The sequence below is a fragment of the Burkholderia sp. SJZ089 genome, assembly GCF_007828315.1.
Lineage (GTDB): Bacteria > Pseudomonadota > Gammaproteobacteria > Burkholderiales > Burkholderiaceae > Burkholderia > Burkholderia gladioli.
Genome location: NZ_VIUM01000020.1, coordinates 1 through 56,918, shown reverse-complemented (window position 1 = coordinate 56,918; position 56,918 = coordinate 1). Strand labels below are relative to the sequence as shown.

Annotated in this window: 56 protein-coding genes (1 of these 56 running past the window's edge); 10 read left to right on the top strand and 46 right to left on the bottom strand. The window is 63.3% G+C overall.

What is annotated here, in order from left to right:
• The 3 genes in view from FB600_RS29905 to FB600_RS29895 are tightly spaced (at most 45 nt apart) and all read right to left on the bottom strand, a layout consistent with a single transcriptional unit that may run on beyond the window.
• A protein-coding gene (locus FB600_RS29905; protein WP_145757833.1) for a zeta toxin family protein crosses the window boundary here: on the bottom strand, positions 1-129 show its beginning. 1,869 nt of this gene lie to the left of the window's left edge; 129 of the gene's 1,998 nt are visible here — the first part of the coding sequence; it begins with the start codon at positions 127-129; the stop codon falls past the left edge of the window.
• A 14-nt stretch (positions 130-143) separates the two neighbouring features.
• Positions 144-392 (bottom strand): hypothetical protein, encoded by a 249-nt coding sequence (locus FB600_RS29900; RefSeq protein WP_145757834.1) that lies wholly within the window; start codon positions 390-392, stop codon positions 144-146.
• 45 nt (positions 393-437) lie between these two features.
• Positions 438-1,064: a phospholipase D family protein gene (locus tag FB600_RS29895; protein WP_145757836.1), complete on the bottom strand. Its 627-nt coding sequence runs from the start codon at positions 1,062-1,064 to the stop codon at positions 438-440.
• A gap of 263 nt (positions 1,065-1,327) precedes the next feature.
• On the opposite strand from FB600_RS29895, the gene FB600_RS29890 reads away from it, so the two are divergent.
• Positions 1,328-1,684: a hypothetical protein gene (locus FB600_RS29890; RefSeq protein WP_186467888.1), complete on the top strand. Its 357-nt coding sequence runs from the start codon at positions 1,328-1,330 to the stop codon at positions 1,682-1,684.
• Positions 1,685-1,751: 67 nt separating this feature from the next.
• Here the strand turns inward: FB600_RS29890 and FB600_RS29885 are convergent, their stop codons facing one another.
• The 28 genes from FB600_RS29885 to FB600_RS29745 all read right to left on the bottom strand — a co-directional run bounded on the left by FB600_RS29885 (position 1,752) and on the right by FB600_RS29745 (position 29,499).
• Complete coding sequence (locus FB600_RS29885; protein ID WP_261383497.1) at positions 1,752-5,681, bottom strand: conjugal transfer protein TraG N-terminal domain-containing protein; 3,930 nt, start codon at positions 5,679-5,681, stop codon at positions 1,752-1,754.
• 2 nt (positions 5,682-5,683) lie between these two features.
• Positions 5,684-7,129: a conjugal transfer protein TraH gene (locus FB600_RS29880; RefSeq protein WP_145757839.1), complete on the bottom strand. Its 1,446-nt coding sequence runs from the start codon at positions 7,127-7,129 to the stop codon at positions 5,684-5,686.
• Entirely contained in the window at positions 7,129-7,938 is an 810-nt protein-coding gene (locus FB600_RS29875; RefSeq protein ID WP_145757841.1) for a conjugal transfer protein TraF, read from the bottom strand. The genes FB600_RS29880 and FB600_RS29875 overlap by 1 nt, the downstream gene beginning before the upstream one ends.
• 178 nt (positions 7,939-8,116) lie before the next feature.
• Positions 8,117-9,151, bottom strand: coding sequence for a hypothetical protein (locus FB600_RS29870; RefSeq protein WP_145757843.1), 1,035 nt, complete (start codon positions 9,149-9,151; stop codon positions 8,117-8,119).
• Positions 9,148-9,663 (bottom strand): hypothetical protein, encoded by a 516-nt coding sequence (locus tag FB600_RS29865; RefSeq protein WP_145757845.1) that lies wholly within the window; start codon positions 9,661-9,663, stop codon positions 9,148-9,150. The genes FB600_RS29870 and FB600_RS29865 overlap by 4 nt, the downstream gene beginning before the upstream one ends.
• 13 nt (positions 9,664-9,676) lie before the next feature.
• Positions 9,677-10,081 (bottom strand): hypothetical protein, encoded by a 405-nt coding sequence (locus tag FB600_RS29860; RefSeq protein ID WP_145757846.1) that lies wholly within the window; start codon positions 10,079-10,081, stop codon positions 9,677-9,679.
• A complete protein-coding gene (locus tag FB600_RS29855; protein WP_261383496.1) occupies positions 10,078-11,385 on the bottom strand; it encodes a conjugal transfer protein TraN in 1,308 nt (435 codons plus the stop codon). The genes FB600_RS29860 and FB600_RS29855 overlap by 4 nt, the downstream gene beginning before the upstream one ends.
• The gene (locus FB600_RS29850) at positions 11,352-12,638 is read right to left on the bottom strand and encodes a hypothetical protein (protein WP_145757847.1); all 1,287 of its coding nucleotides are present in this window, start codon (positions 12,636-12,638) and stop codon (positions 11,352-11,354) included. The genes FB600_RS29855 and FB600_RS29850 overlap by 34 nt, the downstream gene beginning before the upstream one ends.
• Positions 12,638-13,426 carry a type-F conjugative transfer system pilin assembly protein TrbC gene (gene trbC / locus FB600_RS29845; RefSeq protein WP_145757848.1) on the bottom strand — a complete coding sequence of 263 codons (789 nt, stop codon included), beginning with the start codon at positions 13,424-13,426 and terminating at the stop codon, positions 12,638-12,640. The genes FB600_RS29850 and trbC overlap by 1 nt, the downstream gene beginning before the upstream one ends.
• Positions 13,423-14,454 (bottom strand): conjugal transfer pilus assembly protein TraU, encoded by a 1,032-nt coding sequence (gene traU / locus FB600_RS29840; RefSeq protein WP_098183343.1) that lies wholly within the window; start codon positions 14,452-14,454, stop codon positions 13,423-13,425. Before traU ends, trbC begins: the two co-directional genes overlap by 4 nt.
• A gap of 8 nt (positions 14,455-14,462) precedes the next feature.
• Entirely contained in the window at positions 14,463-15,236 is a 774-nt protein-coding gene (locus FB600_RS29835) for a hypothetical protein (protein WP_145757849.1), read from the bottom strand.
• Between the two features lie 20 nt (positions 15,237-15,256).
• Positions 15,257-15,901: a type-F conjugative transfer system protein TraW gene (traW, locus tag FB600_RS29830; RefSeq protein ID WP_145757850.1), complete on the bottom strand. Its 645-nt coding sequence runs from the start codon at positions 15,899-15,901 to the stop codon at positions 15,257-15,259.
• A complete protein-coding gene (locus tag FB600_RS29825) occupies positions 15,888-16,397 on the bottom strand; it encodes a S26 family signal peptidase (RefSeq protein ID WP_145757851.1) in 510 nt (169 codons plus the stop codon). Before FB600_RS29825 ends, traW begins: the two co-directional genes overlap by 14 nt.
• Positions 16,394-16,762: a TrbI F-type domain-containing protein gene (locus tag FB600_RS29820; protein WP_145757852.1), complete on the bottom strand. Its 369-nt coding sequence runs from the start codon at positions 16,760-16,762 to the stop codon at positions 16,394-16,396. Before FB600_RS29820 ends, FB600_RS29825 begins: the two co-directional genes overlap by 4 nt.
• A gap of 2 nt (positions 16,763-16,764) precedes the next feature.
• A complete protein-coding gene (traC, locus tag FB600_RS29815) occupies positions 16,765-19,362 on the bottom strand; it encodes a type IV secretion system protein TraC (protein ID WP_145757853.1) in 2,598 nt (865 codons plus the stop codon).
• Positions 19,363-19,376: 14 nt separating this feature from the next.
• Complete coding sequence (traV, locus tag FB600_RS29810; protein ID WP_145757854.1) at positions 19,377-20,054, bottom strand: type IV conjugative transfer system lipoprotein TraV; 678 nt, start codon at positions 20,052-20,054, stop codon at positions 19,377-19,379.
• A gap of 2 nt (positions 20,055-20,056) precedes the next feature.
• On the bottom strand, positions 20,057-20,950 hold the full coding sequence (locus FB600_RS29805) for a DsbC family protein (protein WP_145757855.1): 894 nt from the start codon (positions 20,948-20,950) through the stop codon (positions 20,057-20,059).
• Complete coding sequence (locus FB600_RS29800; protein ID WP_145757856.1) at positions 20,947-21,132, bottom strand: hypothetical protein; 186 nt, start codon at positions 21,130-21,132, stop codon at positions 20,947-20,949. The genes FB600_RS29805 and FB600_RS29800 overlap by 4 nt, the downstream gene beginning before the upstream one ends.
• Positions 21,129-22,142, bottom strand: a complete 1,014-nt coding sequence (locus FB600_RS29795) for a hypothetical protein (protein ID WP_145757857.1) — start codon at positions 22,140-22,142, stop codon at positions 21,129-21,131. The genes FB600_RS29800 and FB600_RS29795 overlap by 4 nt, the downstream gene beginning before the upstream one ends.
• A complete protein-coding gene (locus FB600_RS29790; protein ID WP_145757858.1) occupies positions 22,135-23,460 on the bottom strand; it encodes a TrbI/VirB10 family protein in 1,326 nt (441 codons plus the stop codon). Before FB600_RS29790 ends, FB600_RS29795 begins: the two co-directional genes overlap by 8 nt.
• Positions 23,453-24,205 carry a type-F conjugative transfer system secretin TraK gene (locus FB600_RS29785; protein WP_145757859.1) on the bottom strand — a complete coding sequence of 251 codons (753 nt, stop codon included), beginning with the start codon at positions 24,203-24,205 and terminating at the stop codon, positions 23,453-23,455. Before FB600_RS29785 ends, FB600_RS29790 begins: the two co-directional genes overlap by 8 nt.
• Positions 24,202-24,813 (bottom strand): type IV conjugative transfer system protein TraE, encoded by a 612-nt coding sequence (locus FB600_RS29780; RefSeq protein ID WP_145757860.1) that lies wholly within the window; start codon positions 24,811-24,813, stop codon positions 24,202-24,204. The genes FB600_RS29785 and FB600_RS29780 overlap by 4 nt, the downstream gene beginning before the upstream one ends.
• 4 nt (positions 24,814-24,817) lie before the next feature.
• Positions 24,818-25,105 (bottom strand): type IV conjugative transfer system protein TraL, encoded by a 288-nt coding sequence (traL, locus tag FB600_RS29775; protein ID WP_145757861.1) that lies wholly within the window; start codon positions 25,103-25,105, stop codon positions 24,818-24,820.
• Between the two features lie 12 nt (positions 25,106-25,117).
• The gene (locus FB600_RS29770; protein ID WP_098183352.1) at positions 25,118-25,516 is read right to left on the bottom strand and encodes a hypothetical protein; all 399 of its coding nucleotides are present in this window, start codon (positions 25,514-25,516) and stop codon (positions 25,118-25,120) included.
• Between the two features lie 569 nt (positions 25,517-26,085).
• A complete protein-coding gene (locus FB600_RS29760; protein WP_244127784.1) occupies positions 26,086-26,610 on the bottom strand; it encodes a lytic transglycosylase domain-containing protein in 525 nt (174 codons plus the stop codon).
• Positions 26,611-27,073: 463 nt separating this feature from the next.
• Entirely contained in the window at positions 27,074-27,448 is a 375-nt protein-coding gene (locus FB600_RS29755) for a hypothetical protein (protein ID WP_127837784.1), read from the bottom strand.
• A 181-nt stretch (positions 27,449-27,629) separates the two neighbouring features.
• Entirely contained in the window at positions 27,630-28,241 is a 612-nt protein-coding gene (locus FB600_RS29750) for a hypothetical protein (protein ID WP_145757863.1), read from the bottom strand.
• A gap of 355 nt (positions 28,242-28,596) precedes the next feature.
• Positions 28,597-29,499, bottom strand: coding sequence for a LysR family transcriptional regulator (locus FB600_RS29745; RefSeq protein ID WP_261383495.1), 903 nt, complete (start codon positions 29,497-29,499; stop codon positions 28,597-28,599).
• Between the two features lie 158 nt (positions 29,500-29,657).
• On the opposite strand from FB600_RS29745, the gene FB600_RS29740 reads away from it, so the two are divergent.
• The 8 genes from FB600_RS29740 (at position 29,658) to FB600_RS29705 (ending at position 40,479) form a co-directional block, all read left to right on the top strand.
• Positions 29,658-29,999, top strand: a complete 342-nt coding sequence (locus tag FB600_RS29740) for a DUF485 domain-containing protein (protein WP_145757864.1) — start codon at positions 29,658-29,660, stop codon at positions 29,997-29,999.
• Positions 29,989-31,842, top strand: a complete 1,854-nt coding sequence (locus FB600_RS29735) for a cation acetate symporter (RefSeq protein WP_145757865.1) — start codon at positions 29,989-29,991, stop codon at positions 31,840-31,842. Before FB600_RS29740 ends, FB600_RS29735 begins: the two co-directional genes overlap by 11 nt.
• A gap of 21 nt (positions 31,843-31,863) precedes the next feature.
• Complete coding sequence (locus tag FB600_RS29730; protein WP_145757866.1) at positions 31,864-32,901, top strand: carbon-nitrogen hydrolase family protein; 1,038 nt, start codon at positions 31,864-31,866, stop codon at positions 32,899-32,901.
• A 181-nt stretch (positions 32,902-33,082) separates the two neighbouring features.
• Positions 33,083-33,790 carry a LuxR family transcriptional regulator gene (locus FB600_RS29725; RefSeq protein WP_145757867.1) on the top strand — a complete coding sequence of 236 codons (708 nt, stop codon included), beginning with the start codon at positions 33,083-33,085 and terminating at the stop codon, positions 33,788-33,790.
• Between the two features lie 524 nt (positions 33,791-34,314).
• Positions 34,315-36,822 carry a type VI secretion system Vgr family protein gene (locus FB600_RS29720; protein ID WP_145757868.1) on the top strand — a complete coding sequence of 836 codons (2,508 nt, stop codon included), beginning with the start codon at positions 34,315-34,317 and terminating at the stop codon, positions 36,820-36,822.
• 52 nt (positions 36,823-36,874) lie between these two features.
• Positions 36,875-39,613: a cell wall hydrolase gene (locus FB600_RS29715; RefSeq protein ID WP_145757869.1), complete on the top strand. Its 2,739-nt coding sequence runs from the start codon at positions 36,875-36,877 to the stop codon at positions 39,611-39,613.
• Positions 39,585-40,166, top strand: a complete 582-nt coding sequence (locus FB600_RS29710; protein WP_145757870.1) for a hypothetical protein — start codon at positions 39,585-39,587, stop codon at positions 40,164-40,166. Before FB600_RS29715 ends, FB600_RS29710 begins: the two co-directional genes overlap by 29 nt.
• A gap of 61 nt (positions 40,167-40,227) precedes the next feature.
• Positions 40,228-40,479 (top strand): PAAR domain-containing protein, encoded by a 252-nt coding sequence (locus FB600_RS29705; RefSeq protein ID WP_145757871.1) that lies wholly within the window; start codon positions 40,228-40,230, stop codon positions 40,477-40,479.
• Positions 40,480-40,523: 44 nt separating this feature from the next.
• Here FB600_RS29705 and mobF read toward each other — a convergent pair whose 3' ends face one another.
• Genes mobF through FB600_RS29690 form a run of 3 tightly spaced genes read right to left on the bottom strand, consistent with a single transcriptional unit; the run spans position 40,524 to position 45,999 of the window.
• Entirely contained in the window at positions 40,524-43,418 is a 2,895-nt protein-coding gene (gene mobF, locus FB600_RS29700; protein WP_145757872.1) for a MobF family relaxase, read from the bottom strand.
• 6 nt (positions 43,419-43,424) lie between these two features.
• Entirely contained in the window at positions 43,425-45,590 is a 2,166-nt protein-coding gene (locus FB600_RS29695; RefSeq protein WP_145757873.1) for a type IV secretion system DNA-binding domain-containing protein, read from the bottom strand.
• Entirely contained in the window at positions 45,583-45,999 is a 417-nt protein-coding gene (locus tag FB600_RS29690) for a hypothetical protein (RefSeq protein WP_145757874.1), read from the bottom strand. Before FB600_RS29690 ends, FB600_RS29695 begins: the two co-directional genes overlap by 8 nt.
• A gap of 2,182 nt (positions 46,000-48,181) precedes the next feature.
• Here FB600_RS29690 and FB600_RS29685 point away from each other — a divergent pair.
• Positions 48,182-48,484 (top strand): hypothetical protein, encoded by a 303-nt coding sequence (locus FB600_RS29685; protein ID WP_145757875.1) that lies wholly within the window; start codon positions 48,182-48,184, stop codon positions 48,482-48,484.
• Positions 48,485-48,639: 155 nt separating this feature from the next.
• On the opposite strand, the gene FB600_RS29680 is transcribed toward FB600_RS29685, so the two are convergent.
• The 12 genes from FB600_RS29680 to FB600_RS29635 form a co-directional block, all read right to left on the bottom strand.
• On the bottom strand, positions 48,640-48,855 hold the full coding sequence (locus FB600_RS29680; RefSeq protein WP_145757876.1) for a DUF3717 domain-containing protein: 216 nt from the start codon (positions 48,853-48,855) through the stop codon (positions 48,640-48,642).
• A gap of 41 nt (positions 48,856-48,896) precedes the next feature.
• The gene (locus FB600_RS29675) at positions 48,897-49,433 is read right to left on the bottom strand and encodes a hypothetical protein (RefSeq protein ID WP_145757877.1); all 537 of its coding nucleotides are present in this window, start codon (positions 49,431-49,433) and stop codon (positions 48,897-48,899) included.
• Positions 49,434-49,475: 42 nt separating this feature from the next.
• Positions 49,476-49,754, bottom strand: coding sequence for a hypothetical protein (locus tag FB600_RS29670; protein ID WP_145757878.1), 279 nt, complete (start codon positions 49,752-49,754; stop codon positions 49,476-49,478).
• Positions 49,755-49,812: 58 nt separating this feature from the next.
• Positions 49,813-50,085 carry a hypothetical protein gene (locus FB600_RS29665; RefSeq protein WP_145757879.1) on the bottom strand — a complete coding sequence of 91 codons (273 nt, stop codon included), beginning with the start codon at positions 50,083-50,085 and terminating at the stop codon, positions 49,813-49,815.
• A gap of 14 nt (positions 50,086-50,099) precedes the next feature.
• Positions 50,100-50,390 carry a hypothetical protein gene (locus tag FB600_RS29660; protein WP_230676299.1) on the bottom strand — a complete coding sequence of 97 codons (291 nt, stop codon included), beginning with the start codon at positions 50,388-50,390 and terminating at the stop codon, positions 50,100-50,102.
• A gap of 708 nt (positions 50,391-51,098) precedes the next feature.
• Positions 51,099-53,342 (bottom strand): ParB/RepB/Spo0J family partition protein, encoded by a 2,244-nt coding sequence (locus FB600_RS29655; RefSeq protein WP_145757880.1) that lies wholly within the window; start codon positions 53,340-53,342, stop codon positions 51,099-51,101.
• A 541-nt stretch (positions 53,343-53,883) separates the two neighbouring features.
• Complete coding sequence (locus tag FB600_RS29650; RefSeq protein ID WP_145757881.1) at positions 53,884-54,078, bottom strand: DUF6900 domain-containing protein; 195 nt, start codon at positions 54,076-54,078, stop codon at positions 53,884-53,886.
• Between the two features lie 2 nt (positions 54,079-54,080).
• A complete protein-coding gene (locus tag FB600_RS37360; RefSeq protein WP_155301561.1) occupies positions 54,081-54,248 on the bottom strand; it encodes a hypothetical protein in 168 nt (55 codons plus the stop codon).
• 106 nt (positions 54,249-54,354) lie between these two features.
• Positions 54,355-54,519 (bottom strand): hypothetical protein, encoded by a 165-nt coding sequence (locus FB600_RS37355; protein ID WP_013691795.1) that lies wholly within the window; start codon positions 54,517-54,519, stop codon positions 54,355-54,357.
• A 52-nt stretch (positions 54,520-54,571) separates the two neighbouring features.
• Positions 54,572-55,078, bottom strand: a complete 507-nt coding sequence (locus FB600_RS29645) for a hypothetical protein (protein ID WP_145757882.1) — start codon at positions 55,076-55,078, stop codon at positions 54,572-54,574.
• Between the two features lie 24 nt (positions 55,079-55,102).
• Positions 55,103-55,759: a DNA methyltransferase gene (locus tag FB600_RS29640; RefSeq protein WP_145757883.1), complete on the bottom strand. Its 657-nt coding sequence runs from the start codon at positions 55,757-55,759 to the stop codon at positions 55,103-55,105.
• Positions 55,760-56,376: 617 nt separating this feature from the next.
• Positions 56,377-56,679 carry a hypothetical protein gene (locus FB600_RS29635; protein WP_145757884.1) on the bottom strand — a complete coding sequence of 101 codons (303 nt, stop codon included), beginning with the start codon at positions 56,677-56,679 and terminating at the stop codon, positions 56,377-56,379.
• Positions 56,680-56,918 lie beyond the last annotated feature (239 nt).

Sequence of the window (56,918 nt, the reverse complement as noted above, 5' to 3'; positions counted from 1 at the left end):
CTTGCCAGCGCCGGGCTGGCCGCCCAAGAGAATGGCCGTCGGCGCCACCTGCTCGCGACTGGCCTCGAGGGCCTCGCGCTCCACGCGGGCGTAGGCCCGCTGCATCACCAGATCCGGGATCGTGTCCATGTCGCGCTCCGGAATCAGGCGAGGCTCGCGTTCAACTGGCGAGCACGCGGACCGTACAGCGCCAGCGCGTCCGCGATCGCCGAGGCGTCGTCCGGCTGGAGCGCGTCCCGCGCGGCAACCAGTACCTTTCGCTCGGCTTCGGCTGCGGTCGCGCGCGCGACGTCCGGCTCGCGCTTCGTCTCCTCTTGGGCGATCACCGCGACCTGGTGGGCAATCAGCTGCCCGATCGTCTGGCAGGCGACTTCGTAATCAACGTGAGGCATGGTGTTCTCCTTGGGCAAAGTAGGCGGCTGAGCGGCGCATGCCGATCAACTCGCCGTATACGGCTTCGATTCGTTCCAGAGCCGCGTCCACGCGGCGCGCACGGCCGTCGCGACGATCGGGTGATGCCAGATGACAAGGACGTTTTCGGCGTTGTGATAGGCACCGGCCTGCGTGTAGTTCATGGAGCCCGTCTGCGTTGTGTCGCTGTCGGCCACGATGAACTTGTCGTGCATGAGCGGTACGGCCAAGTCGATCCGGACCGGGATGCCCGCTGCGGCGAGTTCACCGAGCTTGGAGCCACGCCCGTCGAGCTGGGACCGGTCGAGAACCACGCGCACCTGGACGCCGGCGCGGGCGCGGTCGATCAGGTGGGTGACGATTCGACGATTGGTGAGCTCGTAGGCCGCGACGTCGAGCTCCGACTGCGCGCTGTCGATGACGCGAAGCACGAGTGCCTCGGCCTGGCCGTCGGGCGAGGTGGCGAATTGCACGGACGCGCGATCGCTCGAGGCGGACGCCTCGGAGTGGCTGACACCTTCGGACGTCCGTTTGAGGGAACCGGTCAGGTTGCTGACGGACGTCGACAAGCCGCCTAGATCGGGCAACCCGCTGTCGTGCAGGAAGTAGTAGCCGACGCCAGCAAGAACCACGACAACGAAAAAGCCTTTCATGCTGGCCTCCCGCCGTGCAACTGCTGGCCGACGCCGGCATAGGGCGTGGAGCACGCGTCGTCGCCGTGGGCGGAAGCGCACGCGCACAGGAGGAGAGCGGGAATCGTGAGCACTGCAAGTCGCACCCGGCTCACCGCAGAAAATCTGCGAATACGCGGCATGAGCGAATTAATGCCGCACGCCATTGTGTTATGGCGGATTCGCTTGCCACTACGCCGAATGAGGCGTAACGTCAACATTAATTGCGTATGGGGACGCTTATCATGGATTACGTACTTGCCAATTTCATCGCTGCGCTGGCTGCCGTGGTTTTCTCGGTCTTTACATCCTTCATCGCGTCGCGAAGTGGCCGTCCGATATACCGGAAGATTATGTGGAGCTACCTGGCCATTTTGCTGATTGCGGCCATTGTCGTCACGGTATTGCAGCTCTCCATTGCCGTTCTTATATTCGGCGCTTTGTTCTCCTGCATTCTTACAGTATTTGTTCAAGTTGCGATGGCAGTAAAAATGGGGCATTTGACTATGACAAGCGGGTCCTACCTTGAACACCGGGACAGGTTCGGTGCTCACTGTAGTGCGATGGACGATATCCGCTATCACCCGAATACCCGTCGCTGAAGGTCGTGCGCCGACATTCACTGAGGGCGAATACAGCGTCTTGTGAGGGGGCCGAACGGCCCCTTTTTCATTGTTCATTGGCATCATTTCCCTGGCCGTCCGTATTGGGAGCGACTGACTTGCGCCGTACAGAATTTCCCGAGTCGGTTGCGAAACGGCGCGAGGAAGACAACGCACTCGGCGATGTTGCAGATCCGGTTTTTTCCGCGTCGTCCACGGGGCGCCCCGTTTGACCGGTTGCCACCGGAAGCTCAGTCGACTCCGGCGCCTTTTCGAAGGCTGCAGGACCTGAGAAGCTTCCCGAACGCTCGGGTTGTGTTCGATTGTGGGAGGTTATGTCTGGGGCGGCGGCAGGCGCTACCTGACTTTTGTCGACCGTCGACGAAAGCCCATGTCCTTCGTTCGACCGTGACGGAGGTACATTAGGGACGCTAGGTCGCGGTGCTCCAGCACCAGTGACGGCGTCTTGCCGGCCCTCCTTTCCGATAGCATTGATCGGCATCCCAGGCACGCCGGGTATCCGAGCACCGGTCGAGTCGCTCATACCCGGTGAATTTACGGCGAGGCCCGTGTCACCCGGCCGGTCGCCGACCGCGAGCGGATCTACTGCAGTGGGTGCCCCAAAGCTGACGGGTTTCGCAGCCATCGCACGCATGGGCGACGTACCCATGACTGATGTTGCGGCTCGGTCCGCTTGATTTCCGTGCCTTTGCCCTCGAGTCTGCGCCGCATCGCCGGCATCCAGAGCCAAAATCCGGAAGTCGGATTCCTGTAGGCGAGCGGCAGAAGAATCACTGGACGGTTCGGCGCTTCCCGCCCGTGTATCCAGCATCAGATTTCCAGCGATGGGAGCGCCGGAATGCAGGAACCTGTCAACTGCTGTCGGCGTTGCGGCGCTGCCGGACGATAAGGGCTGGGCCGCAATGTCACTGCGCCAAGCATCAAACGGAGCATGACCGTTCGAGCCCGACGACTGCATGCCCACCGGCGAGGGCGGGGAAGTGGGGAGCGGCATAGGACGCCCGGGAGCCCGCTCTGGCGTCATGAGCGGCTTATTGTCGGAGGACGGATCAACGTGGGCATTCACTTGCTTAATTGGTGAAGTCGCGTCGGTCGACACACGCTGTTCCATCGCACCCACGCGTTGCTGCGCGTCGGAAACGGCCTCGGGCATGGGCGTGGAAACGTCAAGGGCGCTCGTGTCCGCAGGACCAACTGCGCCAACAAAGCCCTTGTAGGCGGCAGCCACGCCTGCCCCGACCGAGTTCCGATCGCGTCGGTTCTGGCGAACTACGTCGGCCTGACCAGCAGGTAGGGCAGTGCCATCGCGTGCGGTGGTGGGTAGCGTCGAATTGCGCGAGACGATATCCCGCATGGAGGCATCTTCTGAAACAAGTCGCGCCAGATCATCACCGGACAGCGTCATCAACTGGCTATACCGCATGCCGTTGCGCGCGGCGACCTTCTGCAGGTTCTCCGGCGTCATGAGATTCGTCGACGTATCAACACGCGAGACCGTCTGCGTTGAACCACGCTGACGCACATCGGCGCTACGCGACAGATCGGCGGCGACACGCGAGCCTGAGGATGCCTGATCGGTCAACGACGCCGAGTGATCCGTGCGAGCATGCTGCCCCGAATCCATCCCCGTGGAATCCGTGTGGATTTGGGAGCCTTCGCGCGTATATTGATCACTCTCGCTGAAGGCCCCCAAGCTGCTGTACTGGTCGACGAATCTCTCCGCCTCAGAATTTCTCCACGACTTGGTGTAGCCGCCCTCGCCCGAGATATCGAGGCCAAGTCGGCCTCCAGCCTTGCCTCTACCCGTCCCGCCGCCTGTCGCGTAATCCACGGCCTTGACTTTGTTTCGATAGGCGTCGCGGACCGCCTGCACCTCCTGCGGCGACTTGCCAAGCGACTCAGCTTTATGCGCAAGCCGGTCTTCTTCCCCCTGATCAAACATAGGCTGATTGGAATTCCCCGGCCGCCCGCTTCCTCCGGCGCCTTTTCCTCCCGGAGCAGGGTTTGCGCCTGCTGCGACGTCGTCACCAAAAGACTTTTCGAAGAACCCGCCAAGTGCGATGGACCCCTTTCCACCCACGGAGGTTTGCCCTTCCACCGAATGAGACTGGTCCACGCCATACTGCTGGTCGACGGACGTCCGCCGCTCGCCCGATTGGCTCGTGGATCCACGCGTGCCGGAACTGGATTCGTCACCGACGCGCTGCGTGGTGCCACGCTCCTGGCTGTTGGACACGCTGGACGTGCTCGAGGCGACCTGCTCTCGACCCGAAAAGGCGGAACTGGTCTGGTTCGACGACACGCCCGTCGATGAGTCAGTACCGAGCGAGCGCTCGAACGCTTGTTGGGAGGTGGCCGACACGCCCAGACTGTTCTGATAGTCGGTGCGCGCAATCAGCCCGTTGGAGAAATTCGTGAAAGCGGACCCGGTGCCGGTGTCCACGTTCATCGACCCTGTGCGCGACTGAACCGTGTTGTCGAACTTGTTTGCGGACGTCACGTTGCGCGACGCGCTGTCGATCGACGACGAATCCATATGCACGTTACCGATCGACTCGTTACCCTGGGCCTGCTGGCCACCGATCTGCTCAGCCGGGCCGGTCACCGCTCGGCTAAGCATCCCAAACGCCCCGTTGAGGCCCGCGCTGGCGACGTTCAGGATCCCCCAGGCAAGGACCGGCACGATGATCACCATGTAGCCCAGCAACGCCTGCTCGTCGATCAGCGTCGAACCGAACTTCGCCGCCATCCCGAACGGCACGCCGTTCTGAAGCGACATCGAGTGCATCACGTGGCTCAGCCGGATCATCGACAGGCCGTTGATCATCGCGAACAGCACGGGCCAAAGCGACACCCAGCCGATGGTCTTCCCGTACATGGCCAGGATCTTCTTGGCCGCGTCACCGCCACTGACCAGGCACATCACCAAAACGAGAGGACACACGGCATAGATCACCGCCTCGGCGTAGTTCCTCACGGTCGGCAATGTATCCTTGGCCAGAATGGCCACGCTGGCCAGGGACCCGTTGGTGGCCAGGGCCGCCTGCGCAGAGCTCATCAACGCGTTGACCTCGGCCACGCGCGCCGGGTCGTTCAGCATCGCGGGCAGCTCGGCGCCGGCCTGGCGCCAGACGTTGTTGAACATGGCCTGGCGCAGGGCAGACGACGCGTTCTGCGAGGATTGCAGAATGAACCCGTAGGAATCGCCGATGGCGTTGACGAACGCCGCCTTGGCCATCCCTGGATCCGAGATCTCCGGGTACATCTCGCTTCCGTAGATCTGCTCGGCGGACTGCTCGGCGTCCTGCACGCGGATCAGCAGCAGCGTGCCCGTCGCGGTGCAGGTGTCGGTTGTCGGGTTCGCCGTCAGCGTGTTGGTCGTGACATATCGCGCCGGGCTGGTCGACGTGAACACCGTATTGAACGGGTCGGTACCGTTCATGATGGTCTTCGGGTCGATCGCTCCATCCTGGATGTCGTAGACCGTGCATTCTTTGAAGAACTGCATCAAATCCGCATGCAGGCCCGGATCGGTGATCTCGGCCTGGTTCACCTTCTTCAGCACGGATATCCCGAAACCGACATCCCCCTTCTTCAAGGTGAGGGAATCCGGGACGCTAAACACGGTCTCGTAGGCTTGCGTGAGCACGCGCGAGATGGGCGTAAAGCCCTGTGCGAGCGCGGCCAGGAACACCGGCACATGGTCGACCTCCCGCGTCGGCTGCACATTGTTGACGTCGGAAATGAACACGTTCTCCACGGGCGCCAACAGCAGCTGCGTCATCAGCATGGCGCCGGCGAACCAGCGGAAAATTTCCGTTCCCTTGCGGCCGATCGCGACGATGGTCCAGATCACCACACCGCACAACAGCGTGTACCTGATGAGCCCCGTCCAGGTGCCACTGCCCATGAACGACGCGACGCCCTGCATCACGTAGTACAGGGAATCGACATTGCCGTAGGTGTCGATTTCCATGTTCATTGGGCGCCCCCCGACGTCAGGGTTTGGCCGAACGCGAGCGAGCTGCGCAGCGAGGCCGACACGTTGGCATGCACGGCACGCTCGATCGACTGGAGCTGCTCCACGAGCGCCCATGCGTTCGACGTCTGGCTGAAGGCCTGCATCACGACGCTGCGCGCCTCGGCTTCGACCGTGTCGATATTGCCGTTGAGCTTCGTCGCCTGGTCGAGCAAGGAGGTGCTCGACTTCACCGTGCTGTAACGGGCGATCGCGCGGCGCAGATCCTCGGCCGAGCCGTGGATATAGGCCTCGGCGTACTTGGCCGCGATCAGCGACTGGTAGGTGCTCAGCAGCTGGTCGGCCAGGGCCGAATTGTTCAACCGGGTGCCGATCGCGATCATCTTGTAGACCGGCAGGTCGGTCATGCTGAGGAAGCGGAACGTGTCGTCCGGGTTAGGGATCGCCGATCGCGAAGCAATCGCATTGGTGATCACCTGCAGCTTCTGCTGGACGAGCGTTCGGAAGGTGGTGTAGCCGATCTCCTGCACCGAGGGGTTCAGGCACTTCGACGTCTCGTCGCAGACGTACACTTGAATCGTGCCACCGGTGTCGGACGACGGATCGTTGCCGACCAGCTCCTGCACCGACAGGCTGCCGATGCGCGGCAGGAATACGGGGTTGACCTCGCTACCGCCGGAATCCGACGGGTCAGGGAAAATGACGGTGCCGACGAGCGACATGAGGAATTCCCGGTCGGAGTCGCTCAGGTCGGGCAGCTGCTGCAGCGCCTGCCAGGTCACATTGCCATAGGGCTGCTTGGCCGCCAGGTTCGCATTCGACGCGGTGGCCGTGTTGATCGTCTGCGCAGCCTGGGCGGCGCTGTTGCCCGTGTTCGTCCAGGCGTCGGTCATGTCCGAATACAGGTTCGTGAACGGCCCGAGCGTGTCGGCGAGGTTCGTCTGCTCCTTTTTCCAAGCCACGGGCGTCACAGCATTGACGATGCCCTCGGCGGCCTGGCACGAGTCGATGTTCATGCGATTGACGTCGCGCGCGATCGTCTGCAGCGATTGCATGACGTTGTCGCAGGTCGGGCAGAGGTTCTGCAGCGCCAGCTTGAATGCATACCCCAGCGCGTTGGAGCCAATATTGCGCAGCAGGGCGACGAACTGCTCCTTGTTGATGAAGCTGAAGCCGCCGGCGAACAGGTCGATGCCGCCGCACCCAGCACCCCAATCCGGGGCGGTCACGCTGGCGAGCTGGTAGGTCTTGTGGGGCGTGCGCATAAAAACGCTGCCGCCGCTGTACATGTCCATCGTCTCGCCCTGGAGGGCGCGCGGGCTCGAGACGTTACCCATCGAATTGATCGAGTCGAACACCTGTTGCATCGACATCGCCTGCGCGCAAACGGGGGCGGCGATCATGATGGCGGCGGTGACTGCTGCGATCCAGCGGGTCGGTTTCATTAGAAGAGCTCCCCCGGCTTCGAGGCCGTCAGGACGAAGATGCGATCGATGATGTCTTGGAGGGACAGTGTTCCGGAGCCGATCATGGCGTGGTCGCCGGTCTCCTTCGACGCGATGAAGAGCGCCGGCACCTGCTGGACGCCCCAGGTCGCGGCCTGCCCCTGGTCCGGCGTGGGGCTCGGAAATCCCGGGATGCCGCGGCCGTCGAGCGAGACCGGCAGCACGTCGATGCCATAGCGCTGGGCGAGCAACTGGATCGTGGGCGCCATCGCATGGCAGTACGGGCAGTCCGAGCGGAAGAAGAAAATCAAGCCATGCTTCTCAGCAAGCGCGCGCAGCTGGGCATCCTGGTCCGAGTCTCGGGCCTGGTCATAGGTATGCACCGCCACGTTATTGGTCGGCCGCTTGAGGGAGTAATCGAGGCTCGGGTCCTGCCAGACATCGCGACGCCAGACGTCCGCGAACACCGCACTCTTGTTCTGAACGAACTGCCAGAGCTTGATATACGACTTGATGTTTGCCGGCGTGGGGTCCATGGTCGCGACGTCGAGCCGGTGCTTCAACATCTCACGCATCTCGTCGGCCGACTTGATCTTGTCGAAGTCGTCTGTATCCGCCGGCTTCGGCGCGCTCGCCGCTGCCGGCGCAGCAGGCTTCTCGTCGTCGCAATACCAGTTGAATTTCGCCTGGCCGTCGCATTGCCAGGCGGACGGATAATCGCCTCCAGCGGCGTCCGCGTTCGACGACATGATTGCCATAGCCGCGATCGTGCTCGCCATCGCGAGGCCGACATAGTGCAGACGTGTCATCGCTGCACCTCCGAGCCTCTCGACGTCCGATCAAGTTCCGCCGGCACCCAAACCGTCACCCGCAGATCGCACACCGCCTGAGACACGGCCTGCAGCACCTCGCGTCTCGTGGTGGTGAACGCAGACCGCCGTGGCAAAGCGCCAAGGGAGTGGCGTCGCCGGATCGTGATCCGGCCGCTCATTTCCCCGCTCCCGGCTGACCTTCAGCTTGGCGCCGCATACGACCGTTGGCGAGCGCCGATCGTGCACGTGCGCGTGCTGCTCGTTCGTCCGCGCGCCAGTCGATAAGCTCCTCGTAGAAAGACGTTCTCTCTGCTGCGGCAGCGGCGGCGATGAGCCGCGACTCGATCTCCGCATGGTTGTGTTTAGCTCGGGCAACCTCCTTCGCGTGCCTCCTGTCGAGTCCGAGCGCTCGCCATAGACGTTCGCGCCAAGGCAGATGCCCCGTGGACGATAGGGCGACTCGCGAATTTCGCGTTCGACGCCACGCCACCGCCATGACAACCAGGTTATCGAGCTCGTCTCGCTCCTCGATTGCCGCTTCATCGAAGCCACGGACGCTTAATTCGTCTCCAGGCGTTGCCTTTGCGTAGCGTGACGCGGCGCTCGGAGAGAGCTTCTTGGGCGCTTGGGGCAGGACAAGCACACCATCTACAGGCCGAGCCGGCTTGTCCCACTTAGGTGTCGACCACGGCTCGCCAGAGAAATGGTGCCTCTTGAACGCATCGTAGAGCGCGGCGTGGTCGCCGCCGAGGCGCTGCACGATCGCCTCGATGCGAGCGACTTCTTCGCTCCCACTTCCATACACCTGGGGATTGTCGGAATGACAGGAAAACCAATCATGACCATTGAGATCATCGTAGAACTGCTCGATGGTCGGTGCGGCGAGACTAAACTCACCACGCAGCAAGGGGGCGGCCCTCGCGGCTGCGACCGCGCGAGAGAAGTCGCCGAACATCAGTATCGCGCCGGCCGGCGGCGCTTCGCCGTCGACTACAACAAAGCTGCCTTGGCCCGTCGCCTGGTCGTAATCCACCAGGCAGGCGCCCGCGATTGCGTTATCCAGCCGCTGGGCAACGACCTCACGTGGAGGCGGATCGCCTGCCGTCACCCGGAACGTTGCAGAATCGCTGCCGGCACCTGCGAACAAGTGACTCGGCATATCAGGTGCCTGCGCTGCCCGCGTATCGATGATGGTGATCTGCAGGGTCATTTCTCGTCTCCATGTGCCGGTGCGCGGTGGGAAGACCCGGCATTGCCGGAGTCCCTAGCGCGGTGCCGTTTGAAATAGAAGCCAAGCGGTGTGGGCCGCCATCCGTAGGCGCAAACTATCCATGTAATGAACACGATGCAGAGGTATTCGACGCGCAACCATTTGGCGCTATCGGCGGCAAGCTTCGCGATGGGCACGTTGTCGGTGCGGAAATGGCTGCACGCATGGGGCTCAAAGTCGTGCTCGCCGGACCGAACAAAGTCGTCGTCGCACGTATGAACCGTAATCACGTTCGGATCCGTTCCGGTTCCGGCTGCCATCTCCAACACGACTTGAGTAGTTGCGGTAATGGAGCCAAAGTTGTTGAGGAAAATCGCCGCAAGCGGCACGCTGCACGGGACAAGAACCGCAACAAAGAAGAACCGCCGCACGTATGTCGGCACGCTCAGCAGCAGCGGAAAGATCCACCTCGGACGCAACTGGCGCAGGAAGAAATACGATTCGTCGCTCATACAAAATCTCCGGTCAGTGAATTGAGGAGGTGTCGGCCTGCCGGGCGCCCGATGCACCGCGTTCGGACAAGCCGATCGGCGGCACGCCGTCGCGGCAATAATTCATCTTCAAGTCGAGCCGGCCGCTGGTTTCTCCGGCATCGGTTTGCACGCCGCGGATGTCGAACAGCACATCCAGGCGCTTACAGCCCGCGCGGGGCAGATCGCCGATCGGGCGCGCGGTGACGTAAACCGGGCCGTTGGCGTGCAGCTTCTCGGTAAGCGAAAGGGCAACAGGGCCGCGCAGGGCACCAAACGAGGTGCCGTGATCGATCGCGTCGACCAGCACGGCGCTGAAATCGTCGTAGCTGCTGGCGCGGGCTGCGGGTGCTGCCGCCAGCAAAGCCGCGGCGGCGACGCAGAAGAGAAGCCGTTTCATTGGGATACCCCCTTGCCACTGCTGATCGCCTGCTGCACGCGCTGCAGGATCGCGTCCTGGTCGACCGCCTTGGACTGGATGGAATTGACGAACTCAGTGAAGTCGATCTTGGAGAAATCGATCTGCTGCAGCTGGTCGGCGGTGAAGCCACCGCAACCGGCGAACGGGATGCCGAGCTGAGCCTTTCCCTGCTGATTGACGATCTTGGCGATCAGGGAGTTGAAGCAGCAGTAGCTCTTCTTCTCCTCGACGCACACGCCGAGCACGCGCTTGGAGCAGCCTTGGCTGTATTGGACGCACAGGTTCTGACCGCGCTTGAGGCTCAGGACCTGCTCGTCCTGGCTACAGGCAAGCCACATTTGGATCAGCTGGGCGGCAATTTCGGCGGCGAAGATCGTCGGATTGAACTCGACGAATTGGAACCCGTTGGAGAGCGAAAACGAGAACTGGAAGCCATAGACGCCGAATGTCCCTGGCTTGTCGAGCACGCTCGTGGCCCAGGATCCCATCTGGCGAAGACCGGAATTCACCAGCGTGCTGTCGACCGTCTGGTACAGCTGGTCATAGACGTACTTCGAGCCGAGGGCGATACCCTGCTTGGCCGCGCTGCCGGCAACCGAAAGCCCGGCGCTGACCGCCGCGCCGGAGATGGCGTTGTTGGTGTACGCTCCGCCGCCGCCATTGCTCGTGCAGCAGCTCTTGATCTCGACGCCGCCTAGCACCTTGATCGAGCAGCTGCTGTCGTAGCCCTTGAAAATGTTGACGTTGCCGGCGCCGTCCACGCCGTAGGCACCGGCTTCTCGGCCTGTCTCTAGCCCAGACACGACCTGACCGAGCGCACCATCCGGGCTGCTGCTCGAGGAGAAGCAGCCGGCGCCCGGCGCGCACATCGTGTTGGTGCACTGCGTGACCGTGGTGGTGTGCGCAGGCGTATCCAGACACTGGTAGGTGTATTGCATCGTGTCGCAACTGCCCGGCGACGCATCGTTGTACGACACGCACTGCTGGTCGACCAGGCCGCACCCTTGCTGCTGCAGCGGCGTACAGTCGTTGACAGCCGAGGCGGCCTGGCATTCGTATGTATCTTGGTAGTTCCAGCAATCCTGGTAGACCGAAATGCCGTTGATCACGCGGGTCGCGGCAGGCTCGACGCAGGTGGACCCCGTCAGCTGGCAGGTCGGCACCGCCTTGGCCGCCGGCGCGAAGAGCAGGGCGACGGACAGGCCGACTCCTTGGAGCGCGCGAACGAGGTAGGACAGGTCGCGAGCCATCATTGCGCCGCCCGCTGCTCGAAAGAGGTGCATTGGTCGATCCAGTTCGGCGTGCAGGTCGCCGTGCAGATCTGGTTCAGCGTCAACTGGACGCGCGCATCGCCGCCGCCATCGAACCCATAGCCCCCGATTGCTGCCTGAATCTCGACGGTGTTGACGCCCTCGTGCAGGTACTGGCGGATATCGGTGTTCGGCGAGATGGTCGACGGATTGCCCTCGTAGTGGTTGCCAAACCGGAAGAACGCCCGATATTCGGTGAGCCCGCCATCGGCCGTGAAAGCAGTCTTGTCTGAGCAGACGCTTCGAATGCCGTTGCCCGTGGGACCGCTGTTGAATACCGCGCCGGCGAGCGGTGCCGCCAGATTGCCCGCCGACAGGCTGCCTGGCGTGCCATCCGAATTCGACGGCAGCTGCGCCTGGCCACACTGCAGCACGCGGCCGCCGTCCGGGGCGTCGGAATAGACCGTCACGCCATTGACGTCGACGCTGCGCAAAGTGTTGCTCGCCGTGATCTGGCTGATGACCGCGGTGCCGATCTGCCCGAGATTCTGGACGGTGAAGCTCATCGAGCTCGAGACGGTGAAGCCGGTATACCCCGTGTTGTCGTGGTAGCCGGTGTCCGCGCCGAAGTTCCACAGTGCGGAGTTGGAGGCGAGACGCGACGCGAAGCCGCCGTTGAAGCTGCCCTCGACGACGCCGCCGGCGGCGCAGCCCTGGTAGGGCTCAGTACAGACCGGATCGTTGATGCGGTTGCAGGTATAGGTCTGCGTGCCCACCGCCTGCTCGCAGGTTTCCTTCTTGTAGGTGGCCGGCACGGTCGACGTCACGTTATGGCAGTCTTGGGTGCCGGTGGTCGTGCCCGGGTTGTTGATGGTCCCGGTGCTGCCGGTGACGATCGGGTCGCTGGCCGTGATAGGCAGGCGGTTCGGCGGTTTCTTGGCCAGATAATTCACCGCGTCGCACTCCTGCTGCCAGTAGGCGCTGGGATTGGCCGGCTGCGTCGAGCAATCGGCTTCCTTGCCCGTCCCGGCCGGTCCGAGCGCGCCCTGGCCGCCGCCATACAGCGGCGTCAACTGGTCGTCCTGGTTTGTGTAGTTCGGCACGTTCGCGCCACCGCCGGAAATGCTGCCGTGGGCGGCGTTCATGCCGGTGGTCCCGAACGACTGGCCTTCGCCGAAAGCCGATGCGGTGGTCGGGCCGTCGGCCAGCGCGCGGACGCCAACCGCCGCAAGGGAAGTGGCGATCGCTAGCGGGGCGAATCGGCGCAGTGTCGACGTCGTGGGCATCACTCGACATCCCCCAGGGCGCGAAGGTAGCGGCCCGCGATACCGGCGTAGGATGGGCTGTGATCGACGATCTGGCGCAGGGCGTAGGCAGGCGTCACGTCGCCCGAGATCGAGACGTAAGAAGACGGCAGGGCGCACCCGCTGCTGTCAACCTGGTTGCTGACGTCGCCGCCTTGGGTGACCACGAAGGCCGGCACGCGGGCGACGCGATACTGGGTGAACGCCTTGGGATTCACGACGATGCCGCCGGAGGCGATGCCGAGCCGCTGCATTTCAGCGGCGGTCGCCTTCAACGAGTCATCCTTGAAACCCCGCATCACCACGGTGCCGCCGGCCTGATTCATCGTCTTGACCAGGCGAACCAGCGAGGCGGCCGGCATGGAGAAGCTGGCGAACGCCACGAACGAGTCGGTCACGCGGCGCTGCGTCCGGCTCTCATAGCGCTTGGCGACAGCGAGCGGATCCGCACTCGCCGCGCTCGGCGCCGGCGTCGGCAGGTTGGGGAAGGCGTTGCCGTCGTGCGCCGCCTTCGCGGCCGCCTGGCCCATCTGACGGTCGCGATCGCCCTGGATGCGCCGCATCTCCGCATCGATCGCACCGGAGGCCGGGAATGCACCTCGGAAGCGCTCGGCGCCGCTCGCGGCAGCATCGAATGTCGCCCGGCGCGACGCGTTGATCTTCTGCTGCTCGCGCGCGAGCGCATCGCTCGACAGCGTCTGTCCGCCGGCGGGCAGGGCGCTTACTGCGATCAGGCTCGCGGCGGCCATGGAAAGGGAAAGCCGGTTCATTGGGGCAGATCTCCGAGATTGGCGCCCATGCAGCAGTTGCGCTTGCGGAAGATCTCGTAGGCGAAGTCCTCGCCCGTGTAGGGGATCATCTTCCCGGCCCCCCACAGGGCGGAACTGCGCCCGTAAGGCTGGCAGCACTGGCCGTTGATCTTGTCGGTCTGGGCGACCGGATAAAGCATCGTGTACTTGTATTGGGTCTTATCCATCACAGGCTGCAGGTAGTAGCCGCACATGGCACCGTCGCCCGTCGTGCCCCACATCAAACCTTCTCGATGCAGCTTTGCTGTCATGCGCTCGACCAACAGCGAGGACGCCTGGATGGCCGACACGTGGGCCTGGACGTGGCCGTTGAACGGATAGATCGAGCCGTTGCAGCCGGCGCACCAGAACAACAGGTTGCTGCCGAAGCCCAGGCTCGAGAGGACGCAGTCACCGGCGCACGCCGCTTGGGCGATGGGACTTCCGAACAGGTAAGTCTCCGGCTCGAGGAGGGCGGTCAGGTCGTCGTCACTCCAGGTCGGGTCGACCTCGGTCATGTAGGCCACGTCGAAGCTGCCGGTCTCCATGCAGGGATCGTCGAGCAGGATCTCGGTGTAGTACATGACGGGGTCGGTGTACCAGTGAACCTGGTAGAAGCTCTGCTTGGTGTCGTCCTTCTGTTCCCGCACCTCACCCTCCGGAGCGCGAATGCCAGGGTTCAGCGAGATCCCGCCGAGCGACACGAAGCAGTAGGGCGAGCGCGTGACGTCGACGCGCCGGATCGGCTCCCAGAAGCTGAACTTGACGCCGAACGTGCCATTGCAGAAGCAGAGGAACCCGCCCGGGTTGGTGGTGTCGTCTTGGCCCTGGCTGAGGAACGTCACGCTGCCGATGGCCATCGGAAACGCGCATTCCCAGCAGATGTCCGTGATCGGGTTGGCGAAGCGGCCGACGCACTGGCCAGCGTCCGCCGACGTCGGTAGGCCGGTCACGCCCAGCACCAGGGCCAGTACGATGTACCAGCGACGGAAGAGGGAGGCGGGGCTCATGACATCGTTCATTGCTGTTCATCCCCGTTAATGGATTGCGTTACGCGCTTTCGCTGGCGGATAAGATGCGGCTGCGGCCGATGCCAAACTGGCTCGTCCAGGTCCAGTGGTGGCGGTGCGACCGCAGCGGATGTCCGCGTGTCCGCCGGGTCTGCGGGAACCAGGTGAGTGGCGATACGCTCACCGAACGAGAAGAGCCGTTCCGCGAGCCTCAAGCCCGTCGGCACCATCACGACGACGGAGCCGCAACCCGCGACGATCGCGGCGGCCACAACCAAGATCCGCAGGCCCCGTTGGAATTGCGGTGAGAGTTGCCGCAGACCGCGTGCGCGGATAGCCTGGCTGGGACTGACTTGCCTATCGGTAGCGGAAGCGAGGGCGCCGGCATCATCACCTGGTAACGACTCGCCGCTGCCCGTCGATGCGAGCTGACGAGCGCGCGCGAGCGTCTCGGACGCGATCACGTGCGGATCAATGACCAGACCGATACCTTGTTCCTCGAGGGCGAGAAGGACGTCGGTAAGCAGCGCGCGGCACGTTCGGTCGCCACAATCCGTGAAGAGCCGGGCCCGCAGTTGCCGGGACAGCGACTCACGCATGCTCGTCACGACGGCGTGCGGCAAGGTGTCATGCCGACCACAGCGAATGAAGACATAGCCATGCTCACGTGCCACGTCTTGGACCGTTTTTAGGACGTCAGCAAAAATAAACGTCGAAACGGCCGAGCCGACCGACCGCACGATATGCATCGCGGTCACGTCGATGTGGTCGAATTCCGTCATGCTTGTTCTCTCCTTGCCAGTCATCGCAGTTGAGCTGCCGGCTCTTCCTCGAGCAGCAGCTGGTTGCCTTGCTGGCTGATCACGGCCGGCACGCGGGTGATGCCAAATCGCCGCGTCAGGCGCCCCTGCTGATCGAAAAACACCTGGCGCTTCCACGACTTCGTCAGATCGAACCAGGAGCCGCCCGTGAGAATCGGCTTGACCGCAGTTCCGTCGCGGTCGGCCAGCGCTTGAACTGCTTTCACCTGCGCCGGATCGCGACCGTCGAAAAAGACCAGGCGCTCGTGCAGCGTCACGACGTCGAGCGGGTTGATCCGCGTACCGGCAGGGACGATCACTGCGCCTTCGTCGTTCGTGATGGGCTTGGCGTAAGTCACGGTCGGATCGATGAGCCGGCTCGCGTATTCGGTGACGGTGGACAGGCCTGGCACGGCCGGCAGGTCCTTGATGTCACGCAGAGCGCGCTGGCGCGCCCGCGCCTCGATCGCGGCGAGGCCGCCGTTGGCCTGCATCTCGAGCAGGCGGTGCTTGAGCATGGCGATCGCGTCGTGCTCAGCGATCGGATAGGTCGGCCCGACCACGCCCAGGTCCTCGGCGTGAGCCCCGGCCACCGCGACAACAAGCGCGACCAGTCCGAACACAATGTGGCGCTTAGAAAATTTCATAGGCCTCCCCGACAATGGCGGATTGGGGCACGGTGCCGGCGATCGCATAGCGCGAATCGAGGCTGTTAGGGTTGGGCGTGGCCACGAAGTAGTGCCCAGGCGGTATCACGCCAGGAGCGGTCGGGAACAGCGGCAGGCCCGCCAACGAAAGCGGTTTGGCGTAGCCGATATAGGTCTGGTTGACCCACACCTCGCGCCCCACGACACGAACGACATCGCCCGGCACACCGGCGACGTGCTTGATGAACGTGAGGCCAGCTGGATAGGTGGCGCCGCCATGCCAACGGAACGCGATCGTGTCGCCGACGGTCGGCTGGAATGTGCGCTTGCGGATGAAGTACAGCGTCCCCGGGAGGCTCGTCGACATGTTGAATGTCAGCCCAAACCAAGGCGTGAGGCTCCAGGCGATCGCGGCCGCGAGCGACAGCGCAAGCATCGACCGGACGAACCGGCGATACCGCGCGAGCCGCGTGGCGTAGGCGACGAGGACGATCACTTCGCGATCCCCCGCGACACCTGGTCGGTCAGGTCCGGCGCCGCGCCTGCCAGCACCGCGGCCTTGTTCACCACCACGCAGCCGCACTCGGCACCAAGCCGATCCAGCGCGGCCGACAGTCGCTTGGCATAATCGCCCGCATGCTGAGTCGCCTTGTTCTTCGCGTCGTCGGTCATGTGGACCGGGTCGCCGTTGTTGAAGGTCTTCAGCAGGGCTTCTTGCTCGTCGCTGATGAGCTTCTGCACGTCGACGACGACAACGGGGGCAGTTTGGTGATGGCTCGTCCAGGCGAAGCCGAGGACGCCGCCGAGCACCAGCGAAGCGCCCACGGAAATGATGCCGGTCAATACGAGGTCGTGGCGCATAATCAGTTCCGTTTGGATTCGATGAAGGCGCGGATCGCGTCCTCAATGGAAGCGCCACCGGCGCGGAGTTTCTCCATGAACTCGAAGTCGGGTCCCTTGGTCGTCGCCATGGCCAGGGTGAATTCATCGGGGATGTGCCGCAGAAGATGCGTGCCACCATTCGGGTCAACGAGGACGAACTCGCTGTACCGCCCACGCACGGGGGCCAGCGACAAGAGCATTCGCTTGAGACCGGGTGACAGATCCATCACGTTGCCCTTCTCGATCTTCTCGAGCGTGTCCTTGCTCTGCATGAGGTGAAATTTCCAGGCGGAATTGTCGAAAGCCGCCTGCGTTGCCTTGTTCATACCGGCATCGGTAATCCCCTGCGTCGCGAAGAAGAAGCTGCCCTCGTACTTTCGAGCGCGGCGATAGCCCTCTTCCATGAAGTCAGCCGTCTCCTGATCGTCACCGACGATCTGCCATCCCTCGTCAGTCAAGAACAACTTCGGCCGCGACCGGTCGAAGCGATACATCTCGTTGGTCACCTGATTGGTGAAGCCGAGCAAGATCACGGTACGCAGCTGGGGATCGCTATTGAGGTGCTCGAGCTCGAGTCCAACGACTTCGTTGTCGAGCCGCACGTTGGTCTTGCCATTCACGTACCGACCGTAGACGCCGTCCTCGCAAAAAGGCTCAAGACGAACCGCAAGCTCGTAGGCAACCCGCTCAGGTAGCTCGTTCTGATCCTTCAACGCCATGAGAGCCGCGCGGACCCGCGTGGGGCTACCTTCAGGCCCGTAGTCGTCCCAAACCTTTCGCACCGCTTGGTCCAACAGTGCGCCCTCAAGCGGAAGGATCGGTGCATTGGGCGACACCATGCGCGCGATAATCGGGCGGATGAATTTGACCTCGCTGTCGATTCCGTTGTCGGCGTCCAGGCCGGCAGTTGAAAACGCATTGACGATGATCCCGGAGCCTGGCTTGAAATCGATGTACTGTCCGCCCGCCAGGTTGATTTGCTTCTCGTAGGAGTAGCCCACATCGCAAACGCGGATGATCCCGCCGACCGACCGGTAGGCCGAGATGATGTCGTTCATCAACACCGACTTACCTGCGCCGGACGTACCATCGACAAAGCCGTTGTAGTTCGTCGAGCTGGCATAGGGGTCGACTAGGGTGGGCGTGCCTCGTCGGCCGAAGAAGAGCAAGCTGGCGCGGCCATCGGTGCCGCCCCATTCGCCGAGCACTGGCGCCATGTCCGTCGCATTGACGGTCGTCTTGGTCGTGATCAGACGAAACTTCTTGAGGTCATCGCGCAGGTCGCTCGTGAGCATCATCGGCATGGCCGCGAGGAACGTCGTGAGCTGCTGCGTCAACATCGGAAAGAGCTTGCTGAACCGCTCCGCACGCCAGATGCCCTCCGCCGCCGCCGCGCACCGGCCCATCTGCTTCGGCGGGGCGAAGAGCGTCAACGTGTGGTACATCTCGCACATCGAGCCGCCCATCTGCAGTTGCATGTTGACGGCCTTCCAATCGCGGTTCTGCAGCGCCAGCTCCGGCTGCATATGGGCGATCTTGGATCCAGCATTTTGCGTAGCGCGCGCACCGCGGAGCGCGGCCCGCGTTTCCATGGCGGTCTGATCGACAATCATCACGCCACAGGTGATTAGGTAGGGACATGGGTATTGATGGACATCGTTGAACAACGAACCGATGATGTTGTTCATCTCCCACAGTTCCTTCTTCTCCGGATACTTCTGTACGCCGAAACTGCGCACAGCGATCCGCTCGTCCGATTCGCCTGGCTCCTCGGGCGGCACACCGAAGAGCAGTTGTTTGGCGCGAACCCGTGCGTGGTGACCGAAGGCCGTGAGCTGGTCACGGATGGGGCGGTCATCGCTATATGTCTGCTCGAGGATGTCGGCGCCTTTGCCGAAGAATGACTCCGGATTCAGGATCGGCCAGAGAAAGCGAAAGAGATCATTTGGCTCAGCGGTGCGGCTCGCGAGACTGGCGGAGCGCAGGACGGCGATCACCACCTCCCGTAGGTTTTGAAACTCCTCGCGCAGCTTCACGTCGTCGGACGATCCCTTGCGCACGATCGACAACATCAGCCGCTTGTCCGTGATCGTGTAGTTCTGGCCCGGAAACAGCGGCTTGCCGAGCTTCGAGCGGACGGACGCAATGCGACGCTTGGCCTGCTCGAGGTAGAACAGCGGAACGCGTCCGGTATTGGCGTGCTGTTCGCGCAGATCGACGTAGGCGTTCAGCGTCTCCTCGATGATGGGATCACCCAGCAGCATCCACTGGACGCCACAGCCGGCCGGGACCGAGTCGTAGAGACCGAGCAGGTTTGCCGTCAACTGCGAGTCGGCACCAGTCTGCGGTGCGACGGCGAGCACAAACCCCACTGAATCCGTGTTGTAGTAGAGCCCGGTCGCCGGGTCGTACTGGTCATAGGGCAGCAACTGGTGGAGCCCCACCGTCTCGACGAGGCGCTGCTGGGCGGCCGTCGGCGCCGGCGGACCAAGATCGTCCTCCGTGCCCAGGATTGCCTCAGCGAGTGCCGTCCGGGCGAATTTCTTCGCATCGTCCAACCAGGTTTGCAAGGTCGTCATGGCCGGCTCCGCAATCAACGATCGGCGATGCCGGGCATCGTCGCAGCACGATCGACGGCGCCGCTCGGCGTGAGGATGCCTTGCATCACGCGATCGGCATTCGACGCCGCAGACGGCAGGGAGTCCGCGTTGGCCCCCGTGTTGGACGGCTTGCCATCGTTGCCAGCCGGCGCAGCTACCGCGATCGGCGGCATCACGGGCCGGAAAGCGGCTCGGATGCGCTCCTGGTTGTGCGCGATCGACCAATGGCCGGAATCCACGATCAGGTAGACGTATTCCTGGTCATGGAGGTCCGCATCCGCGTCTTGCCAGGGCGCGAACCAGATCCGCATCTCGCGGGAGGCCGTGCGGACCGGCGCGCCGCTGTCGAGTGCGCGCGGGAGAATGCCCATGGAAGCGGCACTGGACGCGGCCCGCGTGCCGCGCGGCGCGCCCGATGTGCTGTGCCCAGCGTCGGCGTCCTTCGCGTAGCTGCCGAGCGTCACGTTCGTGGTCGCGCCGGAGCCGGTATGGACGCGCTGCTCCGGCAGGTTGTGGGCCATCGCGTTGGCGTAGATGCCCGACATGCTGTTACAAAGCACGCCTTCGGGCGCCTTGCAAGCGAACGAGGAACTGGCGTCGTATCCGCTGAAACTGCATGCGGTCAGCGAGAGGAGGGCGGCGGACGCCACAAAAAAGGTACGGCTCATCATGGTTACTTCGCTCCCAGCCATTGGTCGATCGCCTCGGCGCTGGCCGCGCCCGGCATCACGCGCCCGTCCTCGCTCACCAGCGCCGGGGTGCCGGCGATGCCGAGGCTCGCGGCGAGCGCCTCGTTCGCGTCGATCGGGTTCGCACACGAGACCAACTTCGGCTCGGTACGACTCGGCGCTGGGGTGCCGCCGGCGGCCGCCGGCGACGCACCTTGGTCGCGCATCCAGCGCGACAGAGCGAGCGGCATCCAGGCCCGCCAGGCGCCCAGGCGGTCCTCGGCGCACCAGATGGCAATCGCATGCGCACGCGCGCGGGGGTGAATCGACTCCAGCGGGTACATGAACCGGTAGATCGTCACGTCCTTGAGCTTGGCCAGGTCGGACTCCAGCACGAGGCAGTAAGGGCAGTCCGGATCGTCGAAGATGGCGAGCTTGCGGCGGCCGTTGCCATGTACCTCGACAAAGGCGTCCTGCAGCCGGTCGGCTGGGAAGCGCACCTTTTGCAGGGCTTGCTCGAGCGGGACGGTCAGGTCTTGCTGGGTCACCATGTCGAACAGGTGGCCGAAGAGGAAATAGCGGCCGGTCACGTCGGTGTACGCGACCTTGTTGCCCATCACGACCTCGTAGATGCCGGTCGACGGGGTGGCGGCCACCTCACGGAACTGGGTTGCCGGATACCGCGCATGCAGCGATGCCTTGAGCGCAGCGACACCCGGATCGAGGTTCGGATCCGCCGGATCGACCGTCGCGGCCGGGGTGGGGGCCGGCGCAACGGTGCGCGCGGCTGGCGTCGAGCTCGGCGCAGCGGTCGCCGACGAACCGTGTTGAGACTCGGGCAGAGCGCATGCACTGGCGAGCAGCGCGGCGAGCAGCCCGGATAGGATCACCTTGATCATGAGCCGTCCTGGGATGAAGATGGAGTGGAGTCGCCTGTCGCTTGCCTGTAGGCAGCAATGAGTTCGAACGTCAACACCGACTTGCCTGCGCCGACCGAACCGTCCACGAAAACGTTGCCGAACTTGCGCTTCTCGCCAGGAGCCGGCGTCGGGACAGAATCCGGATGGGATGCCTGATTCATGCCCTCACCCCCGCCCGCGCGTTCACCCTTTGCTCGGGCACCTGCTCACGCCAATGTCGGTGCGAGCGGGCGAGGACTGACGCGCACTCGACCATGAGCGTCCCGTTGTCGTCCCTGTGCTCGATTTCATTGGCGTCGGCCCATGCACGCACGGTGTCCAGGTCGACACCAATCTGGAATGCGGCCCGCCCGGCGGCGAGCCATTCGGTGCTGGCCGCAGAATCAGACGTCCTCAGCACCGCGGCCTCGGACGCCGAGCGCGCGGGCTGAGCAGCCCGGATCACGATCTCCACCTGCTCCCAGAGCAGTGGTTTGCACCGACGTGTCAGCTCGCTCGGAAAACCCGAGACGCGAACGGTCGATGCCGGCATCTTGATCTCGAGCTGCCCGCCAAGATGGCGATCGCTGGAGACGGTGGTGAGTTCGCCGCCTGCGACCGCCTGGTCAACGGTTTCCGCCAACGGAGCGATGGCCACGTTCAGATACCAATGCATCATCGCGAGAACGCCGACGTCGAGCGGATCGCCCTTACCGGCGTGCGCATGCAGCGCCGCCGACAGTTCGCCGGCGGGAGCCCTCCACCAGCCGGTGCGCCCGGCGGCTCGGACGATCGCCATCTTCGTCTTCATCGCGCGGTTGAAACCCTCCAGCGCTGCGTCGTCGAACGCAGCCGCATCGATTTCTCTCCGCGCATCCGGCTGCGGTACGCTCGAAGCGTCGCTAGTCACACCGAGCAGTTGGGCGGCATGCTCGAGGAACTGCATGAAGCCCGACTGAAATGCGGCATTGCCGCCGAACCGGTCCTTTGCCGTGCGCGCTAAGCCCATAATTTGATGGGCGACCAGGGAACTCGCACCGAGCCATCCGGCGAACGCCCTGCGCATTTCAACCTGTTGATAGTCGCCGTCGTCTCCGCGCGCAAACGACGCCTCTCTGCCTGCCTCGTCTGCGCACCGCTTCATGGCAGCTTCGAAAGCTTCGATCGTCACGTTCTTCGCATCGTCATTCATCGGAATAGCCTCCATCGGTTGCACGGCGATCGTTGGCGAGACCCTCGTTGATGTTGCTGACATCGGAGAGGGCGCCGTTGTATTCGGCCCCCTTGGACACGGCGAACTCGACCACCCGACCGCCGTCCGTTTCGATGACCGGGAAAAGTTTCTCGGCCGCGCGGATGTAATACTGTTTGAGGGAATCGGCGCCGCCGGAGACGCCGCTGCCGATCGCAGCACGTCCTATCTGGCTCGGGTTGATGATTGACGTGGCGCCGAGCGCAGTGGTGTTCAGCGTGCTGGCCGACTGATTGAAGGCAGTGCCAATGCCGGAAGCGATGCCGGCGAGAACCGACATGGCGAGGGCCGATCCCGATTTCGATACGAGACGACCACGCACACCTTCCTTGCCGTCCTCGCCGATGACATTGCCCTTGATGTCCATTTCGACCGTTCGACCGTTACGGAGAATGCAGGCGAGGGTGACCCCTCGCATCATCGTTCGTTCGCTCGACACGTCACCGTATGCAGACGTCAGAATCCGGCAGGCGGTGATGTCCAGTTGCCGTGCATTCGGCAGATTGGCCGGATCGAGAACCTGGAGATAGACATGCAGCGGATCGTGCTGCGCTTCACCACCAGTCGGCGCGTCAACGCCGTTCAGCATGAACACGCGCACGAACGACGTGGCGGGGATGAAGGTCACACCCTTCTTTCCTTTGTTGTTGAGGCAGTCCTGTTGCGCCGCCTTCGCCTGGTCCACCGGCAGCGAGGAAAAGCGCGGATCGACGCAGTCGCTGGCGCCTGCGCTCGGCGTGTCGAAATTGATGATGTCCAGCCTTGGCGGCGCCGCCACCGTGGCGGCAGGTCCGGCTTTGCCGGCCTGGCCGAACGGCGGATTCAGGATCGCGCCTTGTTTCGCCGGCGCGCCGTTCAGGGGAATGGGCTTGTCGAGCAGGGCGCGGTCGCCCGAGGCCGCCGACGTCGCCACTGGCGCGCTCGCGGGCGCGTTCTTCGCCGCGTCGAGTCGCTTCACAATTTCCGCCTGTTCCTCCTTCAGCGCCTTCAACTGCGACAACGCGTCGGCGTTTCCATTCTTCGCGTCCGCGATATCCCGGGTCATGACGGCCAGCTGCGCCTCCGAATGCGCGCGCCACGCGTTCTTGTCGTTCTGGTCGCCGAGGCTGGTGAACGGAAGCTTGACAGTGGACTGACGGGTCGAAGGGCCTCCCTGGGTGAAGAAGAACCCGACGGCGAGCAACACGATCAGCACGCCGAACGCCACCATCGTTACCGCCCGTTGGCGCTTCTTGGTCGCTTGATTGATGTCACTCATGGTCGCCTCGCTCGCGGACGACATAGACGATGGTGCTGGCGCCGGCCGGCAGGTTGGCGTTCTCGAGCGCGATGGCCAGGACGCCAGGCGCGTACAGTTCACGCTCGTCGATGGCCATGTCGGCGTGGGACGTGTTCGACAGGGTATAGGTCTCGCCGACGAAATCGCCGTCGCTGTATTGGCGCACGAGCGTCAGCACCGCTTCCTTCCACAGCGGCACGACGGTGTCGACGGAGGTATAGGAGAGCTGCGGCGCGCCCTGGCCGCCGGCCATCGCCAACATCAACAGCTTGACGCGGCGCTGGAATGCCGATGCGCGCAGGGTTTGCGTGCCTTGCGCAGCCGGCGGCTCGATCCGAACATCCTCCGCCGGACGGGGCCCCGGCACGAGGATCAGCCGATACGTGGTGCCGGCATCATCGGTCACGAACACGGTGATCGACTCGTTCAGCGCGGTGGGGTTCGCCGGGATGAGCCACAGCTTGCCGCCGTCCTTGGTCCACGAGACAGAACCGGGCACGGCGGGCACAATCTGGGAGAACTTGCGGGCGCCCGACATCGACAGGAGGTTCCATTCGGCGGCGGAAATGGAAACCTGCTGGGCTTGGCGATCAGCACCTTTGACGACCTGGATCGCCTGGGCGCTGCCGGCGAACCAGAGCAGCGCGGCCGCCGCTGCAAGGCGCGGGATCAGCGAACGGGCGACGCGCCCGCCCGACCGACGTCGTTCGAAAGGCAGTTTCATGATGCGGGGGACTCCGTGGGAATCAGCGGCTCGATGCCTTGCCTGCCGCGGGGGGCTTCTCGAATGTCGAGCAGCACCAGGCGGCCGAAGAGGGTGATGCCGAAATAGACCTCGAAGGTCTTTTGCTCCGAGCTCGTGCGCTTGCCGGAGATGTACGTGGTCAAGGCGCCGGTCACCTTCACCGACTTGTTGCGGAAGTCGACCTCGCCAGCTCCGATCGGCTCGAACACGTCCGTGACGCCGTCGTGCTTGATCTGCAGCGCGTCAGCGTCCCATTCGGTTTTGAGTGCCGCGCGGCGGTCGTCATCCACCATGGAGAGGAGGATCCGCACGTTGTTGTCGACGGTGCTGGGCGTGACGTTCTTGGCGAGCGAGAGCACATACGTCGCCTGGTCCGCCAGATATTGATCATTGGCATACCGCGCGCCGATGATGTACGTGCCTCGCACGGCCGGCGGCATGATCACGACGCGCTGCGTGACCACCAGCCACGCGCAGGTGAGCGCCAGGATGACGGTGGCGGTGCCATTGCCCAGCAACAGCTTCTTCAGGAATCGGTTCTCGGCGCGCAGGGCGTCGCGGGATTGGGCGGCGTTTGTCGGATTCATCAGCTCACCCGTTCAATTCGCGGATGTCCGACGGGGGCAGCTTCTTCACCTTAACGACCCCCATTACCCAGTACACGACATGCGTGGACATGCCGGGATGCTGGCCCGAGCTGAATTTCTGCCAGGCTGCGGCCAGTGCTACACCGCCGATTACGCCGAGCAGCGGGTACCCGAGAACCACACCGCCGATCGTGCCAGCGAGTCCAATGGCCGCTACGTCTTTCCGGAAAAAGAGAAACTTTTCCGGGTCGTCGAGCCGGCTTGGAATGTAGTGACTGAGATCATCCAACATCGCCGCCCCCGTTCAGATCGTGGCGGTGTAGCTGTTGTCGATGACGCCGACAATCACGCCCACCGCGATCCCGATTCCCGACGGAACCAGGAAGGCGCCGTAATCCTTCGCGAACATCGCCCGCGCGCTGCCCCACAGCACGCCTGCGAGCGCGCAAACTTTTCCAGGATGGCCTTTCGCCCAACCTTCCACCGTGGTGTCGGCTTGCGCGAATTCCGCGCCATCGGTCCCGAAGGCATAGCGAGCGACCGTCAACAACGCGAACATGATCAACACGCCGATGACGGCGTGCAGGGTGTCTCGCACGTCCTTCTTTTGCAGCACTGCCTTGACGCGTTCCTCGAGCGCCAGGAGGTTGCTCGCGATGCGAATCTCCAGCATCTCGAGCGGAGTGGTTCCAACGGTATTCATCTGGTCCTCACGCGGTTAGTAGCTGGCCTATCCGGCCAGGAGTTGTGCCCGCGCCGTTACGGGCGGCACGGGCACGGTTCGGGGGAGAGTGGTTAAAACGAACAATTCAACATCTACTTCGTAATCCTTACTTCTTGTAATCCTCCTTGGGCGAGTGGCGAATTTGGTCAGCTTCGAGGGTTAGCGATGCGCCAAGGGTTTAGCCGTTGTCGCGCCGTCTGAGGCACCGATGCACTGCACCGAACTAATCGCAGTGCGCACATGGCGCCCATGTCGAGCCCGCGCGCGATGCGAATGCTGCGGCTTGACGGTGGGCGCCGTCGACGCAGGCAGGGGATGGCTTTCGAAGCTTGGAGTAGGGGTAATGGGAAGACTGGGGGGGACGACCGCCGTCGGCGCTGCGATGTGCTTGATAGTCGGTTCGGGGCAGGTGGTTTCGGTGCAAAAGACGTAGCTCCCGGAACCTGGGTTGCCGATCTCGGTGACGCCGTAGTCGGGCAGGCGGGTCGATGCGAAGGCGGATTGCCCGATGAGAGCAGCGAGGATGGCAAGCGGTAGGCAGAAGCGCATCATTTCTGCCTCCGGCCGTCGTGCAGCGCTGCAGCGGACTGAGCGCGGTAGCCCGCATAAGCGTGCTGCACCAGCCGAACGTAGCGTGCTTGAGCGGCGGTATTGCGCGAGCCTGGGCCGGTGTTATAGCAACCGACTGCGGCCCACGTGGGGCCCTTGGCGCGAATGCAGTTCGCGAGGACCCACGCGCTCAGGCGCAGATTGATGCAGGGATTGAGTAGGTCGCGCTGGGTCACGCCGTAGCTGACGAGCTCGGGGAGGTGAACATCGTTGATCTGAGCAGCGCCCCAGGCTCGATGGCCATCCGCCAGACGCGGGCCGACTGCGCCCGGCTGGCCGTGCGACTCCACCCAGGTGATGGCGCGCAGCAAATCGGGATCCAGCTGGTAGAGAGCAGCCGCCTCTGTGAACACGTTGCCGGTACAAACGTCGGCACTGGCCGGCGAGGCGGCGATCATCGTGATTGCGGCGACAGCCGCCAGGGCGATGTAGCGAAACAGGCCGAATAGCGCGGCCGGACGCATCGAATAAAAAAAGTAGCGTACCTGGTCGACCCGATACGCTACGAGTCCACCTGCGGACGAGGCACTGAGAGTGTTGCTACGCAGGCGGGGCACGAGTGAGAGGGGCTCGCACCGGAAAAGCGGTAAACCGAATGAGGGATTTGTTTCCGAATGGAAACGAGAGACCAAGCGCGCACCGCCGCGCAAAGCGGGGCGAGCCGAAATTGAAAGCAGAATTTGGGGCCGTGCGCCCCTAATCGGTTGCCCCGCAAGGCGCGTCACATGGCGTAACGCCCTTACAGAAAACGGGGCAGCATCAAAATCGTCAAGCCCGAAGGATTGACGTACAATATCTGTAGCCACGAGTGGTCTCTCTCAGCTTTAGCCAGCTATGCTGCTTGTGGTCAGGACATACAGGGTGTTCGAGCATCCTGTATGTCCACCTTCCTTTACTTCTATTGAATGGCCCTCAAATCGCTACCATTCACTCCGTTGGCTTGATTGCGTTATTCGACCAAGTCAACGTCACACCAGCAATTTCTACAGTCATCCCGGTTACACCGGGGCAGTAATCCAGTACCGATTCGATTGCCTTATCTAAAGCGAGCCATGATCTGGTCGGGCCACGCTGCGTCTGGATTTGATGCACTTGCTTCGATTGCGTGACGACCTCTACCTCCCACGCCTGAGTCGCACCTCGAAATACACGGAGCTCGTAGGGCTCATCAAGCAGTCCTCGTCCCAATTCCGTGAGCGTCACTCTCATCTCTGTTTCGGTCTCTTCGATCAAAACAGACTTTTTGATGGATTGTCGCCGCGGCATCAATGAAGATATTTCAAATTCGAATTTTGCAATCAAAATGCAAATTTGATTTGCGGCAAAATATCGAGTGCTGTCAAGAAGTTCCTACGATTTCTGTGGATTCCCGATCGCGGCCGACTATCCCTAGCAGCCGAGTGTTAGAGCGCTGCCGGGCGCCGCGATGGAGACTGGTCTGTCTCATGCGACGCCAAAAAAAGTTTGCCCTCTTTGCACCTGGCTAGTCCTTCTCCACCGGAATGCCAGCCGCGACATCGACCATCCGTTTGAACAGCATCCGTCGCAGATGACCTTCGAGTGTCCGCCTGGCCAAGTGCCTCGATACTTCCCACTCACTCCTTTCCTCTGGCGAACCGTTTTCGGAACGGTTTGCCCCCCAGGACTCAAGGCTTGCAATAGAAGCCGCGTTGACGTCGAGGGTGAAAAGTTGATGGGAAGGCGCTTTGGACCCCGTCGATCGATCGGCATCCATCCAAGACACGATGGCGGTACGCCTGTCTCTCATCACAACGTGGTCGAGATAGCAGACTTCGGTCAGCACCGCCAAGGGTGAGGCGCCGTCGTCCGCGACAATCATGATTACATCGTGGCGGCTTGCCGCCTCTGCCGACAGTTGAGCAAGAACCTTCAGCCAGTGCTCGCCGGATATCTGCCGCGTCGCATCGAACCAAGCGTCGACCGTTTCGGCGGTAACGTCGATGCGGGTCGCCAGCTGGGCTACCGTCCAACCAATCGTCGCGCACCATGTACGCAGGTATTCCCCCCGCTCCGCCGCAAGGATTGTGGCGTCGCTCGCCAGCAGGCGACTCGTTAATGCAGCCTGTTCTCTCATTTACGCGTAGTGACACAAGTATTTTTTTCCGAATTTGCGTTCGACCCGGTGAGGGCGCCGCATTTGGTGAGACAGTACAGTCTGCCTCGTTTTTTTTCACCTAATAGAAATAACGGTTATTTTCTTTCATTTTGCCTGCGATCCTTTATCGAACACGGTTGGCTTACCGCGACCCACACCCGGAGAGGGCCATCGCCCTGTTGCGACGTCGCAACAAATCCTGGAAAATTTTACCTACCGGTGGAATGGTCGTCGGGTTACGAGCACAAGCGGCCGCCTCGTCCAAGTAGTCGGCACCTGCATATGGATGGGGCGAGCCTGTCGCCGCTCCCTAGCGCTCACCGCGTGACGGTCATTAGGCTGCGGGCGGATAGTCCCGAGCAAAAATTGATGTGAGAAATGAGAGGACGGCGTTGATGCGCGGAACCCGGGGGAAATGCCTTAGGGTGCTCATCCATACGTCTCGATGCACCCGAACCCTATCGTGGAGGACGGGCAACAACCCGAATCGTTCCGGCCGCGAGAACACCGGCAGCATCACGAGCCCGGTGCCAGCGACGGCCGCGAACATTTGCGAAATCATGCTGTTGGACCGATAAACGATCGTTGGGTCCTTAACGCCATTCTCGAGCCAGCGGACCGCGTCGAGCTGGATAAGGTTTTCAATGTAGCCGACGAAGACATGCTGACTCAAAGACTCAACGGAATCAGGCACTCCATGGCGCGCGAAATAGGCGGGGCTCCCATATAGGTGGCAGGAAAATGCGCCGATTTTCTCGGCGCGGAGATTTTCCGTGTCGGGCTCGAAGAAGCCGAGGAAAATATCGGCCTCCCGTTGGGAGACGCGAACGTCCCGTGTCGACGTCACGAGCTCGACCACAATCCCTGGCAACTCATCCTTCAACAGTGCGAATTGCTCGCTCAGGTACAGCGATGCGATGCCCTCCATCGTCCCAATCCGGACCTCCCCCACGAGGCTGCGTCCTTCACCGGTCAGCTGGTCGGCGATAGCGAGCACACTTGCCTCCATCGACTCGACGTGCGAGAAAATCTCCCGTCCCTTGGCATTGACCCGATACCCGGTCGCCTCCCGATCGAAAAGCGGCGTGCCGATCTCGTGCTCGAGCGTGGCGATTCGCCGTCCAACGGTCGAATGGTCCATCCCGAGCTGCCGGCCCGTTTGCGACAAGCTCCCAGTGCGCGCGAGCACGAGGTAGACACGTAAATTGTTCCAATTCAATCGATCGATGTTTATCACACCCTTCTCCCGCCATAGTGTTGCCACCAACCTGTGCATAATCGCACAGGCATGTGGCTATTCTCTATTTCGCGATACCGATCGGTCTTTGTAGACTGCTCGCTAGGCCGAAGAAGGATTTGGCCAAATCGAAAAATCAAATCTGAGAGGAAGGCCACATGTCATATGAGGGATATGACTGGGACGCCGTGCTGCAGAGCCGTCGTTTCCAAACCATCGCGCGGCGACGCCGCACCACGATCATCGCGCTCGGGCTGCTGGCCGGCGCGTATTACTTTGCTATACCCGCGGTCATCGCCTGGTACCCGCAGCTGTTCAAACTTCGCGTTTCCGGCGGTTTCACGCTAGGCGTCCTGTTCGCTATTTCCCAGTACCTTTTCGGCGGCCTGGTGGTCTGGGTCTTCATGCGCAGGATGCATGCTCTGGACCGCGAGCGTGACGTGCTCGTCGCCGAGCGCCGGCCCGTCGCAGGAAATCCGGAGGTGCGCAATGCCGTTTAAGCACCGTGGAGCTCTTTGCGCGCTGCTGCTCTCCGCGACGCCCTGCGCCTTCGCAAGCGGCGGCACCGGCATCATTCAACACCGTACCCTGATGGTATTGATGTTCGGCCTGGTCATCTTCGCGACCGTGCTGATCACCATGTACGCGTCGCGGCGAAACCGGACGGCTGGTGACTTCTACACGGCCGGCTCCGCGATAAGCCCCTTCCGAAACGGATTGGCGATCGCCGGCGACTATCTCTCTGCGGCGGCGTTCCTGGGCGCCTCCGGGCTCATCGCGCTCTACGGGTTCGATGGAACGATCTATCTGGTTGGCTTCTTCGCAGCGTTCATCCCAGTCCTTTTGTTCGTTGCGGAGCCTTGCCGCAACCTGGGCCGCTACACGATCGGCGACGTGCTCGCCGTGCGCAACTCGTACCGATCCACCAAGGCCGCGTCGGCGCTTTCGAGCGTGATCGTCGCGCTCGCCTACATGATCCCGCAGATTGTTGGGGGTGCGGTCATTATTCAGGCCCTGGTCGGCATCGACTATACGATTTCCGTGGTTGCGGTGGGAGTCTTGATGCTGGTCTACGTGGCCGGCGGTGGTATGCGGGCAACCACATGGGTCCAAGTGATCAAGGCCGTGCTACTGATTGGCGCATCGCTCGTTCTCGTTGTTCTTGCGTGGGCGCCATTCGGTTTCCATGTACCGGAGTTCATGCAGGCCGTCGTCTCGAGTCCCCTGGTACAGAGCCGTGTCGCGACAATGCCGGCCGGTGCGGGGTTGTCCGGCGAAGCACTCGGGTGGCGCTTTATGGAGCCCGGCCTCTTTCTCAGCAGCCCGCTGGAGCTCTTCTCGCTCGGGCTCGCACTGGTGCTCGGCACTGCCGCTATGCCCCACGTGCTGATGCGCTTCTTCACGGTTCGCGACGCGACGGCAGCACGGCAGTCCGTGATGTGGGCGATGTTTGGGATCGGTCTGTGCCACCTGTGCATCATCGTTATCGGATTTGCCGCAGCGTACTACGTCGGAGCGGCGCACATCATCCTCGCGGATAAAGGTGGCAACCTCGCTGCTCCGCTGCTCGCTCAAGCCCTCGCGGGCGGTCCCGCAAGTGCCAGCGGCGACCTCATGTTGGCGTTCGTGGCGGCGGTCGCGTTCGCGACGATCGTCGCAGTGATTGCGGGATTGACGCTGGCCGCGGCTTCCGCCCTGGCTCACGACGTCTATGTCGGTGCGTATCGGCGTGGGCAGGCGACTGAACGGCAGCAGGTTTCCGCAGCCCGCATTGCGACCTTGGCGGTTGGGGCAGTGGCCATTGTCTCGAGCGTTCTGGCCAAAGGCCAAAACGTCGCACACCTGGTCGGCCTTGGATATGCTGTCGCTGCATCCGCGAATCTCCCCGCCCTTGTGCTCACCCTCTACTGGAGGCGGTGTACGACGCAGGGCGTGCTCGCCGGCATCATCGGCGGGACAGTGGTGGCAGTGGCCTTGGTGTTGGTCTCGCCGAACATGACGTACCCCGGCGTGGCGCGCAACGCGGCGCTGCAGAAAGCTGAGGCCATCAGTGCGCAGCTGCGCACGGCGACGACGGTCGAGCGACGCCTCGCGTTGTCGAACGAATTGCGGGCTGCCAATGCACTTGCGAGCACCATCTCGCCGAACGCCACCAGTTTCATCGGCCTTCGAGCGCCGCTTGTGTCCCTACGAAACCCGGGTGTTATCTCGATTCCCATCGGCTTCCTCCTGGTCTTTGTCGTCTCGCTGTTCACGCGTGATCGGGCATCCGAGGCGCGGTGGGCCGAGATGGTCGTGCGCAGAGAGACGGCGTTCGCCTCTACCGCAGCCGCCACCCACTAACGTAGCCCCGCGAGAGTATTCATGTCGAAACTACCTGTTGTGAAGGTCGCTGCAGCCCATGTCGCGCCTGTCTTCCTCGACCGCGCTCGAACCGTCGGTAAGGCTGTGTCGTTGATTCGCGAGGCGCGCAGCCACGGCGCGGAGCTGGTTGTCTTTCCCGAATCGTTCATTCCAGCTTTCCCCGTCTGGACGTCGTTCCGTGCGCCGATCGACAACCACGACCTGTTCGAAAAGTTTGTCGAGGAGAGCGTCTACGCTGACGGCCCGGAGATCGCCGAGATTCGCGCCGAGGCTCAACGTAGCGGCGTCTTCGTGTCGATCGGTTTTAGCGAACGCTCGCGCGCCAGCGTCGGGTGTTTGTGGAACAGCAACATGATGATCGACGACCGCGGCGGGATCCTTAGCCATCATCGCAAGCTCGTTCCAACGTTCTTCGAAAAGTTGGTTTGGGCTCCCGGAGACGGAGCTGGATTGAGCGTCGCCGACACCCGAATCGGCCGCATCGGAGCGCTGATTTGCGGCGAAAACACCAACCCGCTAGCCCGCTATTCCCTCATCGCGCAAGGCGAGCAGATCCACATCTCGAGCTGGCCCGCACTCTGGCCGACCCGCCGGCCGGCCAGCGGCGGAAACTACGACAATGTGGCCGCGAACCGTCTGCGTGCAGGAGCGCATTCGTTCGAAGCAAAGGCATTCGGCATCCTATGCTCGGGCTTCATGGATCAGCCGATGCACGATTTCCTGTTGAAGCATGACCCGACTGCAGAGAGCGTCCTCGCAGGTAGCCCCCGCGCCGCGACGATGTTCGTCGATCCGACCGGCGCGCCGCTCGGCGACATGTTCTGCGACACGGAAGGAATCGCTTATGCGGAATTCGACCTCGCACGGTGTGTGGAGCCAAAGCAGTTTCACGATGTGGTGGGCTACTACAATCGTTTCGATGTATTCAGTCTCGCCGTGAACCGCTCTCGCCAAGAACCGATCCAGTGGACCGAGCGAGACGGGTCCGCGCCATCGGTCCAAGGCGACCCGACACCTGGGGCACACCTGACCGCTTGATCCCGGCGATGGTAAAACACGCGGGCCGAACTCTGACTTAATCGTCACGCCGAAACCGCACTCGAATTAGCTATCGAGTGCGGCACCAAAAAAATAACAGATCAAAATGGCCCGACAGAGGGCCGGCACTGTCACGCGTCACGTTTGTCATTAGCACTCCAAATTACCGATGGATGATGCCATGTTCGCATTTCAAGATATCGCCCAAGATCTATCCGAGGCAGATAGTTCCATAGCGCTATTTGAAAAACTCAATGCATATGCAAAACAGTTTGGATTTGAATATTTCTGCTACGGCGTCAAGGCGCCGATGTCAGCCGTATCAGACAACATAAGGATATTCGACACCTATCCAAACGGATGGATGGCCCATTATCAAAGCCAGGGCTATATCGACGTAGATCCAACAGTTCGGCGCGCACTGAAATCTACCGAACCCATACTCTGGCCCGGTTGGTCGAACACTCGCGAGTCGAGATTCTGGAGCGACGCGCGCGACCACGGACTTGCCTATGGCATTGCACAACCCGTCTGGTCAGCGCGAGGCGTATTTGGACTTCTCTCGTTTGCGCGAGGCAGCAACGTCATTTCCCCGTCCGAAGAGAAAGACCTGTCGCTCAAAATCCTTTGGCTCGCCAACGCAGCCCACTCGATGATGAGCAACCATATTCTCGCCGACTTGGGTCTGGAGGGCGCCGTCAATCTCAGTGAAAGAGAACTGGAGGTGCTACGCTGGACAAGTGATGGCATGAACGCCGCCGAGGTGTCTGAGAAATTGAACATTTCAACCTCGACGGTTAACTGGCATATTCAGCAGATACTCACAAAGTTCGGAGCAAGGAATAAAGTTCAGGCAGTATTTCGCGCAATAACATTGGGTGTGCTGTGAATTCGCACGGCTGTCGTGAGCTTCACCGAACTTTCGTCTCGCAAGGTCGAAGGTACTGGGGAAGCGGAGTCTTTTACCTGATTTGATCGGCTAAGCTGCAAACATCTACCCAGGTAGATGGCGGGCCAACGCAAGGGTCGAGATAGGCGATACATAGTCGATCTGGTGGCTCCTGCTTGCGCGGCCATGCCACGGCTCGCCCGGTTGTCCGCCGCGCCCACCTTTCAATAGCCTGTCGCGAAGATGCGTGCAGTTCATCCTCGGCAAGCTTGCTTCCCACCTTGACATTGGGATCAGCGGAAATCCGCCTCATGCTCATGGTGCTGTCGGCGGGCTTCCTCTGGCAGCGATTTGATAATATTGTGCACCCATTCGAACCGCGTGGTTTCGCTTTGAGAGGAGCGACGCCACCGGAATTGCGCCATGAGCTGCTGTCTAGGCGGCTGAGGCCACTGCCAATAATATTGCGACCGGTTTTGCCGCGAGATTTCGCGTCTCCGGTCCAACAGATTCGGAGTTCCCTCATGGCTATTGAGGCCTTGGAACAGTTGCTCGGCGCCCGTTTCACTCAGTACGAGCGGCTCGTCAAACTCGACACGCCAATCGGCAATGACGCGCTCGTGCCGCTGTATGTAAAAATCAAGGCGCGGCTCGGCCGAAATTTCGAGGTGGTTGTCGACGCCTTGTCGACAAGCGGGGACTCGATTCAATTCAAGACGTTGATGATGCAGCCGGTCACGCTCTGGATTCAGCAGACTGACGGAAACTATCTGCCCATCCATGGGTACGTGCAGCGCGCTCGTCGTCTCGGCAGCGATGGCTCGGTTTCCTATTTCCAGATCCACTTCTCGTCCTGGCTGAGCTTCCTGAAACTGAGCAGCGATCGACGCGACTGGCAAGAAGCAAGCGGCTCACAGATCCTGAGCGACGTGTTCGGCAAGCATCCCCAGGCGAATGGACATTACAAGCTCGAGCTGCGCGCTGCGATGCGCTCCTACTCGCACCGTGTCCAGTGGGAAACCGACTGGAATTTTGTCCATCGCAGCATGGAGGAGGTCGGCGTATTCCCGCGATTCGATTTTGCAAAGGATGGGAAGTCGCACCAAGTCGTCATCATGGACGATCTGTATTTCGGCCCGTCGCTTCCCGGCGGCGATATGAAATTCAGCCACTCGAGCATGAGCGAAGAGTTCGACGGCCTGACTCAGCTCGGGGAGCAGCAGGACGTACAGAGCGAGTCCCTCACGCTCGGCGCGGCCGACTACAAACGTCCGAATATTGATCAGCGGGTCAGCACGCCGGCGGCTGATCTGGACGACTTGCCCGGGCAGGGAGAGGACTATCTCTACGCGGGCTCGCAAGCCTGGTCGGATAGTGGCATGGGCGAGCAACAGGCGCGCATCCGCACGGAAGAATGGGCGTCCCGCGCGAAACGCTATTTCGCCGTCGGCAGCCCCCGCTATGCCCTGCCCGGCTACTGGTTCAAGCTGACCGGCCACCCCATTCTGGACAAGCTTCCGCAGGAAGATCGCGAGTTGTCCATCATCGCCAGCGACTGGCTGATTCAGAACAATATCCCCGGCATCGACGCGTTGGCGCGGTTTCCTCGCAGCCTGCGCGCCGAGGTCGAACAGGCGCGCGCGGCCGGCGCAGGCGCCGCCGTCACGCACGGCGACGGTGGTGTCGGCTTTATCCAGGTTGAAATCGAGGCGCAGCGCCGCCGCACACCTTTCCGCAGCCCTTTCGAGCACCAGAAGCCGGAGATGCATCTCCAGACGGCCATCGTCGTGACAGACAGTGACGAGGAGATCCTGACGGACGAGGGCAATCGGGTCCGCGTTCGGTCGACGAACAGTCGGAACGACCCGAAGATGAAATCGACGAATTGGATTCGCGCTGCCATGCCGGATGCGGGCGCGAAGCGCGGCGGCTACTTCCCACTGCGCAAGGACGATCAGGTGCTGTTGGGGTTCGTGAATGGCGACTGCGACCGGCCGGTCATTATCTCGCGGTTACATGGCGGATCGACGATGCCGGTGTGGAACACGCACGGCTTGCTGTCGGGCTTCCGATCCCGGGAGTACGGCGGCGACGGCTTTAACCAGCTCGTCATGGACGATGCCACGGGCCAAAACCGGGTTCACCTCTACACGACGAGCTACAACTCCCATCTCCACCTCGGTTATCTTGTCGACCATTCGGACAACACACGCGGCGCGTTCCTCGGTAACGGCTTCGATTTGAAGTCCAATGCGTATGGCGCCGTGCGGGCGGAGCAGGGGCTCTATGTATCGACGCAACCGGCGAGCGACCAGCCGTTGAATGTGACGGCCGCGACGGAATCGCTGGCACGTGTGGAAGCGGTGTTCGAGACCGCCTCGAGCGCCAGCGAGACGAATCACGCCGAGAGCCTGCAAGCCGGGCAGAAGGCGCTGAAGTCGTTTACGGACGGGACGCAGAAGACCATTGCGGGGACAGCGAGTGGCGGCCGAACGGCCGGCGGCGGCACCGGGAACGCCAACGGCTTTTCGAGGCCGGTCATGCTGCTGTCGAGCCCCGAGGGCATTGCGACGTCCACGCAGCAGTCAGTGCATCTCACGGCGACGCAACAGGTCAATGCGGCGGCCGGAGAGAATATCAATCTGGCGGCGGGAAAATCCCTGCTCGCCAGCGTGCTCGATAAGGTCAGCGTGTTCGCGCAGAATCTCGGTATCAAGATCTTTGCGGCGAAGGGGCCGGTCGATATCCAGGCGCAGGGCGGCCCGCTGTCGGTCGTCGGCCTGGAGGACGTGAAGATCGAGAGCGCAAACGGTCGGTTGGTGCTGACCGCTGCGAACGAGGTATGGATTGGTGCCGGCGGCTCGTACATCAGCATCAAGGGCGGCGTCATCGAGAATGTGACGACGGGCCAGATCCTGGAAAAATGCGCCACGTGGGACAAGCCTGGTGGAGCGAGCGGGACGATCCGCGACAAGTTGCAGGCCACGCCGATCGCCGGCGACGGCGGACGCGGCACGCCGTTCTCGGGATGAGCGTATTGCGCCGCGCCTCACGATAAGAAATGAACGAGAGATTCCGATCACCATGAGCCAACACCATTCATCCGGGCCCCATACACCGCCTGCAAAGCCGGCGACATCGCCTTCCACATCGAGCGCACCCGCGCCCGAACCGTACAAGCCGCTCGCCTGGGCCTTTCCCTTCACCCCCGCCGACAAGAGCGACGGGAGCGACCCGATGACCTATATGAAGGCGTTGGCCGCTGCCGAGGACGGCTTCTATCCGCTGGGCGCGAATGGCATGTGGCACGGCGGCATCCATTTCGACCAGAACACCGCTAAACACCTCAAACAAGACGAGGGAATTCGCGCGATCGCCGACGGCGAGGTGGTGGCGTACCGGCTGGACAGCAAATATCCGGAGCAGGAGTACCAGGATGGCCGCCATGCCCTGTATTCCACGGGCTTCGTGTTGGTGCGGCACAAGTTGCAGTTGCCTCCGCCGCCCCCGCCTAAGCCCGACGCAAGCAAACAGGTCGCTGGCCAGCCGGCTAGAGCGCCAGCCTCTGCCGCGCCAGCGACCGCCGGTAAGGCTTCCACTGCTTCGACTCCCGCTGCCGCGCCGGCATCCAGTCAGCCCCGGCCAGGCGAAACGCTGACCTTCTTCAGCCTCTACATGCACCTGATGGACTGGAACACCTACCAGTCCGCATCGGCTCAGGCCAAAGTTGCGCAAGTCGACGCTGCAAAGTTGAATATGGCGCCCATGCCGTATTGGGAGGGAGAGCGGTTCTATCGAGTGGGCGACAAGGCGAACGACTCGCAAGATGTTCCCAAGCCGAAAGCCCCCGCCGCACCGCCGCGCGACTTGATCGGCGAATTCATCCAGAGCGACTTCAAGACAGTCCCTGAAGCCGATGCCCCCGACGAGGACGCGGCGAACCTGCCGCCGCCGATCAAAGGTATCCGGATTCGGGAGTCTCCAAACGGCAAGATCATTGGGATTCTGCCGAAAGGTTCCGAATTGACGGTATCGGACACCGACGAGACCGCCAAGGCGAAACCAGGCTGGGCGAAGATCAAGACCATCAAGTCGGGCACGCCGGCGGCTGCCGTGGTGGGCGGCACCCCTTCTCCACATGCGCCATATGGCTACGTCTATGCCAAGGAGTTGGACGCGGTCGTGAACCCGCAGCCGCTGGATTCGGTCGTCGTGTTGAAGCAGCCTCATCCCGTCAAGGCAGGCGACGTCATCGGCCAACTGGGCCACTATCTGCGCTACACCGAGGCCAAGCTGCTGCCGGCAAAACCAACCCGGCCTCTTCTTCACCTTGAGGTATTCGCCGGGCCCGAACTCGAAGCGTTCATTCAGAAAAGTCGCGCTCGAGCGAAGGAGCTGCCTGCCGCCAAGACGTTCTTGGAGATCTCGCCGGGGGCGCGCCTGGTCACCGAGCTGGCCGAACCCGATCAGAAGCTGCAGCCGGGCGTGAAGCTTGTCCCCCTCGACGCCAATGCCAAAGGCAAATGGGTCAAGGTGCAGCCGAAGACGGCCGCGCCGGTTCATGGCGGTCGCCACGCGAAACCCACCTACACGAATTCGGGTGCACCGGTATGGGTCGATGGATCGCTGGCCAACACGACAACGTCTGCGATCGTCCCGGGCTGGAAGGATTTCCCACTGAGCTTCTCCAACGCGAAAGGCCCCGGTGCCGACTTCCGCGATGTGTTCCGCCGCGTCGATCTGGATAAGGCTGGCGCGGACAGCACGGTGAAGGACGACAAGGGCCGCGCGTGGTTCCTCGTGACGATCGGCGCGAAGGACGGCAGCGCGCGGCAGGGATGGGCCTGCGAGCAGGATCATCCGCTCGTGCGGATGTGCGGGCCGTGGGACTGGCCGGGCTTCGAATTGATCGACAACAGCAGCATCATGCCGGTCGATATGCTCAAGCGTTATATCCATGTCACCGAGCAGTACCTGGCCGACGAAAGCAAGACCGAGTTCGAGGCGAGCGCGGCGACGGTCAATGCCGGCCCGCTGATCACGAACCTCGAGAAGGCGATCGACACGGACCACGATGGGAAGGTCACCGCGCTTGAGCTCAAGCATGCTCAGGAAACGCCGTGGATGGCTGAGGCGCTATCGCATCTGGTGGTACGGTGCGAAAGCGAATGGGGCGGCGGTCTGGGCAAATGGGAGGCGCTGTCGCCACTGATGAAGAAGTTGCTTTGGCTGTGGAAGACGGAGATCGAGCGGATTGGGAAGCTGCAGTGGTGGGAGCAGGTGGCCAGCGTGGAGGGGTTTCCGAAGGAACCGAGCCCTTGGCATTTTCATCCCATAGGATTTGTTGGGAACTTCTTGGTACCCAGCCAAGCGGACTCGGACGACGTGACCTACCTTGCGAAAACGCTCTACGGTGAGGCTCGAGGCCAAAACCGCGTATCGAAGGAGGCGGTCGCCTGGGTAATCCGCAACCGCGTGGAAAGTGGGATATGGGGAAAGACTTACAAGTCCGTCGTCACTGCCCATCTACAATTCACGTGCTGGTCAAGTAAAATAGATCCAGGCAACTATGCGGCAATTCAAAATCCAAGTGGTCCTGTCTGGGAGGAATGCAAACAGGTTGCGGAAGAGGTCGTAAGCGCTCCAGCTTCATCCAATCCTATTCCGGGTGCCATCAACTATTACAGCCCCCGGGCTCAGGCGGCTTTGCACGCGACCGATCCCGCCAACTACAAAGCGTTACCACCCTTTGCGGACCCTGCAAAGCGAGTTCCCAATCCACCAGGAATCTCCGATGAATATTTCAAATTTTACAAAAAATAGCCTCGCCGCGTCACTGGCATTTTTCTCGCTTATATCTTTCTCACACAGTGAGGATCTGAGCGAACGCACGAATTTCAAAAACTCTACGGTTCAAATATCGACCGAATGTTCCGACAAAGATGGAGGAACGAACTGCACTGTCTCGGCGGTCACCAGCGACAAAAAGAAGGCTCTTACATCCTTTCCGTTCGCACCGTCCGACATAAAACTGGAGTCAGGGGTTTTCGTTATCGTTTTCCCGTGCGGTCCAGAATGCTCCGCGACTTACTTCTACAGTCCTGAAAAGGGTTCGGGAGGCCCTTTTCCGCGCGTAATAAGCTATAGCGTGGGCGACGAGCTTGCTGTCAGCCTCACAAAAAATCCCCTTCCGGTTTATCGCATCTATTCTAAGCAAGGCTCCAAACCCGCCTTCACCATCAGACTCGACACTAGCAAGGAGCAGGATTTGTTCGACGCCGTGAAAAACGTGACTTTTAGCGCAGGGGCAATAAACGTCACGTATACCGATCAACACGGTAGCGAGCGATCGGTCAGCCGGAGATTGGGAAATTGAACTATCTACCACGTCACTAGCCGCGTCCCTATAGCGTCGGCACATCGAGATCCCACTTGCGATGATAAATCTCATTCGAATAGGCGACGACACCGACCATGGCGGCAAGGTGGAAACCGGGTCGCAGACGATGCAATTCGACGGCCGGTACGTCGCCCGCAAGGGAGACCGCGTTTCCTGTCCGCAGCACCCGGACGTGTCGCCCAACGTCATCGAGGATGGCGACACGTCTTTCACGGATGCGGGCGTGCCGATCGCTCGGCATGGGCATCACGCGACATGCGGGTGCCGTCTATTGTCGAGCCTCGTCTAGTCGCGCGCTCCCTGGGCCGTCACGATCCCAGCCCGGCGGCACTGTCAATCCGGCTCGATCTGCATCTGCTGGACTGCTTGCTGGCGGCGCTGGCGCTGAGGCTGGCTGTTCGTCTGCTCGGCGAGCTCGTGCTCGCGCAGCGTCTCGACCGCGCTGGTCTTGTCCTGATGCCGGGTCACGGCCGCGCGGGCCTTTTCTGCATCGGTGGTGAATACCTGCAGGTCATCGACGGCGCGCGTGAGTCCGACGTAGAAGCTGCGGTCGCCGAAGATCCGCCGCACAGTCATGGCGATATCGGATTGACGGCGTTCGTCCTCCGCATCCCACTCGAGCTTATGCGCAGGGATGTGAAGCATGGCTTGCTCACGCGTCGCGCCCTGGCCCGCGTGGACGGTCGCGGCGTAGGCGTGATCCCAATGACGTTGTGCGTCGAAATCCCACGGAATCTCCTCGCCGTCGGCCAGCCGAACAATGGCCTGGCTCTTCTCGAGGGAGACCACCGTCGCCTCGTGACCGTTCTTCACGAGCTCGTCGCCTCGCGTAAAGCGGATGACATCTCGCTCGGCGAGCCGGCGCGTTTCCGATTGATACACCTCGACCTTGTTGTACTTCTTGGGCTCCCACTCCATGAGCGATCCGTCGGCCTTGCGCAAGACGACGATCCCTTCGTCCGCCCGCGTCTCCACGACCGACATGTATTCGCCGCGCGCGGCGAGGATCTTCTGGTAGTCGCGCCCGAAACGCACCACCATGGCCGGCTTGTAATACTGCGCCTCCTTCTGCATCGCCCGCGTCATGTCGCCGTATGAGGTCAGGATGGTCTCGGTCGATTCGTCCGAGCCGATCTCGCCCCGGTCGCGCAGCCGGTCCCGGATGGCGTCGTTGATCTTGACCCGGTCATCATTGAACGGCGTGATGATGATCGTCTGATCGCGCTTTTCTCCTCGCTCGACATACTCCCGCGCGATGATGTCGATCAGGTCGGAGGGATTTTCCTCCACGGTCACCCGGCCGGCCCGCTGGAGGTATTCGAATGCCCGGTCATTGCGCGACAGGTTCAGGTCGGTGAGGGATTCGCCCGGCGCCAGGTCGGCCGTGCCGACCGTGATTGCAACCGCTTGCTGCAGCTCGGGATTCTTCTGGCGCTGGATGTCCGTCATCTGGGCGGTCGCCACACCTTCGTCCTGGAGCAGCTCGAACGGCTTGCCGGCTTCGATGGCCTGCAGCTGCAGCCGGTCGCCAAGCTCAACGACCTTGGCATCCGCGCGCTCGGCCATCTTCAAGAGCCGTGCCATTTGCCGCTGCGCGAGGAACGAGGATTCGTCGACGAGCCAGAGCTCGGGCTCGCGCTTGAGGTCCGGCACGTACTGGCGCAGCAGCTTGAGATCGTCTTGCCGGCGTTGCTCGTGGATCTCGAACATGGTGACCGTGTCGGCCTTGACCCCAGAATCGTTCTCGAGCTGCTTGGCGGCCTGGCCGGTGGCCGCCATGCCGCGAACGAGATATCCCCGCTCCTGCGCGATCCGGACAGTAGCCTTGACCATGGTGGTTTTGCCGACGCCGGCGAGACCCTGGACAGCGACAATGCGGTCTTCGCTGGTCAGGGCATGCTCGATCGCTCCCCGCTGGCCGCTCGTGTAGTCGAATGTCGGATCGTTGCGCTCCAATCGAGCCGCCTCCACGGCCTGGTCGATCCGGGCCTTGACCAGCTCGGCCGGCGCGATCGCTGGGGTGGTTCCCCGTTGCGCCAGGGCGGTCTCGATCGTCCACCGCTCGGTGTTGAGCATCTTCTCGGTCGTAATGTTGCCATCGGGAAGCTTCACGATCTTCCCCTGCTCGACCAGCTTGTCGTAGGCGCCGAGGATCTGCTTCGGGCCGGTGCGGCCGACGGCGTGCTCGAGCGCCGTCTGGACCATGTCGTGCTTGTTCAACACGATCTCGCGCTCGCCGAGGTGCGCGGCCGCAAAGCGCAAGGCGTCCACGCCGGACAGTTGCACCACGCGCGCGTCAGTCCCAGCTTCGCGTGCCTCCCGCGCCTTCGCCTCGATGCCGCCGTAGTCCAGCCCGACGGATTGGGCGCGATCGCGCCACTTCTCGGACAGGGCCGCATGGTCGACGTCGACCTTGCGCTCGCGGGTCGCCAGCACGGCACGCTCCTTCTCGGCCGCTGTCGCGGTGGCGGGGTCGATCCCATTCGCTCGCAGCCAGCGATCGCGCGCGGCCGAGCGCTGGCTGAAGTGTTCGATCTGCTCGCGGGTGACGCCGACCAGCTCGAAATTCCCATTCGCGTCCGGCGCCGTGATGGCGTAGCCGCGCTTCTGAAGGCTACGGGCAAGCGACGACGTGTAGATCGCGCCGATCACCTTCTGCTGCACATAGAGCTCGTCGTTGGTGAGGGATCGCCACTCGCCATCGGCGCGCTGGGTGGCATTCATGACCAGGGCATGCGTATGGGTATCCGGGTCAAGGTCACGGCTCGTGTTGTGGCGGAAGAGGGCGACAACCAGGTTGCCGGTCGGTTCGGCCAAGGTCTCGCCGTCGACGGTTTTGCGGGCCTGAGCGGCAAACTCCTCGACATACTCCAGCGCATCCTTGACGGCTTCCTCGTGGGCCAGCCGGACGTCGCGATCCTCGAACACCTCGGCCGCAATGCTGACGCTCTTGGGTGCGGAAAACGTCAAATCGATCCCGGGCCGGTGCATGACCTCGGGCTCGCCGTTTTCGTCCAGCACCACCCGCCCGAGCTGCTGGCCGTTCACCTGGCCAGAGAGCAGCTTGAAGAACGCATCCCGCTCCACCTGTCCGTTCAAGCCGAGGGTGGCCGCCCCCTTTCCGAACCAGCCAGAATGCTCGAGCCCCTCTTCGGTCGTGTAGTAATTGTCCTTCGAGAAATAGTGGAGGGCGCCCCCGACACTGCTGACGTTGTGCATGCTCATCATGGCGGGTTACCTCAACAGGTCATCGAAGCCAAGCGAGCCGGACTGACCGCGGTCGGATTGGCCATCTTGAGGCGAGACCTTGCCCTGGACCTCACCGGTGTCCCCGTCGACCACCGCCCCCGATGGAAGAACGATGCGGTTCGCGCTATCCGAGCCCGATCGAACCACGGAGGGCGAGCTCGTGCCCGCATCACCTGGCGTCGGTGAAGGCGTCGGCGCCGAGCTTGCCGCTGTAGGCTCGGGCGCGCCCTGGGATTCGGACGATGCTGGTGCTTGAACAGGCGCGATGGGCTGGGTCGGCTGCGTCGGCTTTGTCTGCGTGGCGGCCGCGGCCGGGGGCGTTGACGCCTGCTGCGCGGATGCGGTGGCCGGCGCCGTCAACGCAGACGCGGGCGCGGCACCAGTCACGGGGGCCGCTGCGGCGCCGTCCCCCGGGGGAAGCACCAAACCGAACGATTTGCGAGGAATGTACGATTTGGCGATTTTTGCATGTGGCACGTAGCGATACTTGACCCGGGCAATCGGATAAGGCCCAGGCGTCACCACATAGCCTTGCATGTCGGGCAAGCGCAGAATTTCGGAAGAGAGCACCAGGTCACGGAGGTTGCGTCGGGCGAAAACGCTCATGCCGTCGCGGCGCTCGTCGATGCCGAGATTGACGCTTTCCTCTTTTTCGTCGAGATCGGCTTGACCGATCGCGTTGGCCAGCGCCTTTGCGGCGTCGCCATCGGTGACGCGCAACAGGAGCTTGGTCTGACATCCGGAGATGATAGTTCTGGCCAGGTGTTCGCCGTAAATCTGGAAGAGCTGCGAGAAGTCCTGGAGGCCGATGACGAAGCAGCCGCCAAATTTTCGAATATTCGTAGCAGCGAGCTTCATGATTTCAAGCTTCTGCAGCGTCGGCAATTCGTCATAGAAGTACCACAGGCGCTCGCTATGGGTAGGCTCAAGCGTGAGAAGCGACCGAATGGCGATATCGCACCACAAACTGATCAGCGGCAAGATCGCGAGTTTTTGCTCCTCGTTACAGGAGATAAACAGCCACGAATCGTCTTTCGGATCGTCGTTTTGCACCCATTCGCGAATCGAAAACGACTCACCTTCGTCATGCAGATATCGGAAGCAGTCGAGCTGGTTCTGCACGGTCATCTTGAGGCTCATACCCGTGCGTTCGGTGATCGGGTCCACGTAGGTGGCGGCGGCCTGCTTGATCAAAATGGCATGCAGTTCCTCCAGGTTGCTGTGGGCGATGGCCCTGTAAAGCGCCGCGTTGGTGCGCTTTCCGGACTCGCCCAAGGCACGGATGGTGTCCTTCAATACCATACGCCCCGCCATGGCAAAGAAGGGATCCGGGACGTTGGGCGGGATGGGGATCATGCCCTCCGCTATACCGTCGTTATGGTAGTCCTCCTGGATCTCACGCCAGACGTTCCAATTGGGACTACGCGCGTCGAACGGGTTGAGGATGATGTCCTTACCCTCGCGAAAGTAGGTCGCGGTGAACTCGCCGGAGGTGTCGTACACAATGGCGCGTCTTCCCCGAGCGCGGACCTGGTCGATCAACGCAAAGAACTGCTGGGATTTGCCCGTGCCTTGTGCGCCCGCGATGAGCAAATTGAGGTTCTCCGCGGTCTTTCGCATAGGCACGCCGGCGATGCGGTACGGGCTGGCGTCGTCCTGCGCTTCCAGCTCCTTGGTCAGCTCTTTGGCTTTGACGAGCCGGGCGCCGCGAATCTGCTTGTCGGTGAGCCTGCCGCGGCCGTACTCCATCCAGAAGATGACAGCGAAGATGAAAACGCCGATGGTGGTGAGCACGGCATAGAGTGCAGCGTTTCGGGCGTAGACGAAAAACTCGTCGGCGGCTTCCTCGGTAAAAGACAACGCTGCGTCCGGTGGGAGAGTGGTGACGTCTTCACCAAAATGGAACGAAACATCCGGATTCGCCATGGGCACGACGGTGAGGAATTCGGCCTCGACGTGTTTGATGGCGAGATAGCGAGTCTGCGCGGACGAGACCAGGTAGAGATAGGCGCCGCCGGCGAGCACGCCCACGACGATAGCGGAAACGAGCACGGCGACGATGGCGCTGGTCAATAGCTTGGCCTGCTGCCACCACAAGATCGTGCCGCGCGAAAACGTTGCGAGGCTACCTGGAGCGCGGGGATCAGACATGGGCGGCCCCCAGCAATTTCTGGGTTTCCGCCTCGGCGGCATCCTGAGCGTCGTAGAAGATCTGCTGGTTCTGCTTGGAGGCGATGGCCTTGAGCACCTCCTGGCTGAAAAACGTCGCTCGCACGATCTCGGCCGGCAGCATGAGCCCCGAACCGTTTGGCGCGCCACTGGCGTGGTTGCCGTTGATTTTTGCGGGATCCGGGAACAGGGCGAGCAGCGCCGTGAGCCGCTTTTCGAGCTGAACGACATTGTCGTTCATGACGCCCTGAGCGAGAACTTGTCGACAATACTCGGACACCGAGACGCCAGCCTCGTTGGCTTTTCTGCGATAGAACTCGTTGGTGGGCTTGTCGAAGCGGAGAGTAATACGGTCGGATTTGCCTTTGCCGGCATGACTGGAACGTGGCATATGCGCCTCAACAGACACATCACCCCATTTTTCCCCGACTGGCCTTCGAATGAGGCCAGCTAATCAAATAGTTACGTCATTATATCGGATCGCCAGACATTTCGGTGTCCGACGTCTTCAATTTTCGGCCACGCGCGGGCTTGGTTAATTTCTTTTCGCTGAATCAAAGACTTGCTCGAAAAGCATCGGTTCGGTGTCAGACATTATGGAATCCGAATCGAACTTTCGATGCCCATTTTTCGTCCTCACGGCGTCGCTTTTTTCACCCTAGTGCTGAGCATGCGCTGTTTGTCTGACGCATTCCCGCCTTACGCGATAAGGGTTGCGACGATTTGATACTTCGTTCGGTGTCGGCGCGATAACGTTTCGGTGTCTGCCAGCGTAGAGCCTTGCGCAGCAAGGCTCTACGCACCCGCAACGCAGTTGCGTGGTGTGTGACCGTCTGGCCGGGGGGTGGGGCTTGCCCCACGGGTCGCCCCCTGGACGGACGGTATCTGGATGGTGCAGACCGGCCACGTCCGGACGGAACCGTTTTTTCAGCAGGCGTAGCGATCATCATCGCAGCCAGCCGAAGTGAGATTTCGTCGCAGCTGAGGCGTTTGCCTGGTTGAAGCACAGAGGCGTTTTGCCAGCATCGCACAGTGGGAAGCACAGGGAGAAAAAGCAGCAAATGAAGGCACACGTCGATCCGTCCTCTGTGCGGCAAATGGGAAGCGAGGTGGTAGAGCGCAGGCAGTGCATGTCAGGTTGAAAATTCGGAGCGCGGGCGGTGGTTATGCCACGCAGGTTTTCCACATATCCACGGGTCCGGACCGACGCTGCGATGGATCTACATCGCAAGAGCGTCGGCCGCGCGCCGTTTTCCACAACGGTGTTGGTTGTGGAAAACGGATGAAGCGCGGGGACCGGTGGTTATGTGGGAAACCTGCCCCGGTGCGCGGATTCGGTAGACGGCGCGACGGTGCGAGGGCGCATGGAGGATCGAGAACGCTGTGGTAGGCGGAGCGGTGCCGGGGTTGGGGGCCGCGACGGTGGCGGCCGCCATCGGCGATCGTGCGCAGCGCGAGCGGCGCACCTGGCTGGGTGTTCCGCGATGGGCCGGGGCGCGGCCGAAGTAGCGGGCCGGCCCATCGCGGTGACTGCGCAGGACGATTGGGGGCGGTGTTCGAGCGCTGACGGTGGCCAGGGCGGGCGCCGCGACGGTGGCGGCGGCCGACATCGAGCCGCGCAATGCGTGCATTGCGCCCTGGCTGGGCTTTCCGCGCGGGGCGTCGGTCGCGACGGTTCGCGGCCGACGGCCCGCGCGGCGACGGCTTTGGAAAACCGGCGGCAGTGTTCGAGCGCTGGCGGTGACCCTGCCGGCGGCCGCGACGGTGGCGGCCGCCGCGCTCGAGCTGCGCAATGCGCGCATTGCGCTCTGGACGGATGTTCCGCGCGGGGCGACGGTCGCGACGGTTCGCGGGCGGCGGCCCGCGCGGCGGCGGCATGGAAAAACCAGCGGCGGCATTCGGGCGCTGGCGGTGACCTGGTCGGCGGCCGCGACGGTTGCGGCCGCCGTGGCCGAGCTGCGCAATGCGCACATTGCGCCCTGGCAGGGTGTCCCGCGCGGGGCGTCGGTCGCGACGGCTCGCGGGCGGCGGCCCGCGCGGCGACGGCTTGGGAAAAACCGGCGGCAGCGTTCGGGCGCTGGCGGTGGCCAGGCCGGGCGCCGCGACGGTGGCGGCGGCCGACGTCGAGCTGCGCAATGCGTGCATTGCGCCCTGGCTGGATGTTCCGCGCGGGGCGGCGGTCGCGACGGCTCGCGGGCGACGGCCCGCGCGGCGACGGCGTGGGAAAACCAGCGGCGGTGTTCGGGCGCTGGCAATGACCCAGTCGGCGGCCGCGACGGTGGCGGTCGCCGCGCTCGAGCGGCGCAATGCGCGCATTGCGCCCTGGCTGGGCGTTCCGCGCGGGGCGGCGATCGCGACGGTTCGCGGGCGGCGGCCCGCGCGGCGAGGGCGCGGGAAAACCGGTGGCGGCCTTCGGGCGCTGGCGATAGCGACGGGGCGTGCGGCGACGGCGGCGCAAGGCCAGCGGTCGAGACAGCCGCGAGCGCACCACCCGAGTCGTGCCTCACGCTGCGCAGGCGAATTCCGCTACACTGCGCGGCAAGGGGGAGGGGCAAGATGGAGTGACAGACGCCATGACGGCAGATGCAGGAAAGACGGCGCGTGCGCCAAAGTCGCTGGACGAGGAAATCGAGAGAGCGGCGGCGAGGCTGAAGCGGCTTCAGGAGCAGAAACGCGCGAAGGAGCGCCAGGAGGTGGAGCGCAACGAGCGCGCGATTGCCGAGCTACTGAAGGCGGAAAAGCTCAACGTGGTGCCGGCCGAAAAATGGAAAGCGGGCTTGACCGGGATCCGGCGCGCGCTGGGTGTTGCGGCGTCCGTGCAGGACAATCCGCCGGCGCCGGCGGCACCGGCCGGCGGGCCGGGATCCGAGGCATAGCGAGGCCAGACGGTTCTGGCGTAGGGGCAATCTGGTGTCACGGGCATTTGCGTGACACCAGATTGCCCCGATTCGTTCGCGCAGGGCGCGAACTGGACAATTCCCGCGCGCTCGGCAAGCTGGCGGGCCGCCGATTCGGCCGCCCGCCATCCGGTTCAGGCAGACCGCCCGTCAAGCGCGGCGCGTTGTTCGTCCGTCAGGGCCGCCAGGGCGATCTGGGCCTGTCGATTCATGATCATCCATGCATAGGGCTCGGCCAGGATCCGCGCCTCGCGGCACAGTCTCGCATCGCCGGCGGTGCTCGGACGACGCGCGCGCCACGCGTTGATCGCGGTCTCGACCTGCTCGATAGTGATTGCACTTGCTTCCATCTGCGTCGCTCCTCGGTGTGCGCCAATTGTCGGCGCGTCGGTTAGGCTTGGACCAAATACCAATCGCGCAGCATCGCCTCTGCGTCGGCGATCGCCTCGGCCAGCGTCGCCCGCGCGTGCTGCGAACGCATCGAGGGCTCGCCATGCCAATATGTCACGTCGAGCGAGGGAATATAGCCGGCTTCGGTCCGCACGACACTCAAATGCGCCTCGGAAAAGCCTCGGTTGGTCGGACGCCACTCTGACCAGACCTGAAGGCCCGCGCCAACGAAATCGAATCCGTCCTGCCACTGGCTCGCCAGTTCCGGCTCATCCGCCAGTTGGAACGACATCGGATTGTGCTCAAGCCGCGCGAGCCGGCCGCTTCTGAATGCATTCATGCGCGCATCTCGGCGCATGCAAAGAGCGCGGTCATCATCGCCCGCGACAAGCGCGAGGCGGGATCCCGCCAACTGGACGCGTGCATCGAGCGCGATGTCGTAGCTGCTTCGACAAATTTCCGTCGTTTCCATCATGCCTCCGGTTTCGCCCGGCATCGCCGGGTGTCGTTCAATTACGGGATTCGTGGCGGTGGTCATGGCGTGGTCTCGAAAGTGTTGATGGGCGGTGAGCGACAGCAGTTAGTCGTGGAGTGGGCAAGGGTCGCCAGCGCCGTCGTTGCAGCAGTCGCAAGATGCGATCTCGTCATCGATCTCAGCGGCTTTCGCGCCGCGCATCCAGGCTTCACGGAGCATGGGTTCGTCGGCAAACATGACGGGCAGCGCTTCGCCAGCTTGTTCGTCGTGCCAGCCTTGCGCTTGGGCATCCATGACGACGAAAAACAGGTCCTCCCTCGTGGGGTCGGTGATCAGCGCAAGCTTGGCCATGACGAACGCGACACGGATATCGAGACCTCGCATTTCATCTTCTCCTGGTGGTGGTCGAACATGCGCCGGGTTGCGGCCCGGCGCGGATGGGTTACAGGTGCCCGAGGCCGATCGCTTCGCGCAACGCGCGCTTCGCCTTGGCCTCGCCATACACCTCACCTTGGCGATAGGCTCGTTCGTAAATCCCGATCGCTTGGTTAATCTGGTCGACGGAGGTATCGCGCGGCAGCATGAAAGCGAGGTCGTGATCGTCGTCGTCGTGCCATACCGCGACCATGGGAATAGCCGAGCCGTTCAGGCTCAGCGTGGCGCAAAACCCGGGCGTAATGCCCGCGATTTCGACGTCATCAGCGTGGTTCGACATTGCGTGTTCTCCTGTTAGAGCCAGACCGGTGCCCATGCGCCGGACGGTTGACGAAAGAGGGTGATGCGCTTGGTGGCGCCATCGATGACGGCCTCCAAGCGGACGGCGCGGGCGTCGTCGTCCGGACGCGCCCAGCGATGCAGCACGCGAATCGGCGCGTCGGCCGCGCAGCCGAGCCAGTGGGCGGCCGTTGCGCGAAGCCGATTCGCCGGTTGACGGATGCCTGCCAGGCGGTGAGCCTCGGGGGGTGCGGGGGGAACGCCCGCGCGTGTGTGGGTGATTCGGTCGGGGGTGGTTGCGCTCACGGTTTCGTCCTTTTGTGTCGGGTTGTGGATCTGCCATTGGGAGCCGCCTCGACGCGGGTTTAGCGCACGCCGGCACGGGCGCAAGGGCGCGCCCGCAGGCCGCATGCGGAGCGCAGGCGAAGCCGAGCACCGAACGGGCGAGGACGTGGGCGAAGCGGAGCGCAGCCTTTACCCTTGTGCCCGTGCCGGCGTGCGCTATGCGTCGAAAAGGGGCGGCTCCCGATGGCAGATCCACGCGCTTAAGCCGGCGCAAAAGGATGGAGCGCAACCACACGCTTTCCCCGGCCGAGGCACCCACACCGCGCGGGGCGCATCTGCCCCGCGCGCCCTCGGCCGGCATAGCCGGCCGCTAGACCGGCAGTTCGCCCGCGCGCAGCGGGCGCGTATCCCACGAGCAAGCGAAGCGCGCAGCGCCGGGACGGCGCGAAGGCGTCAGCCCGCCAGGGGCGCGACTCGCGCAGCGAGGCTCGACGCGAAGCGCGAGAGCCCCGCCCGGAGCGAAGCGCAGGGAGACGTCCAGGCCTGCGAGGCCGAGGACACGACAAGGCGCAAGGCCACGCCATGCCACGGCTAGAACGGTGAGCGTTTGCAGGAGAACAACGGGGAGAAAGGGGAGGACATACAGGAGCCGATGGACCGCAAGGCCCGCAAGGGCGAGCCGGGAGGATTCCGCCGGCGGGCGTAGCGCCGCCGGCGGAGGTGGACGGATCAGTCGCGCGGCGGCATGCCTTCGCCTTCGGCCACGGTGGCGTCGTCGTAGGTCGTGTCCTGGTCGGCACGGGGCTGCTCGTCGGTTACCTCGGAGCGGGCGCCGTCCTGGTCCTGGTCCTGGTCCTGGTCCTGGTCCTGGTCCTGGTCCTGGTCCTGGTCCTGGTCCTGGTCCTGGTCCTGGTCCTGGTCCTGGTCCTGGTCGCCGTCGTCATCCCGGTCGGACGAAGCGCCAGCGAGTCGCCAAAGGCTCTTTGGACGGGTTTCCGCGAGGGCGAAATGCTCGGGAAGCCAGCGGGTGGCGCTCACGAGGCGTTCGGCTTCGGCGGCGGCTTCCGCCTTCTTCAGCTTCAGCAAGCGCATGCCTTCGGCCGGGGAGACGGCGGCGGTCACCACCTCAGCGATGCGCGCCTTCGGCACGTGGTCGAAGTAGCTGGCGCGGGTCGCCTTCCAGTCGTCGGCGAGATCCAGGTTCAGAGCCGAAGTCAGCGCATTGACGCAGTGCGCGTCCTCGTCGCCCGTGATGCTATCGACGCTGGCCCCGACGTATTGCGCGAGAATCAGCAGCAGTCGCTCGTCGGTCTGATCGACACACCACGCGAGCAACGCGTCGGTATCGTGCGGCACGGTGCCGGCCCATGCGGCGCGCTGCTCGTTGGCGAGGCGATAGGGCAAGTCGTCGGCCAGTTCGGGCGCATTGCGCTCGATCTCGCCCGTGTGGTTGTGCAACTGAATATCGATGGCGCTGCCGCCGGAACCGGGCGCGTAGTCCATGATGAGGAAGCGATGGACGAGCGCCGCGAGCGCGACGTGCGGATTGCGGGCCAGCGCCATGCCGGCCGAGGCGGTGCGCCGAGCGTTGAGGCGCAGGGTGAGAGCGCGGGAATGCGGCCCCTTGGCGTCGGGTGCGTCCGGCGAGGCCGGCGCGCCGGAACCCGTGTGCGGACGTTGCGGCGCGCTGCCGACCTCCATATCGTCGCCATCGGTCGATTCACCCTCGCCGCGCGACGCGGGGTCAGCTCGGCGGGTCCAGCCGCGCAGGATTTCGAGCGTGCCGTCGTGGTCGATGGTGACGATCGCGCCAGCGCCGGCCATTTGAAGCGGGGTGTACACAGCGAGCGAATCTTCGATCGCGGCATGGCGGACGCCCAGGGCCGTCGCTTCTTCCTCCAGGCGCTCATACGTCTCGTCGTCGGTGTCGTCGTCAGCCTGCTCCGCCGCGATTGCCCTAAGGCGCGCCTGGATCGCGTCCATTTCCTCGCACTGCTCGGCCGACGGCTCGGCTACGGTCGGCACGACACGCAGAAACGAGGCTTGCGCGGTGTAGTCGAGCACGGGAATCACCTCGACCCAATCCCAGCCGTCCGCCTGGACCTTCGCGGCGATCGCCGCAAGCTGCTCGGCGGCGACGCGCTCCATCAGGGCTTGATCGGTGTACCAAGCAGCCCCCTCGTGCGAGAACAGGTCGCGGCGCACGAACCCGCCGGCCGCCTCGTAGGCGTCCATGCCGACGAACCGCGCGACGCGGTTGCTGCGGAAGTCCCGTTCGCCCGCGACGAACTTGCGGCGGATCGTGTGCGCGTCACGATCGTAGGGTTGCGCCTCGAACCAGGCGCGCTCCTGCTCGGCATGCCTGTCCGACAGGGCGAGCGCCTGCATCTGGTCGAGCCGGATCTTGTCCTCGCGGAACAAGTCCACCAGCTTCGGGGACACGCGAGCCAGCTTGAGGCGTTGGCGCACGAGGGTTTCGCTGGTGCCGTAGATCAGCGCGATTTCCGCGATGGTGCGGCCGGCGTCGACCAGGACACGATACGCCTCGCACTGGTCGGCCGGGTGCATCGGCTCACGCATCTCGTTTTCGCTGGTGCTGATCAGCACGGCCGCCTCGGCGGACACGACGAGGCAGCGGACCTCGGCGTCGGGGGCGGTGAGGCCGCGATCGACCAGTTCCAGCAGCGCCAGCCGGCGCGTCTCGCCTGCGGCCACGCCGAAGGTTTGCGCGCGCTTTGCACCGACCTTCATCGGATGCACGACGAGGTTTTGCAGCAGGCCCACAGCGGCGATATTGTTCGCCAGGGCGGAGATACCGGTCCGCTTGCGGCGTCGCACGTTGAAAGGGGACGCGACCAGACGCTTCAAGGGAATGAGCCGTTCTTCGCCTGCCTGTTGGTGGGCCTCGGGGGGTGCGGGGGGAACGCCCGCGTCGTGGGAGAGTGCCGGGATTTCGGTGATCACTGCGTTCATGGATCCTCCTTGCTGTGGTGGAAAAATCGCTGCCTTACGGAGCCGCCTCGACGCATAAGAGCGCCAGCGGGAAGGCAACGCAGGGGCGCGAACCAGGCCGCATGCGGCGCGCAGGCGAAGCCGAGCACCGAACGGGCGCCGGGCGCGGCGTAGCGAACCCTTGCGCTGCCGGCACGCAGCGCTATGCGTCGGGATGAGGCGGTCCGAAGGCTGCGCCACCACGGCGCGGGGGATGGAAGGTAGGGAGACGGGTCCGAAGCCCGGTGCCCGCCGGCGCGGGCCGGTGACGGCCCGAGCCCCCTCCGCGCGGCAGGCCGCGCGGCTGGCGGGGGCGGCCAGCGCCGGGGCGGGCCGCGGGAGCGGCCAGGCCCCAGGAGCGAACGGACTGGGACACCGGCCGCCGGCGAGCGGCTTGCGTGACAGGCGAGGCCTGGCGCGCAAGGTGCGGCCAGGCGGCACGGCTGGATAATCAGCTGGGCGGTGACCGACCGCGAGCCGCGGGGACCAGGCGCCGGCGCTGGCCAGCGTCGGCGCCCGCACTTCAGCTCAACAAGACACCAGGGCGGCGGGCATGTTCGACGCCGGCGTCGAATGCGGCAATCAATGCGTCCCGGAGACACCAGACGGCGCAATCATGGAAGTCCAGGGAATCCGCGTGCCTCGTCTCCAGCGTATCGATTCCGAGCTGCTCGAACGCGATGCGTTCGAGCAGCGCCTCGAATTCGTCCTTCGTCATGGTCAATTTCTCCGAACGTCTTGGCCGAGGTCGAAAGCCTCGCGCAAGGCGTGAAGGAGTTCGCCAATCGTCAACCTCAGTTCGTCATCGTCATTCGTACCGGATAGCCGGCTGGCGAAATGCGCGTCGACGACCGCGCACAGCAGATGCTTGATGTAAAAGCGATTCATGTGTGTCTCGGATGATGGCGGCCGGCCGGGTCAACGGCCGGCCGCCGCGTGACTGGGGATATAGAGGGCCCGCACGGCCGCGCCAGCGGCCGCGGGCATAGTCGGGCTACTTCACGGACCGCCCACATTCGAATGCCTCGCGTAGCGCATATCGCAGCGATGCCAGCCCGACCTCAATGTCCGTGTCCGCGTTCCAGACCGCTTCGATCTCGTCGCCGAACGCGCGTTGTGCGATCGCTTCCATCAGCACCGCGATTTGATACTCAAGCATGATTGCCCTCTCAGTTCGTAGGGCCGGCCGCGGCAGGCGGCCAGCCGTTTCATCAGGAAAGCTGCACGGCGCCGTTATTTGCCGCGAGGCTGAAAGCGAAGAACCAATTGCGGTAGAGCTCCGCAAAGAGTGGATCCTCCTGTGCGTCGACGGCACCGATGAAAACTCGGAAGTCGTCGGCCAGCTTGGCGCTGGTCTTCGGTCCGATCGTTCCTGATGTCACCGAGAAATCGATCAGTTCTTTGAACAGACCACCGCTCGCCCCAATCGCGCCGATCGTACGGCTGCACCAACTGGCTCCGAACGAGATTTCCGGGTAACCGGCCACCTTGGCCAAGCGTTCTCGGAAAACGTCATGCGTGACGTAGGTACCTGGGCTGAACTCGAACGAGTTGTGATATCGATAGATGCGGTCCAGGCGCAAGGCATCGGCACGATGAAGGTATTTCGGCGCGGCCGCGAATCGGACGCGGCATCTATCGATTGAGTCGCCCTTCTCGTCGCCAGGTAGGTTATCGAGCCGGACAAGCCCGGCGTAGGCTGAAACAAAGAGTTGCATGGTGGTCTTCCTCGGACTGGGGAGTTAGGCGGCCGCCGCGAGCGCGGCGCCGGCGACGGGTGCCGACAGGCGGGTTTTCGCCGCGGCGAAATAGGTCTCGTCGAGCTCGATGCCGATATAGCGCCGGCCGAGCTCGCGGGCGGCCACGCACGTCGAGCCGGACCCGGCGAATGGATCGAGGATCGTGTCGCCTGGTTTGCTAAACGAGCTGATGAGGGTTCGCAGGGCCGAAACCGGCTTCTCTGTGGGGTGATGCCTGTTGCCGCTGTATTCGAACCGCTGCACGTCGCCGATGGGGTTTTCCGGGGCCGCCGGCCGGCCCTTCGCCAGCACGTAGGCGGATTCGTGCTGATACTTCACCAGGCCGGCTTTCGATGCGTAGGTCTTGGTAAAGACGATGTGGCCGCAGACACGAAAGCCGGCCGACTTCCACGCGTGAAAGAACCGGTCCACCTTGTTCCAGCCGTAGAAGCTGACGCAGACCGTGTCACGCTTGAGCACGCGGTAGATTTCGACGAATGCGGGGTCGAGCCATTCGTCATTGCTGTCGTTGGCGATCGAGCGGCCGGAGCGGTCCCGAAAGTTGACCAGGTAAGGCGGGTCCGTGATGACGCAATCGACGGATTCGCGGGCGAGTTGGGGCAGCGCGACAAGGCAGTCGCCGTTGTACAAAAGGCTCACAGCTGGCTCCTAAAGTTGAGGGCAGGGCAGCCGGAGCGCTTCCGTTTGCGCACCGTGCTACCTGGAGCCAGCGCGCGCTCGCCCGAGGACGGCGGGCAAGCGACCGTGGAATACCGGAGTGCGCGCAGCGCGCGAGGATATGCCGCGAAAGCGCTTGAAGAGGCCGGGGCCGTGCGACGCTCGTCGCGCACGGCGTCCGGGCTCGGTCCGCCGGACACGGGCGGGCGATCGTGGGATCCAGGTTGAGAGGTCTGAGGCCTGTCTCGTCAGGGCGACGAGGTCGCGGGACGGGCGCGGGACGCGGCCGGTGTTGCGTCCGGACATGAGCGCCGACGAGTCGGGCGCGTGTCGCCGGCGGCGACGCCGCCCGATCGGATGGCGCGATCGCGATTAGATGCGCGCTCGGCACGAGCGCGCCCGGCGCCGGCATGGCCGGCCGCCGCGCGCCTGGCGCAACAGGAGGGCGATGCGAGCGGGCCAGACGGCCAGACGGCCGGCACCAGGTCGGGCGTCACCTCGAGGACAAGCCTGGCAGGGATGTGGGGCGCGGGCCGCGCCGAACGCTCGTTGATACAGGGGGGCCGGCCCGCCAGTTGCTCCGGGGAAGCACCTGCCTCTCATCCGGCGGCATCGCCATCCCCTCGTAGGATCTGAAAATCCTCGCCGCACATCTCGTTTGCCCAGGCAACACAGTCCTCGATGCTCATCTCTGCGGTGACATACGTAAACACGCCCGGGTCCGCGTCGGGTGCCTCGGCGATCGCGCGCGCGAGCTCGACAAAGTCTTGAAGCCGCTCGCCTTCGAATATGCGCCGAGCCTTCGCCTCGTTGTCGCCATCGGTATCGGTTGCCATGATCCAGTGCGTCACCTCACCACCGACCACCGCGCGACACTTGATGATGTCGATTCTTGTCAGCATGGCTGTCCACTCCAGTTAAGTCTCGTTGATCCAGGTACCGCACGCCCACCGCGCTCCGCCGGCATCAGCGGGTGGGCGGTAGCGCCAGGGCCGGCCGGCCCTGGGTCTCGGGCGCTTCAATGCACATCACGGCGCGCGAACAGGCCCGCTGCCGTCGGCGAACGCGGGAAGCCGACGACGTCAGTCGAGTTGGCCAGGAGCGTGTCAACGTCGCACTGCAGGCACGCCCCGATCCGTTC

Bases quoted from the DNA above. Each gene is read 5' to 3' on its own strand.
- FB600_RS29635 (WP_145757884.1), bottom strand. From the start codon at position 56,679: ATGCTGACAAGAATCGACATCATCAAGTGTCGCGCGGTGGTCGGTGGT.
- FB600_RS29850 (WP_145757847.1), bottom strand. From the start codon at position 12,638: ATGCCCACGACGTCGACACTGCGCCGATTCGCCCCGCTAGCGATCGCC.
- mobF (WP_145757872.1), bottom strand. From the start codon at position 43,418: ATGATGAGCATGCACAACGTCAGCAGTGTCGGGGGCGCCCTCCACTAT.
- FB600_RS29720 (WP_145757868.1), top strand. From the start codon at position 34,315: ATGGCTATTGAGGCCTTGGAACAGTTGCTCGGCGCCCGTTTCACTCAG.
- FB600_RS29885 (WP_261383497.1), bottom strand. From the start codon at position 5,681: ATGGAAATCGACACCTACGGCAATGTCGATTCCCTGTACTACGTGATG.
- FB600_RS29895 (WP_145757836.1), bottom strand. From the start codon at position 1,064: ATGAAAGGCTTTTTCGTTGTCGTGGTTCTTGCTGGCGTCGGCTACTAC.
- FB600_RS29780 (WP_145757860.1), bottom strand. From the start codon at position 24,813: ATGAATCCGACAAACGCCGCCCAATCCCGCGACGCCCTGCGCGCCGAG.
- FB600_RS29705 (WP_145757871.1), top strand. From the start codon at position 40,228: ATGATAAATCTCATTCGAATAGGCGACGACACCGACCATGGCGGCAAG.
- FB600_RS29860 (WP_145757846.1), bottom strand. From the start codon at position 10,081: ATGAAACGGCTTCTCTTCTGCGTCGCCGCCGCGGCTTTGCTGGCGGCA.
- FB600_RS29695 (WP_145757873.1), bottom strand. From the start codon at position 45,590: ATGTCTGATCCCCGCGCTCCAGGTAGCCTCGCAACGTTTTCGCGCGGC.
- FB600_RS29715 (WP_145757869.1), top strand. From the start codon at position 36,875: ATGAGCCAACACCATTCATCCGGGCCCCATACACCGCCTGCAAAGCCG.
- FB600_RS29685 (WP_145757875.1), top strand. From the start codon at position 48,182: ATGACGGCAGATGCAGGAAAGACGGCGCGTGCGCCAAAGTCGCTGGAC.
- traL (WP_145757861.1), bottom strand. From the start codon at position 25,105: ATGTTGGATGATCTCAGTCACTACATTCCAAGCCGGCTCGACGACCCG.
- FB600_RS29670 (WP_145757878.1), bottom strand. From the start codon at position 49,754: ATGCGAGGTCTCGATATCCGTGTCGCGTTCGTCATGGCCAAGCTTGCG.
- FB600_RS29790 (WP_145757858.1), bottom strand. From the start codon at position 23,460: ATGAGTGACATCAATCAAGCGACCAAGAAGCGCCAACGGGCGGTAACG.
- FB600_RS29835 (WP_145757849.1), bottom strand. From the start codon at position 15,236: ATGACGGAATTCGACCACATCGACGTGACCGCGATGCATATCGTGCGG.
- FB600_RS29795 (WP_145757857.1), bottom strand. From the start codon at position 22,142: ATGAATGACGATGCGAAGAACGTGACGATCGAAGCTTTCGAAGCTGCC.
- FB600_RS29890 (WP_186467888.1), top strand. From the start codon at position 1,328: ATGGATTACGTACTTGCCAATTTCATCGCTGCGCTGGCTGCCGTGGTT.
- FB600_RS29785 (WP_145757859.1), bottom strand. From the start codon at position 24,205: ATGAAACTGCCTTTCGAACGACGTCGGTCGGGCGGGCGCGTCGCCCGT.
- FB600_RS37360 (WP_155301561.1), bottom strand. From the start codon at position 54,248: ATGAATCGCTTTTACATCAAGCATCTGCTGTGCGCGGTCGTCGACGCG.
- FB600_RS29805 (WP_145757855.1), bottom strand. From the start codon at position 20,950: ATGATCAAGGTGATCCTATCCGGGCTGCTCGCCGCGCTGCTCGCCAGT.
- FB600_RS29750 (WP_145757863.1), bottom strand. From the start codon at position 28,241: ATGAGAGAACAGGCTGCATTAACGAGTCGCCTGCTGGCGAGCGACGCC.
- FB600_RS29855 (WP_261383496.1), bottom strand. From the start codon at position 11,385: ATGCACCTCTTTCGAGCAGCGGGCGGCGCAATGATGGCTCGCGACCTG.
- FB600_RS29730 (WP_145757866.1), top strand. From the start codon at position 31,864: ATGTCGAAACTACCTGTTGTGAAGGTCGCTGCAGCCCATGTCGCGCCT.
- trbC (WP_145757848.1), bottom strand. From the start codon at position 13,426: ATGAACCGGCTTTCCCTTTCCATGGCCGCCGCGAGCCTGATCGCAGTA.
- FB600_RS29725 (WP_145757867.1), top strand. From the start codon at position 33,083: ATGTTCGCATTTCAAGATATCGCCCAAGATCTATCCGAGGCAGATAGT.
- FB600_RS29645 (WP_145757882.1), bottom strand. From the start codon at position 55,078: ATGCAACTCTTTGTTTCAGCCTACGCCGGGCTTGTCCGGCTCGATAAC.
- FB600_RS29650 (WP_145757881.1), bottom strand. From the start codon at position 54,078: ATGACGAAGGACGAATTCGAGGCGCTGCTCGAACGCATCGCGTTCGAG.
- FB600_RS29740 (WP_145757864.1), top strand. From the start codon at position 29,658: ATGTCATATGAGGGATATGACTGGGACGCCGTGCTGCAGAGCCGTCGT.
- traU (WP_098183343.1), bottom strand. From the start codon at position 14,454: ATGAGCCCCGCCTCCCTCTTCCGTCGCTGGTACATCGTACTGGCCCTG.
- FB600_RS29800 (WP_145757856.1), bottom strand. From the start codon at position 21,132: ATGAATCAGGCATCCCATCCGGATTCTGTCCCGACGCCGGCTCCTGGC.
- traV (WP_145757854.1), bottom strand. From the start codon at position 20,054: ATGATGAGCCGTACCTTTTTTGTGGCGTCCGCCGCCCTCCTCTCGCTG.
- FB600_RS37355 (WP_013691795.1), bottom strand. From the start codon at position 54,519: ATGCTTGAGTATCAAATCGCGGTGCTGATGGAAGCGATCGCACAACGC.
- FB600_RS29680 (WP_145757876.1), bottom strand. From the start codon at position 48,855: ATGGAAGCAAGTGCAATCACTATCGAGCAGGTCGAGACCGCGATCAAC.
- traW (WP_145757850.1), bottom strand. From the start codon at position 15,901: ATGAAATTTTCTAAGCGCCACATTGTGTTCGGACTGGTCGCGCTTGTT.
- FB600_RS29655 (WP_145757880.1), bottom strand. From the start codon at position 53,342: ATGAACGCAGTGATCACCGAAATCCCGGCACTCTCCCACGACGCGGGC.
- FB600_RS29870 (WP_145757843.1), bottom strand. From the start codon at position 9,151: ATGACCCTGCAGATCACCATCATCGATACGCGGGCAGCGCAGGCACCT.
- FB600_RS29735 (WP_145757865.1), top strand. From the start codon at position 29,989: ATGCCGTTTAAGCACCGTGGAGCTCTTTGCGCGCTGCTGCTCTCCGCG.
- FB600_RS29675 (WP_145757877.1), bottom strand. From the start codon at position 49,433: ATGACCACCGCCACGAATCCCGTAATTGAACGACACCCGGCGATGCCG.
- FB600_RS29880 (WP_145757839.1), bottom strand. From the start codon at position 7,129: ATGAAACCGACCCGCTGGATCGCAGCAGTCACCGCCGCCATCATGATC.
- FB600_RS29875 (WP_145757841.1), bottom strand. From the start codon at position 7,938: ATGACACGTCTGCACTATGTCGGCCTCGCGATGGCGAGCACGATCGCG.
- FB600_RS29665 (WP_145757879.1), bottom strand. From the start codon at position 50,085: ATGTCGAACCACGCTGATGACGTCGAAATCGCGGGCATTACGCCCGGG.
- FB600_RS29865 (WP_145757845.1), bottom strand. From the start codon at position 9,663: ATGAGCGACGAATCGTATTTCTTCCTGCGCCAGTTGCGTCCGAGGTGG.
- FB600_RS29770 (WP_098183352.1), bottom strand. From the start codon at position 25,516: ATGAATACCGTTGGAACCACTCCGCTCGAGATGCTGGAGATTCGCATC.
- FB600_RS29900 (WP_145757834.1), bottom strand. From the start codon at position 392: ATGCCTCACGTTGATTACGAAGTCGCCTGCCAGACGATCGGGCAGCTG.
- FB600_RS29820 (WP_145757852.1), bottom strand. From the start codon at position 16,762: ATGCGCCACGACCTCGTATTGACCGGCATCATTTCCGTGGGCGCTTCG.
- traC (WP_145757853.1), bottom strand. From the start codon at position 19,362: ATGACGACCTTGCAAACCTGGTTGGACGATGCGAAGAAATTCGCCCGG.
- FB600_RS29690 (WP_145757874.1), bottom strand. From the start codon at position 45,999: ATGCCACGTTCCAGTCATGCCGGCAAAGGCAAATCCGACCGTATTACT.
- FB600_RS29760 (WP_244127784.1), bottom strand. From the start codon at position 26,610: ATGCGTCCGGCCGCGCTATTCGGCCTGTTTCGCTACATCGCCCTGGCG.
- FB600_RS29710 (WP_145757870.1), top strand. From the start codon at position 39,585: ATGAATATTTCAAATTTTACAAAAAATAGCCTCGCCGCGTCACTGGCA.